Below are 57,671 nucleotides of genomic sequence, written 5' to 3'. Positions count from 1 at the left end.
AGGATGCCAACCGTAAGATCAGAAGTCACGCTTTTGTTTACTTTGCGGAACACACCGTCAGTGCCTGCCGCTTCCCAGTAATAGGTATAGCTGCCGGTACCTCCGGTAGGCTGTGAGCCTGTGAGTCTGGCCGGAGCAGTGCCTGTACAAATCACCTGATCTGCTGAAATCGTATTGTTGGCAATGACGGCATTCACCAGGATGCGCACTTCCGCTGAAGTATTGAAGCACTCGCCGGCCACTACCTTGCGGCGGAACCAGGTGGTTTCTGCCAACTGGCTTGGCTGGTAGTTCATACCGGTATTATTGCCTGCTGCTGGAGCAAATTCAGTGCCCTCAGTGCGGCTTTCCCACAGGTATAGCGGCTGCTCATTGCCGCCAGTTGGTCGGGTAGCTTTTAACTCGTCTGGCGTATCACCCGCACACACCGCATGCGATTGTGTGGTGATAGAATTATTGGCAATTATCGGCTGCACCACGATCTCTAAAACCGGGCTAACCGATTGCTGGCAAGGAACCGAGTACACCACTCTTCGGTACCACATGCGCTCGGTTAGTGGGGCAGGGGCCTGGTAGTCAGGTTGGTTGTTAGTGCCTGCAGCGGCGGTAAAGTGCTGACCATCGCGGCTGCTTTCCCACAGATAGGTATAGCTGCCATTGCCGCCTCCTGGCGCTGCACCTTTTATTTGTGGCAGCACATCGCCTGCGCAGATTGTGTTCTTCTCAACTGCAATCGTGTTGTTGCTGATGGCTGGGAGCACTTCTACTTTCACAGCAGGGCTGGTGTGCGCCTCACACGGACCAGACAGCACCACTCTCCTAAACCAAGTGGTTGTCTCCAAAGCCTCTGGTTGATAAGTAGCGGCAGTGGCGCCCGCTACTGGGCTGAAGCCAGTACCAGAACCTTGCTCGCTACGCTCCCATTGGTAGGTATAGCTGCCGTTGCCACCAGTAGGTGTCGTACCTGTCAGTACATCCGGACGTTGGCCGGCGCAAATTGGGGCACTAGGGGCTGTCAGACTGTTGCTGTCGATGCGCTTGTTGACCGTTACGGTTACAGGGCGGCGCTCGCTGCTGCCGCAACCATTCACGTTCACTGCTTCTACAAAGAAGGTTGTGGTCTGGTGCAGTACCTCTGTCTGGAAGCTGTAGCCTTCATATAGGTGATCCTGCGCAGTTTCGCTAGCGTACCAGCGGAAGGTGTTAGTAGTTTGACTGTTCACGGTCAGGGTGGCCGAGCTGCCTTCGCATACTGTAACAGGAGCTACTTCCGGTGCTGCTGGCAAGCCTACAACTGTCACTTCGATCACCTCCGAGTTGCTGATACACTCACCTGACACCACTTCACGGATATACCAGGTGGTTTGGATAAGGGCAGCAGGACTGGTGTAGTTTTGATCAGTAAATTGGCCAGGAGCCGGATTGAAAGTTGCGTTTGGTCCCGTTGTGCTATAAAGCCAGCGATAGGTATAGCTACCGTTCCCGCCTGTGGGCTGAGCACCTGTGAGGGTCGCGGCAGCGGTGCCTTCACAGATAACTGGCTGTCCGGCGATCTGGATGGTATTACCTGTAATAGCTGGCTGCACCAGTATCTGGACTTCACTGCTGACATTTTCGCCGCAAGGTCCGCCTGACACCACACGACGATACCACATGGTTTTGTCGTTGATCTGCGGGGTATAATTCAGGCCTGTGTTGGTGCCAAGTGCTGGTTCAAAGCTGCCGTTCTCGGTGCGCATCTCCCAGCGGTAAGTCTTCTGGTCAGTGCCACCCTTGGGCATGCTGCCGATGATAACAGATGGCGTGCTGCCACTGCAGATCGTGTTCTGCTGCACCGATACAAAGTTCATCGTGATCGGCTTCACTACCGTCACTTTTACGGCTTCGCTGATGTGTTCCTGGCAAGTGCCGGAAGTCACTTTGCGGCGGAACCAGGTGGATTCATTCAACACACCCGGGTTGAAGTGCTGCTCCCGGTTACTGCCGGTTGCTGCTCTAAAGCTCCCGCTGGTGCCTGTTGTGCTGTACTCCCAGGTATAGGTATAGTTGCCCGTGCCGCCAGTCGGTTCGCTGCCCATCAGGGTTGGGGCCTCTGCGCCTTCGCAAATAGGAGCAATGGCGGTGATTGTATTTTGATCGATAACAGGCGTAACTGTGACAGCAATAGGGGCAGAGGTCTGGGAGCAACCTGCTGACATGACCGTTCTTCTGAACCAGGTGGTGCGGTTGAGCATGCCCGGCTGGAAAGTAGCGCCCGTAGCGCCGGCTAATACTTCAAACCCCTCGTCAGCGCCTGTCACACTGGCTTCCCAGCGGTAAGTATAGCTGCCATTGCCGCCATTAGGAACGGAACCAGTTAACTGAGCGGGTGATTGACCTGCGCAGATCACCGCTACTTCGTTCAGTGTATTACGGTCAAGGGCCGGTAAAATAGTAACAACTGCGGCTACCACCGGGCTGTAGCAGCCGTTCGTCACACCACGCACATAAAAAGTGCTGATGCCTTCCGGCAGGTTGTGTGCCGTGAAGCTTCTGCCTGTCTCCAGAGCTTGAGTAGCAGCCGCATCAGCAAACCATTCGTAGGCGCCGGCATTGCCTTCTGCCACCAACGTAGCACTACTACCTGCCCCACAGAGGGTAACAGGAGCAACTACAGGAGCAGGAGTGGCCGGATATACCTCTACTTTGAGTGGCGTGCGCACACTCGAGCAGCCACCTTCCACTGTGGTTTGGGCGTAAAATGTTGTTGTTTGATCTAGTGCGGCTGTCTGGAAACTGCTGCCTTCGTGCAGTAACTGACCGCCGGTTGGTTGGTCGTACCACTGCACGCTGCCTTCAACCTGCAGTACCTGTAACAAGGCAGTGTTGCCTGGGCAAAGTGTCGCCACCGGCTGCACGGTTGGGGCAACTGGCAGATCATTTACCGTAATCGTGATCGTCTTGGAAACCTCGCACACACCAGCACGAAAGGTATAAGTTAAGGTATAGGTGCCAACAGCCGCCGGATTAAACTGACCATCAGCTGTTACATACTCAGAACCGCTCCAGGTGCCGCCTTCGTGCGAGGCCTGCAACTGCATGATGCCGCTGTTCAGACAGACTACTTCTTTTGGAGCGCTCAGCTCAAGCTCAGGTATAGCATCGATAGTGATTTGCTGTGTAACTTCTTCTGAGTCACCGCATTCGTTGGTTGCAATCACTTTCACATCGTAAGTGCCAGGCTCCGTGAATCGTATGGTCGGATAGGCCGAACCGGTATAGCTTCCTTCTTCATAAACCACATCAGCTGGACCATTTACTTCCCAGCGGTAGGTGCTGATCGTGCCGGACTGAGCGTCATAGAGTGGTGTATGCGCGGTATTGTTTTCTGAAAAAGCTATGGTTTGTGGTCCACAGTAAGTTTGCGCCTCAGGTAGAGTGACGAGCGGCTTGTGGATAACGATAATAGTTGTTTCCTGCTTGCTTACGGCAGAACAGAAGCTGCTGGCCAGCAGGGATACAGTATACGAGCCTGACTTGTTGAAGCTGAACACCGGATTCTCGGAGTTAGCATCCGTGCCTTCTGCAAAGCTCCAGCCTTCCTGGGCAGAAACAGTCCAGGTATACTTCAGATCTGCGCCGGAGGAATTGTTTTGGGCTCTGAAAATAGAAGGAGCGCATACGCCGCCGTCCGGTGTCAGGTCAAAAGCAGCTTTGGGCACATCGTTCACCACAATCATCTGCTCCATCACGGTCGGTAAACAGGTCGAGTTCGGGTCAAGCGGGTAGGCCGTCAGGCGGACCATGTACTCGCCCAATTCGTTAAACACCACATTTGGAGAGAGCGTCGTGCTGTTGCCGGAAGAGAATTTCCAACCGGTCTCCGGGAAGATCTCCCACTGCACACGGTAACGGTCGGTTCTGGAGGAGGCATCGTAGCCGTTTTTGGTCTTGTCCTGGAAACGGACAGGCTCACCCAGGCAAACATTACCGATCGCAAAATCAGCAATAGGGCCTTTGGAAATACGAATACCGGTGAAGGTGGCAATTGAGACGTTACACTGGTTGGTGGCAGTACCTTTCAGCGTAAAGCCATTGGGTTTGTCCTTGGATGACTCCAGGAACTCGTGGCGTAATATGCGGTCGGCAGGCAACTCATTATGCTTGAATACATAAGGGGCCGTGCCATCGTCGAACTGGAAGGTATAGACGGTGTGTGGTGAGTTGCCTTCCACACCGGTAATTCTGAAACCGTAAGATACCGGGGCACAGTCGATGTTATTGCCATCGCTGGTGATACCCAGGCCTGGGTTGCTACCAATAAAGAGTTTCTCGGTAAATGTGCCCTCACAGCCACTGGCGTCAGTGGCGGTCACGGTAATGGTGTAGAGGCCTGCGGCAGTATAGGTATGGCTTGTTTTATCGAAGTCGGTGCCGAGGGTGCTGGACTTGCCGTCGCCCCAACTGATGGTATAGCCCGTGTTAGTAGCAGCCGTCGTAGAAGCATTTTCTACCTCTAGCTTAAAAGAGTTGGCACTGCCGGTATAGCTACAATAAGTAAAGTCGTATAGCGGGTCTTTGATGGTAGCGTCAGGCCGATCGCTGATCCGGACAGGCTCTGAGGTTGCAGTGCAGCCGTCTTCTGTAGTAGTAGTGACCGTGTAAGTGTCTGCTGTTGTGACGGTAATATGCTGAGTGGTAGCGCCGTTCGACCATTTGTAACTCGCTGCTTCTGTGGCAGTGAGCGTCGTTTCCCCTTCAGCGCAAAGCGAAGATGAGCCCGTTATAGTTATAATAGGAGTGCAACTTTGTGCTACAGTTTTTGCATCAAAAAACAGCACATGAAGCAGGGTGAGCACTACAAGCGCGAGGCTCTTTTGTACCGGTTGCATAAGGGGTTCAGTATAAGTTTGCTATAGATGGATGCTTTGTTATGTAATTGACAATGGCCGGAAAATTCAATTCAGTTTCAGAAGTTCATTTAAGAAAAAAAGCGGCATGATATCCACACCTTTCCTTGGCTTTCAACAGGTTGTCAGGTCCACAGAAAAATGAATTTCGGGATTTCAATCTTTTATCACCTCTGACTGAACATTTTCATGGTCTGTCCGTATTGTGCAAAATGTTTTTTGGAGATACTTGGTTCAAATAATTGTAAATTTTTTATGAATCAGGATGCGGGTACTTCTTCCAGGTATAGTTTTTAGATAAATGTTATTCCCTTCTATTTATTCAGAAACCAGCTATTCTTTCAATTAATGGCCTTTAACTCGTGTAGTAAATAGGAAAGTTGTTCTTTATTTGTATTATTTTTATATGATATTAAACCATGTTTTGGTGGGGATTTATAAACAAATTTGACAGGTTTTCTATTCATTATAGTCCACTTTAAGAGCTTCAGGTCTGAAATGAATTTCTATTATCAGTTTGAGACTAGGCTAAGATTTATTTTTAATGAAAAACTCCATCTGATAAGTGAATCCCTCGGAGAAACAATGAGCTTGGAAGGTATCTTTTATTTAAAAAGTTATATAATAAAGATTAAAGATATAATTTTAACGTATCTCTATTTAAAAATATGAATATGTTAATATTGTCACTTCAGATTTTATTCATGATTTAGCGATAAATTAATAAACCTTAATATAAATGCAGTCGTATTTCAGTCTAAATTCTGGTTGGTAATTTAAATGCCGGATTTGACCTAGCAAGTGAGTAACTCAAATCAGGATAAGATTAAAAAGCTAAAGGTGGTTACAGACAGTAGAGTTGTCATGGATCCCCGGGCAACGTGGGAATTGGCAAAGTGATTGAAGACGAGTGGAGTAGGAAAGTCAATTAAGTGAAAAAGGGAATTATGATTCAATAAGTACAATTACAGGTTATGCACAAATACAGACACTATAATAGTTTTAATAGAATACTCTTATTAATACTAGACATCATATTAATAGCTTTCGCATTTAAGCTTTCAAACCTCTTCAGATACGGCGATCTTGAGCTTACACACCAGTACAGTATCTTTTTTGTACTGTTTGCGCTCGTGTGGTGGATCGTGTCAGGTTTCAAGAACTTTGTTTTCAGAGTTGACGCATTCCTGCCGGTAGGCAGAAGGACAGGTAACCTGCTGAATGCGTTTGCGATACACGCTGTGATACTAACCAGTTGTATTGTAATCTTCAACCTGGAGCATCTGTCCCGCCTGTTGCTGCTGTATACCTATCTGTTTACAGCCTTGCTGATCGGTGTTAGCCGTGTGGTTCTTTTTCTGGCACAGCGCTACTTCTCGAAGTCCGATATGGCTTACAGCCGCTACGTGATCGTAGGTATGGGACCAGCCGCCATCAACTTGCACCAGACTTTCAGCAGTGACGAAGCGCCGGGCCGTAAGTTCATGGGCTTCTTCACAGACAAAGCCGACGAACTGAGCAAGCACAGCAGCATGGTAAAAGGTAATGTGGCTGACCTGCAGGATTTCTGCCTTCAGAACAACATTGACGAGGTATACTACACCTTGCCGGTAAACGATAAGGAACACATCGACGAACTGACCGAGTTTGCTGATGAGAACTTCATCTACTTCCGCATTGTGCCTGATTTCAGCGCCATTGTGCAGCGCGAAGTGAACATGTACTTCTACCAGAATATCCCGATGATCAGTGTGCGCAAGGAGCCGCTGGAGCAAGTGACCAACCGTGTGGCGAAGCGTGTGTTTGACATCGCCTTCTCGTCTGCCGTTATCCTGCTCCTGTTCCCGATCGTAATGCCGATTATCGCGCTGGCCATCAAAATCAGCTCACCCGGCCCGATCTTCTTCAAGCAGTTGCGTCCTGGTAAAAAGAACAGACTGTTTGTGTGCTACAAGTTCAGAACCATGCGTGTGAATAACAGCACTGAGTTACAAGCCACAAAGAATGACCCGCGTATTACAAGAGTAGGTGCCTTCCTGCGTAAGTCTAACCTAGACGAATTGCCACAGTTTTTCAACGTGCTGCTAGGTGATATGTCCGTAGTAGGGCCGCGTCCGAACCTGGTTTCGCAACTGGATCATTACTCTAAAGTGATCAACAAATACAAGATGCGCCACTTCGTAACACCGGGCATCACAGGTTATGCACAGGTGAGCGGCTACCGCGGCGAAACCAAAGAAGTGCATCTGATGGAGAAACGTGTGGAGTACGATGTGAAATACATGGAAAACTGGAGCTTTATGATGGACATGAAAATCATATTCCTGACAGTTTGGAACATGGTGAAGGGCGAGAAAAATGCTTACTAAGGAAATGACTGAACTTAGCACCTTACCCAGAGCGGCAGCACCCTTGCAGCAGAAACGTCGCTTACTTAATTCCTACATCACCACTGGCCGTTTCGATGAGTTTGTGGAGCAGGTCTTCTGGATGACTGATAACCGGGATTCGTCTTATGTATGCTTTGCCAATGTGCACATGCTCGTAGAGGCTCACCAGAACCCGGACTTTAACCAGATCCTCAACGAGGCGGATGTGGCTTCGCCGGATGGTGGGCCGCTCTCGAAGCTGATAAAGCTGAAGTATGGCCACACCCAGGACCGCGTGCCAGGTATGGACCTGATGCCGCGCCTGATCGAGGAGGCCGCTGCCAGAGGCAAGTCGGTTTTCTTCTACGGCTCTACAGACGATGTGCTGGAAGCTGTGGTGGCAACTGCAAAAGAAAAGCATCCAGCGTTGCGTGTGGCGGGGCATTATTCACCGCCCTTCCGCAAGCTGACCGAAGCTGAAGACCAGTCGATTGTGGATATGATAAACGATGCAGGCGCCGATCTGGTGTTTGTGGCTTTAGGTTGTCCGAAACAAGAGCGTTGGATGGCCGAGCATAAAGGTCGCGTAAAAGCCTGTATGCTGGGAGTAGGACAAGCCTACATGACCTATGCCGGACTGGAGAAACGACTGCCGAAATGGGCGCGAGACCTGTCGCTAGAGTGGACGTACCGCCTGTACCAAGAGCCGAAACGACTCTGGAAGCGCTATCTCGTTACCAACAGCACGTTCGTATACCTGACCCTGAAAGATATGCTCTGGCCCAAAAACAAACATAACAAAGCCACTACCGTCTCGGTAGGGTAAATCCAAAAATGCGCTGTGCAGGTATAGAAGCCCGCAGCGCATTTTTTCGTGCCGCTCCTATACCTAAACTATACCTTGTAACACAACCTACGGTTGCTTTTCAGGTATAAGAACAAAAATCATATCGTGACTTACAAGCATATGATATCACAAGACCAAACTCAGGTATAAATCCCGCAGGACTAGACAATTGCAGGAAAATCTGCATTATCAAAATCAAAATATAGTAATTGTCGTATAGAAGACAGATTTAAAATAAACTTCACCCCAAACCCTTAGAAATTAATGAAAGCTGTAATACTGGCAGGTGGATACGGAACCCGCATCAGTGAAGAGAGTGGCATCAGGCCGAAGCCCATGGTAGAAATCGGCGGAAAACCCATTCTCTGGCATATCATGAAAATATACTCGGCCCACGGCATCAACGATTTTGTGATCTGCTGCGGTTACAAAGGCCACATGATTAAAGAATACTTCGCTAACTACTTCCTCTATAACTCCGATGTGACCTTCGACATGAACAACAACAGCATGGAGGTGCACCAAAATAAGACAGAATCCTGGAAAGTGACGCTGGTTGACACGGGGGAGGGCACTTTGACAGGTGGCCGACTGAGACGCGTACGCGATTATATTGGCGACGAGACGTTTTGCCTGACTTATGGCGACGGTGTGAGCGATGTGGATATCAGTGCTTCCATTGCGTTTCACAGGCAGCAGGGCACCAAGGCCACACTTACCGCAGTGCAGCAGCCCGGCCGATTTGGTGTTTTCACGCTTTCCGGAGAAGACACACATGTGCGTCACTTCCAGGAAAAACCTGAAGGCGGCGAGCAACCATGGATCAACGGTGGCTTCTTTGTGCTGGAACCTTCGGTAATTGATTATATTGACGGTGACCACACCACCTGGGAGCGTGAGCCGATGGAGCGTCTGGCCCGTGAAGGCGAAATGTCAGCCTACAAACACACCGGCTTCTGGCAGCCAATGGATACCCTGCGTGACAAAAACTACCTGGAAGAGCTGATCCAGCAAGGAAAGGCGCCCTGGTATAAAGTAATTCAAAACCAACCTGTAAATGCCTAAACGGCAATAGGTATACCGGAATGATGGCGCCTGCGTATAACATATCCTATACCTGACCTTTTAGCGAAACATAAGCTGATGAAGAGAGAATTTCTGCAGCAAACCTATCAAAACAAAAAAGTTTTTCTGACAGGCCACACTGGTTTCAAAGGCTCCTGGATGTTGCAAATGCTGCACTCCCTGGGTGCTGAGGTGATGGGCTACGCCCTTGCACCTGAAACCGAAGAAGACCTGTACTACCTGATGGACGGCGATAATTTGTGCGAATCGGTAATCGCTGATATTCGTGACAAAGAAGCCGTAGAACAAGCAGTATTGCGCTTTCAACCGGACTTTATATTCCACTTGGCTGCGCAGCCGCTGGTGCGTCTTTCTTATGAATTTCCGTCGGAGACCTTTGCTGTAAATGCCATCGGTACGGCCCATGTGCTGGATGCGGTGCGCAAAATGGAGAAGCCCTGCACCGTTGTGCTGATCACAACAGACAAGGTCTACGAGAACAAGGAATGGGTATACCCGTACCGCGAAACCGACCAGCTGGGAGGCTACGACCCGTACAGCGCCAGCAAGGCCTGCGCGGAACTGGTGATCTCGTCCTATACCCGATCGTTCTTCCATCCGGAGGTCTACGACAAACACCAGAAAGCAATTGCCAGCACCCGTGCCGGTAACGTGATTGGCGGCGGCGACTGGGCCAAGGACCGGATTATACCGGATATTGTGCGGGCACTGCGGGTAGGAGAGCCGGTAACAGTACGCAACCCCAATGCTGTGCGTCCGTGGCAGCACGTATTGGAGCCGCTGGGCGGTTACCTCTTGCTTGGTGCTAAACTGGCGGAAGATCCGAAAACCTTTGGCGGCGCCTGGAACTTTGGTCCGCAGGCCGGTGATAACAGCCCAGTGGAGGATCTAGTACAGAAAGCCTTACAGGTATGGGGGTCAGGTAGCTACGACAAGCCGGAGCTCAAAAACCAGCCGCACGAAGCCGGTCTGCTCAAATTGGACATCAGTAAAGCGCTGGTAGAACTTGGTTGGACTCCGAAATACAACTCAGCGCAGGCCATTGAGTGCACCATTGCCTGGTACAAAACCTACCACGAAGGTATAACCGATATCAAAGAATTTACGATGGGGCAGATCTCCGAATACCTGGGAGAAGAACAACCTGCCTTTTTAATTAAAAATTAGAAGTTAAAAATTAAGGATTTGCTGTCACCTTCTTGGTTTAGTTAGCCTTCGCTTCTGCCTGAAAGAAGCTAATGTAAATAGAATGGATGACAGGTATGGGACAACAACATTTCTAATTTTTAATTTCTAATAATCAAGCACACCAGCGAGATTTAAACACACATGATCTTTACAGAAACCAAACTAAAAGGCGCTTACATTATCGACATCAAAAAGTTGGAGGACGAGCGTGGCTTTTTCGGACGGGCTTATTGCCAGAATGAGTTTGAGCAGCACGGACTCAACACCAACCTGGTGCAGGCGAATGTGAGTTACAACTACAAGAAAGGCACTTTACGTGGCATGCACATGCAACTGGCCCCACACGCCGAAACCAAACTCGTGCGCTGTACCAGAGGCGCTATTTACGATGTAATCGTGGACCTGCGTCCTGACTCTGAAACGTACAAGCAGTGGATCGGCGTGGAACTGACTGCTGACAACTACCGCATGCTTTACGTGCCGGAAGGTTTCGCACACGGTTACCTGACCTTGGAAGATAATTCCGACGTGATGTACCAGGTAACGGCCTTTTATGCGGCAGGGGCAGAGCGCGGTCACCGCTGGAACGACCCGGCTTTTAACATTCAGTGGCCCGTGGAGCCGCAGGTGATCTCGGAGAAAGACCAGAACCATCCGTTGCTGGAGGCTGTGCAGGAGGGATCGGCTTTGTAAGTGAGTGGATTACAGGTATTGGGCACTTGACATAAAATCGACAGGATTATATACCTCGAGCTGAATTGGATCTTGTCCGAAACCGAGGAAGTCGTTTTAACAAAAGCGCATTTTAAAAGAAGAACTATGATCATTATAGATACCGCATTAGCCAAACGAGAAGCCGAGGGCAGACCTGTACGTGTAGGGATGGTAGGAGCCGGATTTATGGCCAAAGGTGTGGCGCTGCAAATCAAAAACCACGTGCCGGGTATGGAACTGGTGGCGATTTCAAACCGAACCATTGAACGTGCCCGCGAAACTTACAACGAAGCAGGTATAGCCGAAGTGGAGGAAGTCGACTTGAAAGAGGCGCTGGAAGAAAACATACGGAACGGCAGGTATAGCATTACCAACGACCCGATGATTTTGTGTCGCGCCGAAGGTATAGACGCTATTCTGGAAGTAACCGGTGCCGTGGAGTTCGGAGCGCAGGTGGCGCTGGAGGCCATCCGGAACGGCAAGCACACCATCATGATGGATGCCGAAGTGGATGGCACAGTTGGTCCGATTCTAAAGGTATACGCCGACAAAGCGGGCGTCGTGTTCACCAATGTGGACGGCGACCAGCCTGGCGTGATCATGAACCTGTACCGCTACGTGAAGTCCATCGGGATGAAACCGGTACTTTGCGGCAACATCAAAGGGCTGCACGACCCTTACCGCAATCCGACCACCCAGGAAGGCTTTGCCAAACGCTGGGGACAGAATCCTGCTATGGTAACTTCCTTTGCCGACGGTACCAAGATTTCATTTGAGCAGGCCATCGTGGCGAACGGAACAGGTATGCGCGTGGCAAAACGCGGTATGCTGGGACCTTACGCACCACAAGGGGCTAACATCCGGGAGTCTGTGAACTTGTTTCCGTTGGAAGAACTCACCAACGGACCGGGCATTGTGGACTACGTGGTAGGTATAGCCGAGCCGGCTGGCGGCGTGTTTGTGCTCGCTACGCAGGATAACCCTAGGCAACAACATTACCTCAACTATTATAAGATGGGAGAGGGGCCACTCTATTGTTTCTATACCCCGTATCATCTCTGTCACCTCGAAGTGCCACTGACCATCGCCAGAGCCGTGCTTTTCAACGATGCTGCCCTCACGCCTCTGGATCGACCGTATGTGGAAGTAGTAACTGCCGCTAAAAAGGATCTGAAAGCTGGTGAGATCATCGATGGTATCGGCCACTACATGACCTACGGTTTGTGCGAAAACGCTGACATGACCGCCCACGAAAATCTGCTGCCAATGGGTATAGCCGAAGGCTGTGTGCTGAAGCGCGACATCCCGAAAGACCAAGTGCTCACCTACGACGACGTGATTTTGCCGGAAGGCCGGACGATCGACAAGCTGCGGGAGGAGCAGCGCCAGTACTTCGCTTCGGCTTTTGCAGAGGCTAAAGACCAAGAACAGAATAAAACTGCACTGGCTTAGAAACGTCAGGTTTAAAATACTCCAACAGGCAAAATCCCGCTCTGGTCAGGTATGGCACGGGCGGGATTTCGTATACCTGCCAACATAATGATACATGCGCATACTTATCATACATAACTATTACAAACAGGCAGGAGGCGAGGATACCGTTTTTCATGCGGAGGCTGCTTTGCTGGAACAACACGGTCATCAGGTAGAGAAGCTGACCTTTTCAAACAAAGAGATGAATAGCCTTTCTGAGAAGCTGAAAGCCGCTTTGGGCGTAGTGTATAATTCGGGTAGCGCAAAAGTGGTAGAGGAGCGGATTAGGGCTTTTCAACCTGATGTGATTCATGTGCACAACTTCTTTCCCTTGCTTTCCCCGTCCGTGTTTTCTGTGGCCCAGCGCATGCACGTACCCATCGTGATGACGCTGCACAACTACCGCCTGGTTTGCCCGAGTGCTCTGCTCTATTACAACGGGAAAGTTCAACTGGAAAATCTGCATAAGACCTTCCCAATAGACGCCGTTCGCCAGAAGGTATACCGTGACTCCGCCGTGCAGACAGCCTCTGTGGTGCTCACCACAGGTATACACAAAGTGCTGGGAACCTGGAAAAGTAAAGTCGCTAAGTTCATTGCCCTCACGCCCGGAGCCGCTGAACTGTTCCGTGATTCATCCCTCAAACTCAAACCAGAGCAACTGGCCGTTAAGCCGAATTTTACCCAGGATATAGGCATAGGACATGCCGAGCGGGACGATTTTTTCCTGTATGTAGGCCGCCTGACACCAGAGAAAGGTATAGAAACTTTGCTGAAAGCACACGAATTGAAAACCTTCCCCCTGAAAGTGGTAGGCGATGGTCCGCTGCGGGAACGGGTAGAGGCTTATGCGGCGGCACATGCAGGTATAGACTACCTGGGATTTCAGAACCGGGAACAGGTACTGGAGCTGCTGAAAAGCGCCCGAGGATTGATTTTTTCGTCGGAGTGGATGGAAACCTTCGGCATGACTATCATTGAGGCTTTCTCAACCGGTACGCCTGTAGTCGCCGCCAAAATAGGCGGGGCAGAGCAGCTGGTGGAGGATGGAGTTAATGGGCTGCACTATAGTCCAGGCCGAGCCGCCGAACTGTCCGAAAAGGTACAGCTGTTGTTGCAGCATCCTGCACTGGCCTCCAAACTGGGTGCTGCTGCCCGGAAAAGCTACGAAGCCAGGTATACGCCTGAAGCTAATTACCGCATGCTGCTTTCTATTTATGAAGACGCCATCCGGGCTAAAAACAAAATTGCCTCTGCAACCTAGGTCACAGAGGCAATTTTTTATTGGGTAGCAGGCGTTATACCGCTTCTACATTCGTTTTCTTTTCTGTTTTATCACGCATCTTCTCCAGTATCTCTACTACCTGGTCTGTATTTACATGCAGGTGTTGGCGCTGGCCTTCGTCTGCATTATGCACCGGCTTGTCGCCTTTGCAGATGATGTAATCGTAGTCCAGGTCTATTTTGGTGGCAATGTCATAGAAAGGCTCTATCACAAACCCTTCATGGAAGATCTCGATGATCTTGGTGCCCGGCTTGCAGAAGAACATGCTGATCAGTCCGGCACCTGTAGCCGATACCACCACTTTGGCCTGTGAAAACATCCTGATCTTCTCCAGAATACTATACTTACTCGAAACGATCGACTTGAAATTATAGGGTTCCAACGCTTCCAGCAGCTCTTTTTCGTTCAGTACATTGCGCATAGCCGAGTCGCTGCGGCTAATGTACAGGTACGGTACCCGCTTCGATGCCGGTAAGATTTCATGCTGTACCAAAGGCAGGAATGAGTTGCGGATGTACTGACCTAGCCAGCGTGGCACCAAGGTATGGTTACCGCGCGGCGCCGTGGAAGCGATAACGCGATCGGCAGTGAGGTGATGGTATTCCATCGAGGTGATAATCTTTTCGGCAGGTATACCCAGCAACTCCAGCGTTTCGGTTTGGTAACTGTATCGCGTGTTGGGCACCAGGAACCAATCTACTTCGTCATAGAGACCACTTTCACGGAGCAGGTGCAGGCGCGGCAGCACATCCAGAAACCAGTGGCCTATGTTATTGAGCCCAGCGCCACCAGTCAGCATACTGAAGACAGTGCCTTTGAAGCGGGTCGGCGCCTGAAAATAACTTTGGGTGAAGATGTTGTTCTTGTAAGCACTTACGACTTTGCCATTTACCAGACTGAGCGACACATTCTCAACAATGCGGTTCTGCTGCGACACTATCGCTACGCTGCTTTCATTATCTGTATAGAGACGCCCGTTGGGTACTTCTACCACCACATAGTCGGTGGTTACGCTGCGCATCGGCTTCCAGTAGTCGGAGCAAGCCTGGTATAGTTGTTCTGAAATCTCAAGCGGCGTGGTCAGGTTAGGGTAGATGCTGTGCACCTTCACTTCGGACTGAGAAGAGCCATTCTCACTTTTTGTATTGACCTGGCAAACGCCGTTAGGTCTGAATCGGGTGTTATGTGGGATGATACGCCCAAGTATTTTTTTCAGGCGATTTGTAGATTTATCGTAGAATACCTTAGGTTTCATATATATATGGTGAGTAATAATTACTATACGTTTGTTATCCAATTTTGGCTGTGCTGCAGCATCATTCCAACTTCTTTACCAGATGTCGGGTGTTATTTTCTGTGCTATCTGCTGTTTGCCGCAAATGTTGCGCCAGCAGCTGGGCCGCCGCTGCTACCGCCGTATTATTCCAATGTCCATCATCGGCAGGATACAGCTTTTTCTTCTCGTTCAGGTATAAGTGCTCGAACGTTTCCTGTATATCCACCACCTGTATGTTTCTTTGCCGGAGTTCAGTCACCAGGCGGGGCAGAAAGTCTGGTTTTTGGGCAGATGGCAGCAACTGGTGGTAAATGTTTTCTTTGTTAGGGATAGGCATAAAAACAAAAGGTATACCGCGTTTTGCCAGCGCATGTTTGTAGCCTTCCAGCACATTGGCAATCTGCTTTATTTCTTCGTCAGCAAAAGTTCGGTTTGCATACTCGCCTTCCATAAAAAATTCATTTTGATAATTGATGTACTCTTTTCGGCCGAATTTCCGCTCAATATTGGCCAGTGTGCGGTGGTAGAAGGCGAGTTTCGAAATGCGGTCTGCTGTTACGGCCAGCCAGGTCAGCACCTTTGACGAGTTGATCATGGCGCCTGTCCGGTCGCGGAGCTTGTTGCCTATACCTGTGGCGCCCACGGCGGGTAGTTCAGGTATACGGCGCTCAATGCTCGAAACTACCACCATCTCAGGCGGATTTTCCTCGAAACGTTTGGTGCCCAGAAAACGGTTGACTGTGGCGGGAGCAAAGGAGTATACTTCTTTCCCCAACTGCTTTTCCAGCACTTCGGCCAGCGTTTCTTCCTGCGAGAGTTTGGCACCTGTGATATTGGAGTCTCCGATCAGGAGTACCTCTGCTTTTGTGTCGCGGTTGCGGTAGCCATAGGGGTCGGTATACCATTCCACCTGTTTTTTCTCGGCATAAGGGGTGCGTGGGGCCAGTTCGCCCTCTTCTTCCATGTGCAGGTGCATCTTCGGGTAAAATGGTCCTGACATCAGGCGCACACTGTTCACGGAAATGGTTTCCCAGATCCTGAAAGTGAAGAAGTTCATGGGCAACACAACAGCCTCTATAATAGGCCATAGCACAAAGGGCAGCACGAGCAGCAGCAGTTTCTTGAAAAGTCTTTTTACCTCATTATTTTTCGTTTCCTGTGCCATTTAGAACTGAAAATAAATGAACTCCTGGTGCCCGAATTGCCCGAAAAGCAGCACCGCCACGATGGCCGCATAATAAAGTCCCCAACGCACCACCGCAGGTTTTTGACTGATCAGCTGCGACACGCTGCCATGGCGCTGAATAAGGTGCACCGTTTCCATGATCATAATCGAAATGACAGACACGGCAAACACCTTAAAACCCTGGTCCATGAACAGGATGTGCTGCAAGTCTATACCTGCCAGCAGCTGCCGGATGTTGCCTATACCTGCCACACTACTCTGCAGTATGTATATGGCCTCCCCAATGGAGTTTGCCCTGAAAAACACCCATGAGAAGAGCACCAGCGCGAACACACTCAGTACCTGTACCCACTTGTAGAGTAACGGGCGACTGGTAAGTCCAAGCGATCTGGCCATTGCGTCGCGCTGACTTGCCGTGACGATTGCAAACACCAGATAAAAGCCATGCAACGCGCCCCACACCACGAAAGTCCAGTTAGCACCGTGCCACAGGCCGCTCACCAGAAATGTGATGAACAGGTTGTAGTACCAGCGCCACTTTACGACCCGGTTGCCACCCAGCGGAATGTACAGGTAGTCACGAAACCAGGAGGACAGTGATATATGCCAGCGGCTCCAGAACTCTGAAATACTCTTGGAATAATACGGTCTTCGGAAGTTCTCCATCAGCCGGAAGCCCATCACCTGTGCCGCGCCGATGGCAATGTCGGAATAGCCTGAGAAGTCGCAATATATCTGGAATGCGAAGAAAACGGTAGAGATGATGAGCGTGATGCCTTCGTAGTCGGTTGGGTTGTTGTATACCTGGTTCACCATCAGAGCCAGGTTATCTGCGATCATGATCTTCTTGAAAAAACCCCAGCCCATGCGTCGCAAACCACCTACAATGCGGTCGTAGCTGAATTCATGATGCGTCTTAAGTTGCTCTAACAGATTACCTGCCCGTTCGATTGGGCCTGCCACCAGTTGCGGAAAAAAGGTAACAAACAGTGCAAATACCCCCAGATGCCGCTCCGGCTTGATGCGCCCATGGTATACATCAATCGAGTAACTCATGGTCTGGAAGGTATAGAAGGAGATACCCATCGGCAGCAGCAGCTCGAAAGCCGGTACAGCATAATCCATGTTCAGTGCCGAGGCAACATCCCGTGCGCTGTCGTTAAAGAAATTGTAATACTTGAATAAGCCAAGTATGCTCAGGTTAGAGAATAATGAGAGGTATAGGTATGGCTTTCGTTTGTGTTTTTCTTCGTCGCTATACCTGCCCATGGCGCGGCCGCAGAAGTAGTCAATCAGGGTAGAGCCAAGCAGGATAAGGGTATAAGCCGGCCGCCACGAGGCATAAAAATAGTAGCTGGCCAGCAGCAGTATAAGCCATCTTCGGTTCGGGGGCGTTAAAAAGTAGAGCGTAACTACTGCCGGGAAGAATATGAAAAATTCAGTAGAGTTGAATAACATATGCAGACGCCGTTATTGATCGGGAGATGCGTGTAGCCCCATACCCTGTGGTGATTTCCCCTGGCCTGAGCCTGTGTCGGGACGAAGCCGTTTCCTTTGTTATATTAGGAGTAGGGCCAAAAGGTTTAGGATTCCGGTATATATTTTCTTGATGTATAGACACTCCGGAATAATTGTGCTGCTCTCTATACGCAACTGATTTAAAATGGCTGTTACAGCGTAACAAAAAATTGCATTAACAGGTATAGCTGCCCTAGGCATGCCAGATATTGCCGCAGGTATGTTGTGTTACTAGATCTGTGTCAGCCTTATTTTGACAGCTATATACCCCTTCTGCACATCTTTTGAAGACAAAGGCTTTGTGGACAATTTAAGTAGGCTATAAAGCCGAACATCTCAGCCGCTGCGGCGTAATATTATTGTACTCTAATACAACAGTAACACTATACTCTCCGTACAGGACAGGCGATGTTGTGAATTAGCAATTTGCTCAGGACAGCAGCTGTTCAGCTCTGGATTATACTGCAAAACAACCCGACATAAAGTAGCGCGCATAGATCAAGTGCCGCGATATAGATACTTAGTGAGCTTATATGATTGCATCAACCTTCAGGTACATTGTTCGATACCTTTTTTCATACACACAGAGCTATAAGCGCAAAATAGCCTTAGCCACCGTGCTTAGCATGCTGTTCAGTTTAGCAGTTCAGGATGTGGCACAGGCTCAGACTACCTGCCCTCCCGGTTTGGTGCATCACTTTGGGTTTGACGAAAAGATTGCTAGCAATTACACCGATTACGTGACTAACGCCAGCGCCACTTGCACTGCCTGTCCCGAGCCTGTTGTTGGCCGCTTTGCCGGCGGACAGCGCTTCAATGGTTCCGGCTCCGGTCTTCAATTCAGTGAGATACAAAATTTTCAGTGGGGACCCAACACGAACTTTTCGATGGAGGTATGGGTGCAGGTAAACCGCAAGTCCTCTAATCAGGTGATCATCGGCCGTAAATCAAGTGATGGTTTAAGTGCCTGGTGGCTCGGCGTTAACCCGGAAGGGTATGCCGTGTTCGATATGCAGGATAACTACGGCGAGCCACATACCTTGACCGATTACCTTAAAGCCGTCAACCTGTTCGACGGCAAATGGCATCACATTGCGGTTGTGCGAGAAGGAGGTCCCCAGATCACTAAGCTGTATGTCGATGGGTTTCGGGTGGATGACAGGCGGACTGAAATAAAGGAATACCGCGGCAGCATGGAGTCTTCCAGCCCTGTTACCATCGGGTATATTGACATTGACTCCAAGTATTATTTCGATGGCACAATTGATGAATTGCTGGTATACAACAACAATTTGTCGGAGCAGCAAGCGCGCGACCGTTACAATCTGGGCGCAGGCAACTACTGTGGACCAGAGGATACCAAACCAGAGATCGTTTCACAACCGATTACTTTCGGTACAGTCAAGCAGCAATACAGCTACGATGTAAATGCAGCCGGCAAACCTGCCCCTCGCTATATCCTGATATCTGGCCCATCCGGTATGACCATTGATGCAGGTACTGGTCTTATTAGTTGGGTACCACAGAGCGCCGGAAGTTTTGCAGTGGAGGTAAAGGCCAACAACAGCCAGGGAGAAAGCACTCCGCAACGTTTTCAGATCGAGGTGAGGGCCGCCACCGAAGAAGGTATAGGGATGCTACACCACTGGATGCTCAATGAAAGTTCAGGCTCTAACTATCGGGATGTGTATACGCCCATCGATGCAGTTGCGAAGGAGAGAAGCCGTCCTGCCTCGGTGAAAGGAGTAGTAGAAGGAGGGCAGCGGTTTAATGGACGGGACACAGGGCTTGATGTAATCGGCAGTCCGAACTTCGATTGGAAAGCAAACCAGACTTTCACGATCGAGCTGTGGCTCCGCACCGAAACCAAAGACGGAGCTAGCGAAGCCCAGAACCAGGTGCTGATCGGGCGCCATGCCACCGACTCGCCATCGCAGTGGTGGTTAGGCCTTGACAAAGATCGGAAAGCCGGTTTTTACCTGCCTGACATTGAGTTTAAAGGTGATTATGTCGGCTCCAGTGGTCCCAAGCTGAATGACGGCGCCTGGCATCAGCTTGTAGCGGTGCGGGATGGTGGTTCCGGAGCAATCAGGCTGTATGTGGATGGGGAACAGGTAGCCGCAGGCACCTTCAATCATAATTTTGGCTTTACCAGCCGGTCACCCGTCACCATCGGCTACTTTAATGCGAGTCTGCTCAACAGTTACCACTACGAAGGAGATCTGGATGAAGTGAAGCTTTTTGGCAGGGCACTCTCATCAGAAGAGATCAGGGAGCGCTTCGTTGAGGTATACAATAGCCTGACGGAAATCTTAAACTTTAAGGGACGCTATGTTGATGGCGCAGGGTTTAATCAGAAAAACGTGGTGCTGGACTGGAGAACCCTTTACGAGCTCGATATGGATTTCTTTGAAGTTGAGCGATCTGTAGACGGTGAGAATTTTACAACCATCGGTCAGGTAAAAGCCTCCGGTACCACAACGGCTGCCATCGACTATACCTTTACGGACGAAACGCCACTCAAAGACCAGGGTTACTACAGGCTCCGTTTGGTTCGGCTGGATGGTTCCGCTACCTACTCGAATATTATACTGGTAGAAGACCGCTCACTTGCTGCGTCCTCATTCAGAGTATATCCAAACCCGGCTGCTACAGGAGATGAAGTTACCATTGAGGTTGCCAATCTGAAAGAAAACGAGGATGTGACCTTTATGATAACAGATGCTTCCGGTAGGCAAATGCTCAGCCGGCAGGTGCGAACCACTGAGCTTGGCGAACTGTACCTCACGCTGCCAGTCGGATCACCTTTAAAACCGGGCATTTATAATCTGACAGTGGCAGGAAGTAACAAGACGCTGAATCGTAAGCTCGTGGTAGCACGCTGATTCAGTTGAATCCGTACCACACTGAAAGCAAGTGAACCACTGAATTTATGAGAAGGCTTAGGTATACCACCCGGTTTGAACATTTAAATTTTTCGTAACGTAATCAATAACAGTTATTTGTGAAAATGATATTGTGTTTATGTTATTCTTGATAAACCCTCCATAACGCAATTCGTACTAGGTGTGGAAATTACATCACATATACGCTGTTATACAAGCAAACTGATATCAAACTTAAAATTCCTTTACTTATCTAAATTTAATTTTTTATGAAAAAGCTATTGCTAATACCAATATTTTTTGCCCTCTTTCTCACTTCCTGCGACGATGACAAAGAAGAGAATCTGGAGCCACCGGTTTCGGAAATTGATGCGAAGATGCGTGGCGACTGGACAAACACACAAATCAAAAGAGTGTATTACTCAGATCAAAATGAGATCATGTTCACTGACTCAGTTCAGTATCAGACAACTTTTAGCTTTGACGGCAAACAGTTAACCGTTACAGCACCAGGAAGTAATCCGGAAGTAATGAATTATAGTTTTCCAGACCCTAATGATACTACCGTAATTGAATTACAGCGGGGAGCCGATAAGGGACAGTATACTGTAGCCACTATTTCTAATTCAGAAATGACCTGGATAGAAGAAAAACCATATGCTGGTTTCCCAGAGGAGTCACCAGATGATGAAAAAACAACGTCTCAAATGGGGGTGTATACCTGGAAATTTGTGCGTAAGCAGTAGTATAACATAAAACATCCCAAACGTTCGGGATGGCATCAATAAGAAAACCTCCTGTTCTGGAGATGCGATAAAAGCATCACCTAAAACAGGAGGTTTTTAAATGGTATACCTCTGAAGGCTTTCCATGCAGACGTTTTCTGTTGCGCTTGCTGAATAATGGGCTGCGGGAACATCCTGAGCTTGATGAGGAAGGTCCTTAGAACAAAAAAGCGGCGCAGAGAATTTCTGCGCCGCTTTTCTATATCCGGCTGTCATTAAACAACCTTTGGAATCTATTGTTTCTATACCTCAATTAAGCTCGTGAGGCTCGAAGTTTACTGGTTTGTTATACCTACTCTTTGATCAATTTGATCGTGGAGCTCTTGCCGGCATTGTCTGTATACTTCAGGAAGTAAAGACCTGCTCTAAGTCCGGTAGCAGCCAGGTTCATTACCAGCTTGTTATTCTCTACCTTCAGGTTTTCTTCTTTGTATACTACTGTACCAGCCTGGTCCAGGATTACAACTTCCTGCAGCTTAATCTCCTCTTTGCCCAGGTCGAGTGTTACCACATCGTTGAATGGGTTAGGGTATGCGCTTACTTTTTCGAAGCTGATGTTTGTATCAGTTGTCTCGGCAGAAAGTGCTGACGAAGAAGAAGCAGTCAGAGACTCAATTGGTGATAGTCTGTTGCCAGCGATCGGACGCTCCATGGTGCCGTTTGGCAGTTGCCAGCCTACAGCCAGGTTGTCGCCGCCGCCGCCTTGCAGCATCAGGGCCTCGATGTAGTAACGCTTGCCAGCCTCCAGGGTGATCTTGGCAGACTGCTGACCGCTTGTCTTAGTCCACTCACGTGGGTTAGTCCAGGTGCTTGACAGGGCGATTCTGGCTTTCTTGGCCGGATCCTCGCTTGTGCTCAGGTATAGCTCAGCCACGTCATCGGCAGCGATCCAGAAAGTATACTGGCCTGAAGCAGGAGCAGTCACATAGCCGCGGATACGCTGGCCATAGTTGTTGCCCTGGCCTGATGGGCCTTCGAATGAGTTCAGTTCAGTAGTAGAAACTGGCTTGGTGTTCACTGGGATTGCGCTGATGGCAGAACCGTGTACGTTGCTCCAGAAATCGCGGGTAATTTTGCCTACAGGAGCTGTGTTGGCAGTAGGTGCTGACTCAGCAGGAGCAGTGGCTACAGGAGCAGTGCTTCCCATTTCAGACAGTCTGTTGCCAGCGATCGGACGCTCCATGGTGCCGTTTGGCAGTTGCCAGCCTACAGCCAGGTTGTCGCCGCCGCCGCCTTGCAGCATCAGGGCCTCGATGTAGTAACGCTTGCCAGCCTCCAGGGTGATCTTGGCAGACTGCTGACCGCTTGTCTTAGTCCACTCACGTGGGTTAGTCCAGGTGCTTGACAGGGCGATTCTGGCTTTCTTGGCCGGATCCTCGCTTGTGCTCAGGTATAGCTCAGCCACGTCATCGGCAGCGATCCAGAAAGTATACTGGCCTGAAGCAGGAGCAGTCACATAGCCGCGGATACGCTGACCGTAGTTGTTACCCTGACCTGTTGGCGCTTCAAACGAGCTAATAGCGCTTGTTGAAGTTGGATTTTTCGTTACCGGGATAGCGCTTACAGTAGAGCCGTGCACATTTGACCAGAAATCACGTGTGATCTTACCATTACCAGCAGTGCTGCCAGTCGAGCCAGAACCAGTACTTGGTGCCTGGTCAGCAGGTACAGTAGCTACCGGATCAGTTGGAGCCGGTGCAGGAGCTGGTTGTGAAGGTGGAGTTGACGGAGCTGAACCGTTAGGACCCAGTACGATACCGTTTTTGCTCAGTTTAGATAACCAGGCAGTATATTCATTCTTCTCGTGCTGCTTCGTGATGTTACCGCCAACGTATGGGTTGTTCTCGTTTTTAACCAGTCCATCAGGGAAGTAGTTTTTGTCGAACAGGTTGCCCTGGCTCATTACGCCGGTTACGTTGTTGCGCATTACTGCATTGAAAGTTGCGCCTTTCTTATAGTAATCGTATCCGTACAGACCTACGTTGTGTGTGTTAACACGCGTGCCATCGTCAAATAAGCCGGAGTTTATACCACGGTTGTTGTATACCTCAATGTTGTTACCGCCTGCAATAGCATAGTTGTAGTTACCGATGTTGACAGTCTGGTTGTCGTATACCTTCACGTGAGCAGTAGCTACGCCAGCCGGATCGCCCATACCATCCTGGTACCATGAGTCAGCAATAATACCACCACCTGAGAAAGTAGTTTCTGTAGCAGGGATCGGATAAGCGCCCTGAATGTAGTTGTTGTGGATACGGATTGGAGAACCGGAAGTACCGCGTGAGTTTGACAGGTTGATGTTGTCCTCTACGAGCGACTTGTTTGGCTCGTTGATGATCTCGTTCCAGGCGATTTCGGCGTGTGGCAGGTTGCCACGGTAGTTAAATTGAGCAAACTGAGAGTGCTCACGCTGACCACCGTATACGCGTCCGTCAATGTTCTTGGCTTTATTGTAGCGGATTTTTACCGTGTTGTTAGCAGATCCGTCACCTTCGTAGCGCGTACCTACATAAATGCCGGCCGTACCTTCCAGGTAGCAGTTCTCTACTATAACATTCTTGAAGTTGTTAACTGTTAAGAAACGACGTGGTTTCTTATAATCTCTGAAAGGAGTAGGAGTAAGACCGTAGCCTTTCGTGTTTTTTACTGTGATATTGGCAGCATAGCCCCAGCTTTTTATAAGATAACCGGCACCTCTGATGTTCGAATTAACGATGGTTACAGGTTCGGAAGTACGAACATCTACAGCAGCTACCTCAGAATCTTTTGATTCCCAGTTACCTGTATAAGTACCTCCTTTTGTAATTACTAATGGCCCGCTGTAAGATTGGGCGTTAACGAAACCTGTCGAGAATAGAAAGGCTACGAGTGTGAGCATAAAAGCAGACAGAGTTGTCCCCGTCCACTTCGTCACCTTAGTGGATACTGTATTCATCTTTTTGGCTAAAAGTTGAAAAATTAAAAAATGTACTCCTTATCTGTCACCAGGCACTTACCCTTTTCTAATACAAAAGCAGCTGTGTTGCCTGGTGGTTTTTATGAAAATATTAAGCTTGGTAGATCCTTGCGACTATCTTCATATATAAGTTGTTGCAAATATAAGTAGGAATTTTTTAGAAAAACCAGACTTTTGTGATTTATTCTTATTTAAATTATAGCAACCTTGGATATTTCAATTTGGATAAGATGAAAAAACAGCGTTTAAAGGCTATTTAAAGGGGTTTTTGATTTTATGCATACTTGAAAAAAGTTACAAAAATTTTAAAAATACAAAACCAAAAATATAATATTGACACTAATTACTATGATTAAAATAATAAATATTAATTAAAAATATACAATACTGAGCCCATTTTCGACTTCGGAATCAGTCCAATGCATGAATATATAAAATATAATATATTCAATAACCTGGCTTTTTGTGTCCGAATTATAAATGGTGTTATACCTTTGAATTAGGAGATTAGGGATTTCCGGGTTCGGGGGGTAGAGTGAGGTGACAGCTTATCAGCGAGTACAAAAACCAAAGGTATAAAGGGAGGCTGTACCTTCGCTGAGCCAGTTTACTGCTTGCTGATTTGGCAGCTATTGAATGCCGCTTGATTCTTTGGATTTGGAGGGCTCTGCTAAAGTGGGGCCAAGGAGGATATTGTTTTTCGCCAGTTTTGTCAGCCAGTTATGGTACTCCGCCCGCTCACTTTGTTTTGTTATCTCACCTTGTATAAACTTGTTGCTGTGCTCACGCACTGTCCCGTCCGGAAAGTAATGGTTGTCATTTCTGCCGTCCTGCCCCATAATTCCGATCACATTGTTATGAAAGGTATTGTTAAAGGTCGAATTCCTTTTGTAGAAGTCGTAGCCGTACAATCCCTGGGTCCACATCTTAAACTTCTCACCATTTTCAAAACGGGCGGCGTTAACGGCACGGTTTTTAAAAATCTCAATGTTATTGCCGCCTGCTATAGCGTAATTATAGTTGCCCAGGTTGACAGTCTGGTTGTCGTATACCTTGACATGGGCAGTGGCGACCTCTTTCGGATCGCCCATACCTTCCTCGTACCAGGAGTCCGTAATGATGCCTCCACCTGAGAATTCCTTGCTATCGGCTGGGTAAGGGTATGCGCCCTGTATGTAGTTGTTATGAATACGGATAGGAGAGGCGGGTGTGCCGCGAGAGTTCGACAGGTTAATGTTGTCTTCTACCAACGATTTGTTCGGTTCATTGATCACCTCGTTCCAGGCAATCTCGGCGTGCTGGATGGGGTTCCGGAAATTGAACTGCACAAACTGTGACCGGTACCAGCCATCATAAATGCGCCCGTCAATGTTTTTGGCCTTGTTATAGCGGATCCTGATGGTATTGTCCGGACTGCCGTCGCCTTTGTAGGCGTCTCCAATGTAGATACCGGCTGTGCTCTCCATGTAGCAGTTCTCCACCACCACATGTTTGAAATCATTTACGATCAGAAAACGCCGTGGCTTCTCATACAGAATCCAGGGAGTGGGGGTAAGGCCGTAGCCTTTCGTGTTTCTGACGGTAATACTGGCATCATGTCCCCAGCTTTTGATCAGGTAGCCGGCTCCCCGGATGTTGGAATGCTCGATAATGACTGGCTCAGATGTTTTGATTTCCACAGCTGCAACTTCAGTATCTTTTGACTCCCAGTTGCCGGAGTAAGTGCCTCCTTTTCTGATCACGATCGGATCATCATAGCCAGCAGTTGTAGCTTTGGCGCTCCTTTTTGCACCGGGCAGGTGGCCTTGGGTATAATAATAAGCAAAAAGCATTGCTACCACCACCAGGGGAATAGCAATGCTTAATGTTTTGAGGTATGGAAAATCTTTCTTCAAATCAATTGACCAGTACATCTAATGGTTCTATCTTAAAAAATACCCGACCAGCCTGCGTGTATAACCATTTGCCAGGTGAAACGGGATATAAGGCGTAGGGCAGTTCTTTAGTGTGAATCTTGTGAAGTCCCGCAGATTACCGCCGCCTTTCAGGTCGAAGAGGTGTTTATAATAGTTTTTAAAGTTCTTTTCGCTCCTGATCTGACGTTCACCGCTTTCTTCCGGATACGTAAGCAGCTTAGCGTCATAGTTAACATACAGTTCAAACCCTGCTCTTCTGGCCGTATGAGTATAGTCGTAATCTGCAATGTAATGCGGGAAGCGGTCCTGGTCAAAGATGCCTATCTTTTCGATCACAACCCGAGGTATAAGCAGGCCTCTGCCCGGCAGGTGGGTAACTGCATGCAGACCTTTTTGCTCATCTTTCGATAGCGTCGGGAGTACTTCTTCAATGGTGTTCAGCAGCCAGTTTAAGCGCTCTCCTCCAAAGATTGGCTGTTGTGTATTGGCATCCAGCTCCAGCGCACCCAGCAGGGCTTCAGGTTTTTGTGCATGCCAGTAATACATCTTCTCGATCAGGCGCTCATCGGTGATCACGTCGTTGTTCATGGTCATGATAAGTTCGGCGCCCTGCTTCAGCGCGTGCCGTATTCCCAAGTTGACACCAGCTGTCCAGAACAGGTTGCCGCTGCCTGTGAGCACTTCCACTTCCGGAAACTCTGCCCGAAGCATGGCTTCTGTGCCGTCTGTAGAGCCATCATCTACAATAACCACTTTAAAACGCTGATCTGTTTGTTTTCTCAGCGACTGGAGGCACTCTCTGGTATATTCTTTCCTGTTGAACACAGGTATAATTATGTTGATCATAAGGTTCAGGTATAGGTCAATTTTTTGTGCACCTGTTGTTGGCAATCTGGCAACAACAGGTGCAGCTGTACTATCTACGAAAATGAGAAGGGTTGATGTTGGATAAATATTATAAATTGAAGCTTAGCAGGCTCTTAAGCTTTGAACTTACTTTGCCCTTAATTAAGTGATTAAAGTTTTTTGAGTCTGACTCAATATCGCGTACGACAAACCGGGGGTGGCGCAGTGGGAAAGCAATTTCATTTTCCGTAATCTGTGCCTTGTTATCGTGGGTGTTAAATGTGTGCGTGGCATCTTCTCCAAAGCCGATATTGCGCACCAGATTTACTTCCGGCACAATGCAAAGCCCGGAGTTGCTGTAAACTGTAAACTCCCATTGATAATCCCAGATGTCGCCGTTCGGGATGCTGGCAAACGCCTCCTCGAGCTTGCTCAAGCGGTAAGTCTCTTCAAACTTATTCAAGAACAGGCCTTTCAGGTAGCCTTTTTCCTTGAGTTCCGGGTATGCTTTCAGGTTAAAGTCGAACAACTGCCAGGCTCTTCGCCAGGTAGCCCAGCCCCAGGCATTTACTTTGTTGGAGAAGTAGTACGAATAATCGTTATCCTTGCGCCAGCCATTCAGGTAGTTGTTGCCGCTGATGTGCATAATGCGCGTGTCGTGCTTATACTTGTCCAAAAGCTCCTGGCAAAACCAGAAAAAGCTTTTGGAAGGTACGCAGTCGTCTTCGAGTATTATGCCGGACTCTTCGTGCTCAAAGAACCAGCTGATCGCTGTAGCGGGAGCAACACCACACTTCAAGTTTTTCTCCTGGAAAAGCGTCTTTACTTCACATTCCCAGTCTACTTGTTCTACGATGCGCCGTGTCTCGGCACATTTAGCTATATCTGTCTCCACACCAGGTCGAGGGCCATCGGCGGCTACATAGAGGCGCGCTGGCTTTACCTGGCGGATACGGTCGAATACTTGTTGTGTGGTATGAGCTCTATTGAATATAATTAACAGCACGGGTGTGTGCAAAGGTGTAGTAGGAATAGAATTACTCATAATATTAAGGTATAACGATATGTCTGTTTTGTATACTGATATTGCCGTCAGAAGTTTCTGCTATCAGGCGGCTGTCAGCTTGCGGTACTGCCCGACTGCTTTCGCCTTCCAGCGGGAAGCAAAATCGTGCAGGTAACTAGTGCGCTCCACGCCATCTTCTTCCATGTAAACGATCGCCCAGCCCAGTACGGCATAATAAAACACAGGCAGTACATACGAGAAGCCGTAGGCAAAGCCTGTGCTGATAAAAGCGATCAGGATGATCTGGTGCACGGTCATGGCTTTTGAGCGCAGGCCCTTTACAATAGCATAAATAGGCATGATGCAGTAAATGGCAAGTCCGACAAAGCCGGTGTAGAAAAGAATGTCTACATAGAAGCTATGAAAGTGGTGGCCCTGGCCGTCATCGAACACGGGCTCATTGGTATCGTCGCGCCAGAACTGAATGGGCAGCTCAAAACCTTCGAAGCGCATACCTACCAGCCAGTTATCCTGTATAAAAGGCAGGTACGACATCCATTGTATATAGCGCCAGCCGCCCGTGCCCTGCGAGTCGAAGTTCTCTATGTCAGAGAAGCTGTCCTGTATCTTGGTAATGATCTCTGGGTTGGTCGAGAATAAGAAGGCGCTGCTGGCTATACCTGCGATCAGAAGCACAATTCCGATGGGCATGAATTTCGCAGCGAAGTTGATTGATAAGCCAGACTTAAACCTGATCAGAAGGTAATACACAACCAATATGATGGCAGTTGATATCCACACGGTCCGGTGCTGGAAGAAAACGATGGAAACCAGTATAAAAAAAGCCATAAACAAGCTTGTTAGCTTGCTGTGGAAAATGTACTGGCTCAGAAAATACATAAAAGGTATAACCAGCATGTATACCGAAGAGGCATATACCCCCCGCTCATGTGAGGTGAACGCTCCCAGGCTGAGTTTGTCGGGATGCACCACAATGACGCTGATCCAAAAGCCCCCCAGTATAAACCAGACTACATGCGAAAACTTCAGGTGAAAATTGCCCTTGTAGAAGGTATAGACAAAGAAAATAAAGTAAAACAGGAACAGTTTCTGAAACACGTGCGGGTATACCATGGGTGTGCCATAGAAGTAATATGACTCGAACACCATGGCAAACACATATAACGTAGTGAACACAAAGGCTACCCGCATGACCGGCGACATACGCTTAAAGTAAAAGGAGCTGTAGCCAAACGAAACAACCGCCATACCTTTTAACAGCATGTTCAGCATGTTCCCCTGCGCTTCAAGGTTGTGAGGGAATGCCAATTCCGTAAAAGCGTTGTCCATGATGAGGATCATGGCAAGTGGGATAATGAATATAAAGCTGTAATTAATCTTCATGCTGTGCTTTCAGTTTAGGGCCATTTTACCTGCCGGCATTGGTCAACTAGGCAACCTGCTCTGACTTATCTGGCTGCTGTACTACAGGCTCCAGCGGCTTGCCCAGAACCTCGCTGTAGTACTTCAGGTGTTTATTTACGATCACGTTCTCAGAGAAATTCTCCTCTGCATAGGTATAGCCTTTGTGCACAAGCGTCTGGTATAAGGCATGATCTGTCAGTATGCGGCCTACTTCAGTGGCCATGGATTCAGGTGATTCCACATCACAAAGCAGCCCTGCCTTGCCATAATCAAGTAAATGGGGAATATAACCACTGTCTTTGCCGCCCACTGTCGGGGTGCGGGCCACCATCGCCTCGAGCAGCACCATGCCAAACGACTCCTCCCGTGAAGGATGCAAAAGCACCTGGGCATTCTGGATCAGCCTGAACACCTCGTCGTAAGGCATCGGACCCATAAACCGTACGCCATCTGTTAAGTTTTGTTTCTGGGCATATTGCTGTGCCAGACCCCCTTCTTCAGAGTCAACCCCCACCAGGTAGTACTCCAGGTCCGGAAACTGCTTGCGCAACAGGGCAAAAGCCTGAAGTCCGGTTTCTATATTTTTACGTTGCGTAAAGCCTTGGGCTACCGTAATGATATAGTTTCCTTTTTGGGAATTAGGGGCAAGGCGCTGCTCCAGCGTGCTTGGGTAAAAATTGTCGATGACTCTGGTTTTGGATTTGGTCCTGCGGTCGAGCTGATTGTAGGTATAGACCGAGTTGGCTAGCAGGAAATCCGCCTTGCTCACGACGATGTAGTTGATCATCCAGCGCACCATCCGGAACATGTCGGGTATTTTGCGCAGGATCTGGAATGCCACATCGTGCAGGCTCACCACAGTTGGTTTTCCGGTTTTCAGGGCCGCCCAGGCAAATTCATAGCTCCAGAAAGCACTCATGAAATCAGCCGGATGCGCTACCATCATCTTCCGGAGGTCTTCTACTTCAAACAGGAAAAAACGACGGCCGGGTTGCGGCTTCTGGCGGCTTATACATACCTTGAGGTTGCCGCTTTCCAACACCATCGGCTCCGCAATTTCGGTTGAATTGGTATAGGCAATTACTTTAAAACCTCTTTTAAGCAAAGCATTGATAAAGTGCGAGGTAAGTGGGAACGCATTAGTCGGGGGTAGATTACTGTCTTTCAGGTCCCAGTCAAGTATTCGCAATTCAACGGGCCCGGCTACTCCTATAGTCATTTGGTTTTCTTCTAAGGTAATTTTAGTATACATCAGATGCGCCAAAGCTGGCTGACGATTGTCGTTTTTTTCTGGTTATACCTTGTTTATACACGCTCTGTTTCTTTTATCAAACTCTTTCTGTATCGCATCAGCATTCTGCCATAGTAAGAGGTTGGGTTGTCCTGTACACCCAGTTTGGAAAAAATCATGTGCAGCTGCTCTTTGAGTGCGCTGTGCGGGAAGAGCAGTATCATGGCCAGAAACACAAAGCCACCTACAATCATTTGTGAGATCATAATCACCAGATGTGGCAGTTCCTTGTTACGCAGCAGGGTGCTCACTAGGTATACCACAATGGCTACCACAGCACCGTTGAGTAGACCTGGCAGGTATACGCGCAGCTGTTTCCAGTAAGAAAGGCTCAGGATTTTCTTCATCAGGGTCTGGTACATGCCAATGCGAACCAACTCACTTATCAGCAATGCAAAACCGAAGCCTACCAATCCGTAATCGCGCAGCAGGAAAAACAAGCCACTGATCACGACAATTAGTGTGATGGTGATGACGATTTTCCAGTTGAGCACAGCTTTGGCGTCGCACACAATACCGGCAAACATGGTCACGAAACTCAGCGGTATGGCCAGGCTAAGCACCTGCAGTACAGGTATAGCTTCCAGCCATTGGTCGCCCAGCACTACATGCACAATCTCGGGTGCGGCCACCATAATGCCCAGGCAGACAGGTATGATCAGGGTGGCCAGTAGGGTCGTGCTGGAGAGGTATACCTGGGAGAGTTTCGCTGTTTCGGACTGCAGTTTGCTGAACGATGGGAAAACTACCCGCGACACCGTGCGCGTCAGGTTATACATGGGTAGATTCACGAGCATGAACGCCCGGTTATAGATACCCAGTTTATAAGCGCCGAACACGCGGCCGATCAGCAGCGTGGCCAACTCAGTATAGATGAACTCAAAAAAGCTGATAACGGACATTTTGCTGCCATACGCGAGCAGCGCCCTGTAAGCCTCCCAGCGTACGACCGGCAGCAAATTGTGACGGGCCATCGCATGGGCGCCTATTGCCACCAATGCCTGCTGCACCAGTGAGGCGTATACCAAGCTCCAAACCCCAAAATCCAGCCATGCCAGCAGTATACCAACGCCCAGGTATGAGATCACGTAAGAGGCTGTCTCCACAATGCTCAGCTCCTTAAAGCGCATGTTACGCTGCAATAAACTGGTAGCTGTGGCAGACACGCCACCGATCACGAAGGCCAGTGCCATCACGCGCACAATCGGCACCACTTCGGGCATATCGAAAATTAGAGTGGCATAAGGCGCCAGTGCCCAGGCCAGTACCGTGAATACGGCACCAAGCAGGGCAGAGGAAGTAAAGGCCGCCCGGATGTTTTCAGTGGTAAGCTCTTCTTTCTGGATGATGGCCTGGTTAAGGCCCAGATTCGCGAAATAATAACCAAAGCGCAGGATAACGGCCGAAAGGGCAACCAGACCAAAGGCTTCGGGAGCAAGCAGACGGGCCATGGCCGAGGTATAGCCAATCTGCATGACGGCGTTGGCAATGGTACCAGCCGAGCTCCATTTCAACCCACTAACCGCCTTCGAAGCTAAATTTTTACTCATGTATAGGTTCAGATAATCGTGCTACTCTCAAAAAAGGTGCTGCAGGAATCTGCATCCTACAGCACCTTTAAGATCAAGCGCGCATGTATTTCTTGTTCAGGCGCTATACGTAGTAGTAGCTGCCCTTTTTCTTGTATCCGTACTCGTAGGTGTTGTTGTAGTCCAGGTCGTTGATCACCATGTAGATGTTCTTCAACTTGCGGGCTGCGTATAGGTCATTCACCTGTGTGAGCATATCCTTGCTGGTATACTTATGCTTCACTACATACAGGTTTACGTCCATGTGCTTCATCAGGATAAAGTACTCGGCTACGAACCCGATCGGCGGCGTATCGATCACCACATACTCGTACTGCTCTTTCAACTTCGCGATCAGATCGGCCATGCGCTTGTGCTCCAGCAGTTTGATGGCATTGTCAGGTATAGGGCCGCACGAAATGATGTCCAGGTTCTCGATATCGGTTTTCTGAATCACTTCCTCCAGCGGCAATCCCTGGCTCAGATACGAAGACAAGCCTGCAGCATTATGCGTGTTGAAGTACTTGCCAAAAGTCGGCTTGCGCATATCCGACTCAATCAGGATCGTGCGCTTTCCGGCCATGGCCATCTCGCTGCTCAGGTTGACAGAAGTAAAAGTCTTGCCCTCGCCGGAAACGGATGAAGTCACGCCCACTACCTTAAAGTCGGTTTCGGACATCAGGTACTGCAGGTTGATGCGAATAGACCTAAAAGACTCGGCGATGGCAGAGCGTGGGTTGTTTTTAACAGCCAGTTTGTCTGCTTTGGTGCCGTGCGCAATCACACCCAGGAACGGAATGTTGGTCACATTGTTCAGGTCATTCTTACCCTGTATGGTATTGTCCACGTTGTCGAGCAGCACGATGAGCGCCGCAGGTATAATCAGGCCTAGAATAAAAGCCAGCATAAAGATCATCTTCGGCTTCACGTTCACCGGGCCGGCTCCCCACATCGCGGCTTTGTCCACAATCTTTTTGTCGGTAGTGTTGGTAGCCAGGGCAATAGCAGCTTCGGCGCGTTTCTCCAGCAGGAAGTCATACTTTTTGTTCACAAAGTCGGCCTGGTTCTGCAGGTCCATCAGGCGTCGCTCGTGCTCGGGCACTTTCGCTATACCTGTCTCGAGCTGGCCAATGCGCTTGTCGGCGTTGGCGATGGAAATATCAGTAGAACGGATCAGGTTTTTGATGTTCGCTATAATGGCATTGCGCGTGCTTTTGATCTCACTGTCAATTACTTTTATTCTCGGGTTGTCCGCTGTGGCGCTCACACTGTAGGAGGCACGCTGCTGGTTTAGGCGCGACAACTCGGTAAAGAGGTTCGCCAGGTTCGGGTTTTGCACGCCCGCCACTGCCGGCGATACCGCCTGCGTGAAGCTCTCGTCGTCCTCAATCTGGTCGAGCACCGTCACATAGTATTGCTTTTCAGTGCTCAGTTTCGACTTCTCCATTTCCAACTGCGCCAGCTTTTCGTAGCTGATGTTGGACTGCACATCGATGTTGGCAATGCGGTTAGCTGAACGGAAAGATGAAAGCGCCTGCTTGCTTTGCCGGAGCGAGTCTGTCAGGCTGGCGATCTGGTTGTCGATAAACTCGAGCGTTTTCTGACCGTTCATGTTTTTCTCATCCAGGTCACGGGCCACATAGGTACTCATCAGTGTGTTCAGGAAGAGCATTTCTTTTTCAGGTATAGTACCTTTGGTGCTCATCTCCAGCACACGCGCCTCACGCTCAATCGGCTTGATGTGCAGGCTGCTGGCGTATTGTGCTACTAGGCTTTCCATGCTGTTGAGCACGAAGTAATGCTTTTTGGCGTCGATTTTGTCGTCAGGATTAGCACGCTCAATCGTAAAGCCAAAGTACTTGTCCTTGTACGGTTTGCCGAATTCCAGCACTTTGGTGAAATTAACCTCTGGTACGATTTGCTTCACGGTATGCGTTGTGTAATCATACAGGGGAGGAGTCTCGGCCTTTACGGTTAGTTCAAATTCCTTGTCATTCAGCACGCGTACCTCCAGTGGAATGTCCACAATTTGAAGCGAGCTGGTGTCCAGGTGTACTATGAACGGAGCGTTATCGTATTGCTCCTCTTTAATAAGGTCAAGTCCTGTATTCAACCAATGGTCGGGAACTTTGTAGTACGACACTGAGAAGTCGAGCTGTTTTAAGGTGCTGCGAATCATATCGGCCGAAGTCAGAATGCCGATCTCGTCCTCCACCTTAATGCCCTTGTTCTGGACATCGAGCAGGTTAAGGAGTTCCTGCGCCTTTTTAGAACCAGTATGCTGGTCTCCCAGCAGAAGGGTTGACTTAAAAGCATAAACGCGGGTAGAGCTCTTTACATAAACATAGGCTCCCGCCATTGCTACCATTACAAAGGCCAGAAACAGGTACCATCTGGTTCGGAACTTGAAAAGCCAACTTCTCAGGTCTATTTCGTGCGCTGTATTTTTTCGTTTCATGGGTACTATTTAAAGTAATTCAGGATTACTGCCGCCGTAGAGATAACCCCCAGGGCAATGGTGACTACGTTAAGAGACACCAGGTTGTCGCGTTTTACCTGCGCAACAGACGGCTCTACATACAGCACATCATTGGGCTGCATAAAGTAGTATCTTGATTGTACGATATTTGGGTCTTTAAGGTCGATTAGTACCACCTCTGAACCGCCAGGCGTCTGGCGCACCAGCTTCACGTTCTCGCGTGCAGCGCCGCGAGTCAGGTCGCCTGCCATACCCAGCGCGTCGAAAAGAGTTGCGCGCTCGTTGTAGACAAAGTACTGGCCCGGGCGGTTAACTTCACCCAACACGCTTACTCTGAAGTTGATGAGCTTCACCACTACGGTCGCGTTGGTGATGTAACGGTCTACGTTGCGCTGAATCAGCTCCTGCGTCTGCTGCAGGGTTAGCCCTGATACTTTCACTTTACCCACGTTAGGCAGGTTCACATTTCCTTCGTCGTCCACAGAGTAGCCGCTCAGGAACATAGTGCCCGGGTCGGCAAAACCGAAGGCGCTGGAGGGTGGTACGATGTTGTAGATATTGGAGATTTCGGGTTCCAGGCTTTGTACCTTAATGGAGAGCACATCGGCAGGCTGTAGCTGGTATGGCTTGTAAGTGGTTTGCATAGGGGTAGCCACCGTCTCTTTCAGGTTGCTGTTTTGCATGTATACAAGCTCTTTTTTGCTTAGGCATGATGTGGCGCTTATCATTAGGAGCAGGAGGTATACGACTCGTCTCATGTGTTTTGCTTAAGGGTGTTTCGAATGATGATACTCGTATGTTCGTTGTTTTTTGATGATAACGGGAGCCCATACCTGTTTGTGTTTCAGCACATGGTACCCAAAAAATTGTATCAGCCATATATACTACCGGAGCCACAAAAAGATGCTTGTTTTCAAAAATATTATGTGAATTTAATGTAAGGGGATACTATGCAAGGGTGCAAATTGTTTAAAACCAGAAAGTTATGTTTTTGTGTGGTTGGCAAAGAATAACACAAGATAACACTACTCTCTCAGATCAGGTATAGATCATTATAAATGTATTGTTGGAATAATGCTATAAATAGTATTGAAGCGGAAATGCTGGCAGCGGGTGTAGGTATAGCGTAACGGCTGCTGTTATAAGAGGGAAGGGGCTGTAAAACAGAACCACCTTCTCTGTGCACGTGGCATAAAGAAGGTGGTTCCTATACTTATATAAAGGGTATATAGTATGCTTATTATTCAATCCACTTAGTACGGCGATGTTTGGACTGGGGCGCCGGCATCTGGCGTTGTTTCATTTTATCAGACGCCTTGCGGATCAGTTGCTGCGAAAATCCGTCCGCATGCTCAATAATTCCACCTTTCAGCTTCCAGCCTTGCGGAAATAGTATGGCAACCTCTGTTGCCAGTGTCTCAAGATTTGGGGCTACTACTATATCGTATTCCATTGCAATGTTTAAATAAACGAACTATAGAACCAATATAGGGGATAATAACATAGGTTGTATGTGCAGGGCTACGAAATTTAGTAAATGAAGTTACATTCAAAATATAATTTAGCTGATTATTAAAATGATTCAATATAAGTAGAGCATATAGGGCCTTTTTGATGAATTAATTCTATTTGGCATTTTCTGTTGTAAGGAGAATTTGGAAAGAGGTCAGCCCTTCATTGTCAGATTCAAGCGAAAACTGGAAGTCGTGGCTGAGTAATATCTCCCGAATCATGGTCAGGCCAATGCCCTGGCCGGTTTCTTTGGTACTGAAGAAAGGAGTAAAGAGCATGGGGCGCACGTGCTCGGGTATACCTTCGCCATTGTCGGAAATGGTCAGGCAGAGCGGTTGCTCCTGCAGCTCCACCCAGATATTGCCATCCGACTTTACGGCTTCCATGGCATTTTTCAGAATGTTTAGCAGGGCTTGTTCTATCTGCTGTTCATCCAAGGGTATGCAAAGCGGATGGGTGGGGAGTTGCAGGCTCAGGTTGATCTGCCGTTGTTCCAATTGTGGTTGCATCAGTCGTTCAAGTCGCTTGAGTAAGGATTGTACCTCTACTGGCTTTTTAGAAGGGGCGGGGAGGCGCACCACATCTGCAAAATTGGCCATAAACCTGCTCAGGTTGGCGTTCCGGTCAATGGCTACCTGCAGGGCATAGGTAAAATCTTCCTGATGCTCTTCATCAATCTGCGGGGTATAGTACTGCACGGAGTCCAGAATGGAGTTGATGGCGCCGGTCGAGTTGTTCACTTCATGCGACATCATCCGGATAACTTTTTCATAGGCCTGCCGCTCATTTTTGATGATGGCCTCAGTGAGCTCCTCCAGCATAATAAAGGCCCGATGAAAACCCCGGTCGATGAAATGCGCCCTGTGTGCCCGGAAAGTACGGATGCCGTTCAGACGGAAGGTATAGGGCTGGCCAGCTTGTACCTGCGTGAGCTCTCGCGCCCATGTATTGGGCAGCGCTGCCAGATCGCTGCCCTGCAACGGCTGGCCTGACAGGTATAGGAAACGCTCCGCGGCAGGGTTTATACTTTCGATGCGGTTGTCGAAATCGAGCAGGATGATGCCGGCGGGAGAGGCCTGAATGATCTTTTCGAGCAGGAAGTGCTTTTCGGCCTGCGCTACACGTTCCTGCCGCAATTGCTCAATCATGCGGTTGTACACGTCCACCAGTTCGTCCAGTTCCGGCTGTCCTACCTGCACAAACTTCGTCGAAAAGTCTTTGTCGCGGATAGACTCTATACCTGCCCGGATCAGGTTGAGCGGCTTGAAAAAGGCATTGTAAAGATTCACAGTCAGTACAACGGAGAGCAGTATCAGCACCTCCATACCTAAAAACAGCAGCTTGTTTTCCTGTAGCAGGAAATAAGCCATGGCTGCGAGTAAGCCATGCACGAAAACTGCAAAAAAGATAAATTTAGTCCTGAGCTTCATATGGGATGCCGAACTTTTCGAGGCGACGGTATAGGGCAGCCCGGCTCAGGCCCAGCGCACGCGCCACTTTGCTGATGTTGTTGTGGTAATAGGCCATGGACTTTTTGATCATGGAAGCTTCCATCTCGTCGAGTGTCATGGTGCCGACGGCGGGCAGGGCTTTGTCGCCTGACTTTACGGGACCCTGCTGCGCTTGCGCCCGGAAGTCCTCTGCGCTCAGGACTTCGTCCTCGGCTACCAGCACGGTGCGCTCTACCAGGTTTTTCAATTCCCGAATGTTCCCCGGAAAAGGAAGCTCTTTCAGCCACTGCAACGCTTTGTGGCTTAGTTCCAGCTCAGGCCGGTGGTAAGTCTTCTTCATGTTCTCCACAAAAAACTGCACCAGCAGCGGAATATCGTCGGGGCGCTCACGCAGCGAGGGTATACGCACCTTGATCAGGTTAATGCGGTAGAAAAGGTCTTCGCGGAATTTGCCTTCCTCGACCATCTGCTCCAGGTTACGGTTGGTAGCGCACACTACCCGGATGTCGAGTTTGCGGGAGCGGCTGTCGCCGAGCACCTCGTAAGTACGGTCCTGCAGCACGCGCAACAGCTTTACCTGGCTGTTCATGTCCAGTTCCCCAATCTCGTCGAGGAAGATAGTGCCCTTGTTCGCCATTTCGAAGCGGCCCACCCGGTCGGCTTTGGCATCGGTAAAAGCGCCGCGCTTGTGACCAAACATCTCGCTTTCAAACAGACTGGATGAAATACCCCCCAGGTTTACCTTCACGAAAGGCTGGGACTTGCGGAGGCTGTTGCGATGCACCGCTTCCGCTATCAGTTCTTTACCTGTGCCACTCTCGCCTTCAATCAGCACGGAGGCATCGGTTGGCGCAATCTGCCCGATTCGTTTCAGGATTTGCAGCAGCTGTGGGTCTTGGCCTACAATCTGGCTGAAATCGTATTGCTGGTCCAGCTTTTTGCGGGTCAGGGCTTCGTCTTTGGTTGGTGCCTGCTGCGACAGACTCAGCGCTGTGCGTACCGCCTGAACCAGGTAGTCGTTGCTCCAGGGTTTGGTGATAAAATCCGCCGCTCCCAGGCGCATACCTTCCACCGCCAGACTAATAGAGCCCCAACCGGTGATCAGGATAACGGGCAGCTGTGGCATCCGTTGTTTAAACGTTCCCAGCAACTGTAGCCCATCCTGGCCTGTCGTGTCGATGGAGAAGTTCATGTCCATGATCACGAGCTGCAAGGGGTGCTGCTGGGCCACTTCAAGTGCCTCCTTAGGAGAGGCAGCTTCTTTTGTTTTGAAGCCGTGTTGTTTAAGCAAAATGCTTAAAGAGGCGCGAACGGCCACATCATCGTCTATTATCAGGATCATGCCCGGCATGCTGTTTTGTATGCTCTAAAGATAATTTTTTTACGCACTACTTGCTACTCTTCATGCAAAGCAATGGCCGGATGTATAGCCGCCGCTTGTCGGCTCGGGTAGAAGGCACAGCCAACCGCCAGCAGGTATATCATACCCACGGCTATACCTAAAGCGATGAAGTATACCGTCGACTCGACATCAAAAACCTGCAGCAGCGGAAACTGAATGGCAAAAGCCACACCCAGCACCAGGCCAAAAGTAGCCAGCACCAGCACCTCGCCGATGAACTGCCGGTATACCTGGCTTGAAGAAGCGCCTACTGCCCTGCGCAAACCAATTTCACTGTTGCGGCGATTGATGTTATACCAGAGCACCCCAAACAGGCCAAGCGCTACGTTTAAGATCAGGAAGCCACAGATAATGGCCAGGGCTATCATCGGGACTTTGGAAACCTTTTCCTTATTCTGGCGCATCTTTTCCAGGGTGGCTACTTCCATGGTCCAGCCCTTTCCTATACCTGATAACGCTTTTACCATTCTCTCCTCAAACTCCACGCCCATACCCGGCTTCACCCGCATCAGGATCTCTCCGTAAAACTCATCTTCATTTTCAGGCAGATAAATGCGGTTAAAGAAGGCCGGCTCTTCGGCAGTATATTCGCTGCTTGGTCTGTAGTGATCTACTACGCCCACCACCTGATAGCTGGAGGAGTCATTGCGCGGCAGCACCTTGCCTATCGGATCTTCACCCTCAAACAGCTGCCTTTCCAGGGCTTTGCTAATTACAATCGGCTTGTGGTGAGCACCATTGTCGGCCGGGCCAAACCAGCGGCCTTTGCTCACCTGCATCTGCATTACTTCAGCAAAGTCGTCCTGCACTTCAAACTGGTCAGTCTTTATTTCTTTCTGGCCATAAGTGAGGTTGGTGGTCATCTGGCTAAAGGCAAACGGTGCGTTGCTGTTGGTCAGCGATACGCTCTCAATTTCCTGAAAACCCTTTGTTCGTTGCAGTATCTGCTCCAGGGTCTGCCGATTTAGAGCAGTCGAGTCTGTGTCGGGGCGCATGGTCAACAGCCAGACGTTTTCATGCTTGAAACCCAGTGGCTTGTTGTAGTTACGTACATTATATACGATCAGGCTCAGCACCGCGAACAGCACCAGGAAGCAAAAGAAAATTTCGGTTATGAGCAGAAAGTTGCTTCTCTTCCTGTTCCAGATTAGTTTAAACAGATGGCGTATCATTTAGAGCCTCCTTTCAGTGCCTCAACGGCTTTTAAGCGTGACATTCTATAAGCAGGGTACACACCGGAAATCAATCCGAAAATCAGGCTGAGCAGCAGCCCCCAGGCAAACACCCGCAGGTTGAGCCCCAGGTTGGCATACACAATCACACCGCTGTCGTTGATGAGTTTCAGCACAGCAGCCGAGAGCGCAAAACCAAGTATACCGCCCAGTAGTGTCAGGAAGATGTTCTCGACAATAAACTGCCCGATAATATTGGAGGAAGTGGCTCCAAAGGCTTTACGAAGCCCGATCTCGGAGGAGCGCTCCATGATGCGGCTGATGTTAATGCTGACCAGGTTAATGGTGGGCAGCAGCATGAACAGGAACGCCAGGCCAGCCAGAATGACGTATAAAAACCCCATACCAGATTTTTTTCCTCCGCCAAGCAGGGTGCGGGCAAATCCTTCCAGTGTTGTGTCAGGGAATGAGGAGAGCTTGGTGCCTTTCACCGGATGCTGGCGCTCTATCTCGTGCAGCATGGCAGCGTACTCAGCTTTTATGTTGGGTATATCCGCCGGGTTCTGCGCTTTAATAGTAGCGAAATACAAGCCCCTATACCCAGGTTTATTGAAGTCCTGACTCTTGAGGGTGATCGGCACCCATACGTCAGCATAGGAGTAGAGCCGCAGGACAGGCACGTCTTTCACCACACCCACCACTTTGTACTTCACCTGGTCCACTTCAATGGTCTTTCCTACAGCCTTCCCTTCACCAAAGTACTTGTTCCGGGTAGTCTCGTTGATGATCGCCACGCGACTTGCACCTGCTACTTCCTGCTGCCCGAAAGCTCCACCTTCCAGAAACTCAAAATCAAGGATGTCCCAGAACTCACGGTCTGTATACTTGATGTCCAGGGCAAGTTTGCGGTTATTGATGTAGCTGTTCACCTGAAAGAACATCGAGTTAATTGATACCTGTTCGGGCGTTTGCAGCGTGCGGACGTTGCGGTCCAGGAAGTAATAGCTTGCAGGGCCGCTACTCGAGTAGCCTTCCGAGTGCTCTTCGCGCATCATGCTGACAAATAAGAGCTCATCCGTTTCGCGCTCCGGCATCTGCGGCCCGAAGGTATGGTCCATAAGGGAGGTGGCCACCATCAGCACCATCAGGGTAAAGCTGATGCCGAAGAGGCTGATGAAGGTGAAGAACTTGCGCCGCAAGAGCACCTTCCAGGCTATTTTAAGGTAATTCTTCAGCATGGCTATACCTTTTGATAATCGTATGCACTGGTTTTCGCATCAGACACTTGCTGACCGTCGAAGAAGCGGATGAGGCGTTCTGTTTTCATGGCCATATTCTCGTCATGGGTCACCATCACAATCGAGGTGCCGTCATGGCGGTTGAGGTTGAGCAGGATGTTCATGATTTCCTCGCCCATCACCGAGTCGAGGTTACCGGTCGGTTCGTCGGCGAGAATGATCTCAGGCTGACCGATCAGTGCACGGGCAATGGCCACCCGCTGGCGCTGTCCGCCGGAAAGCTGGGTAGGGTAGTGCTTGGTACGGGCGCTGAGGCCTACTTTTTCCAGGGCAGTGAGCGCCAGGCGGCGGGTTTCGGCAGCAGACACGCCAGTGCGGTACAGCAGCGGTAGCTCCACGTTATCGAGCACGCTCAGGTCGTTGATGAGGTGATAGCTCTGGAACACAAACCCAAGCTTCTGGTTGCGGATGTGCGCCAGTTCTTTGTCTTTATACCTGCTGATAGGTAGACCGTCAATCTCCACAATGCCATTGGTTGGCTCGTCGAGCAGGCCCATGATGTTGAGCAGCGTAGATTTACCGCAGCCTGAAGGGCCCATCACCGACACAAATTCTCCTTTCGGGATGTGCAGGTTAACGTTGTGAAGCGCTACCGTCTCAATAGTCTTGGTCTGGTAGACTTTTTCGATGTTCTTTAACGTAATCATAGTTTTATACCTTGGTTTCTAATGTCTATAAAATTGTTGAATTGCTGCATGGTCAAATTGTTGGGTGCACGATTCATACAGGTCGCTGTACATTTTTAAATTCCTCAACTCTTCCTTCTTATCTATATTTAATCACTCATTCACTAAATCGCTCATTTCAATCACCTGCTGTTGTTCAAAATCATAAAGCGTCAGCTGCCGCAGGGTATAGTGAGCTATCCAGAACTCGCTTAGCGAGGCGATGTGGGCGCGGCGAGCCTGGTCTTTTTCTGCCAGCGCGATATTGAGGTCGGTGATGCTGATGCGGCCGATCAGGAAGGTGTTGCGGGCAATTTCGTAACGCTCTTCTGCGATGGTGTCGGCTTCGGCGGTGGTGGCAATGCGGGCTTTCAGGGTGTTGTACTGGTTCACCTGCGTGAGCACAGCCTGCTCGAAGTTGGCATCTTCCTGGTCCACGGTATATTGCACCAGCTGTTTGTTCAGCTCGGCTACTTTATAAATAGAGCGTTGTCGCCCCCAGTCCATGATCGGCATGCTGAAACCGATGCGGGCCCGTTGCTGATTTTCGGGTCGGGTATAGATGTCGGTGAAGGAGGCGCCGCGGTTGGTGAGGCCGAATGTGGCAAACAGGCTGGCGTTAAATCCATTGTCGCCATGGGCTTTAGCCATCAGTGCTTCGGCTTCCAGCAGCCTTCTGCTAAAGTTGATGCTTTCTTTCCGGTTCTTGCGGGCTTGGGCCAGCGCTACCTCGGCGAGTACGGTTGTGGCAGGTATACCTTCCGGTGTCATCAACTCCAGTTGGTCAGTTTCTTTCATGCCGATGTAGGTTTTGAGGGCAAGTGCTGCGGTCTGCTGATCGAGGCCTGCCTGTGCCATGGCCAGTTCGGCATTCAGCACCGCCAGGCGCAGCTGCAGCAGGTCGTTTTTGGAGAGGCGCCCGAGCTTATACTTTTGCTGTGCGATCTGGTATAGTGTATCGTTGCTCGACTGATTCTGGCTCGCGATACGCTGGTTTGTCTGGGCGAGCAGCAGGTCAAAGTATAGTCTGGTCGCGTTCACGGCTATACTTTCGCGCTCTTCCAGGTATACCTTCTGCGACTCCTGATAACGAAGCGGCTCTATCTTTTTGGCCCAGGACAACTGATTATAGGCAAACAGGGGTTGTTCTATACCTATAATAGCCGGGTTGCCGTTGTAGCGGGTCTGATCGCGGTCAAAGTCGTCGAAGCGCTGCATCAGCGAGGTAACAAACACCCGGCCACCGGTCGGACTCACTACCTGGCTCAGACTCAGCCCAAGTTCGGAGTTGTTGATCGATACCGGTTTGAAATCAGTGGTGCCGTCGGGCTGCGTAACGGGCGTAATCGTGCGGCTGAAATCGGGAAGGGTACCGGTGAGACTGAGCTGCGGCTTGTAATCGGACTTAAAGCTGCGCCACTGCCAGTAACTGTTTTCGCGGCTGGTTTCTGCCTGCCTTGCTATTGCTGACTGCTCCTGCGCCAGGGCAATCACTTCCTGCAGACGCAAAGTGCGTGTAGCGGGCTGTGCTATACCTGGCAGACAGGGCAGCAGCATCACAAACAGCAAACAGTAAAGCTTTTTCATATTTTTATTTTGTGTCACGACATATGAATCGAGTAGAACAAATTTTATCTTCCAATCCCTCTTATTCCTAAACTCCTCAACTCGCAAACTTACTTGACTTTCACTTTGTCAAGGTGCTGGTATTCGGTCAGGTCAGAGATCACCACTTGTTCGCCGGCTTGCACGCCGCTTTCCAGCTCCACATAGTCTACATTGCTCATACCAATTTTCGCACCTCTTCTGATCAATTCGCCGTCGCGTAGCACGTATACCTGGGATTTGCTGGCCGTTCTGAAGTAAGGCCCATTCTTCACGCGCAGCGTATTTGGTTTGGCGATAGTGTGCACATACACATCCACGCGCAGACTCGGGCGCAACTGCTGATGTGCTTTTTCTTCGAGGGCTACAAAAAAGGTGACGATGCCGTTTTCGACGGTCGGTTTGATGGAAGCGATACTGCCCGTGAGGTTAGTGTCGTTGATGCGGACCGCTACGCTGCTTCCGACACTGATCTGGCTGGCGAAGGCATCTGAAATAGTAGCCTGCACACGATAGCTGCTCAGGTCAGCAAGTCGGGCGATGATGTCGCCGGCGTTCACGTTGCTGCCGATCTCGTTTTTCACCCAGGTAATCACGCCCGGCTGTGTGGCACGCACTTCGGCCAGTTCCATCTTGCGCTGCAGCTCCTCGATAGAGCGACTTTGCATGGCCAGGGTATAGCGCAATTCCTGTTCGTCGGCTTTCAGAAGCTGGCGCTCCGTTACGATTTCGCGTTCAATTTGTGCCAGTTCCTGCTGCGCGATGCGGAGGTTGAGTTCGGCCTGCTTCACACTTTCCTGTGTGCCGCCTCCAATTTTGAGAAGGTACTGTTCGTCTTCGAGCTGCGCCTGCAGGCTTTTCACCCGCATGCGCTTTATTTCCAGCTGTGACGCCAGGGCATTCAGTTTCTTTTCGAGGTTAAGGTTGAGCTGCACAGTCTTGTGGCGGCTTTGTTCCTGCTCGTCTTTGAGTTTGTCGTAGGCCAATTGGGTATAGGCTCTGTCGAGCAGTAGGATCTGGTCGCCGGGCTGCACCTGTTCGCCTGTGTTGTGCACCACCTGCTCGATGCGTGCCTGAATGGGGCTGGTGATCACCTGCTCGTGCTCCGGCACTACTGTACCCGAAGCTGTGATAGTGGCCACAACCGGCCCTTCCTCCACCAATGCTGTTCTGAGTTCTGAGTGGGCAATGCTGGGTGTAATCAGGCTTCTGAATCCGAGGATGGCAACTGCTACCAAGGCAGCGGCTATACCTATTTGCCAAATGCGCTTCCGCTTCTGGGCTTGTCTGGTGCTGGCTGATAATTCACGATCCATTGTCTTGTGTAGGGTTTTGCTCGTGAGGGTATAGCCAATTTAGATGCCAGTAATGTATGTTCTTGATTTACAGATGGTTGATTTGTAAATAGTTGATTTTTAAAGATTTGTACCTGTTCAATAATGAACAGTTTGTGCGGTTTTGTGAGAGCAGTTTGGAGAGGAGATGATTTAAATATAGTATTCTGTTGATTTTTATTAGTTTTAGGTGCGGGTAAATGTGAAGCTACCTTCGAAATAACAGAAAATCCTTCCCAAAAATATGAAAACAAACTATGTGCTATACCTTGTAGCGATGCTCTTGCTGGCTTGCAATGAACAGCCGGTGCAGGAACTTGCTACTGCTTCAACCTCAGAAGCAGCACCATCAACTGAGACTACTGCAGAGCTTACAGACGAGCAAATGGAAGCAATGCGTCAAAAGTGTGAGGCCTATTATGCTTCGCTGAATGTGCACGATTCGGTGCGGGTAGCATATCTTGACAGAATTCTGACAGAACACCCTAGCAAGCTTACCACCAAAAACCGTCGGTTTCTGACGCAGCTTAAGCAGGATTTCATTACGAGCACACCCAAACAGCCCCGCCTGACAATTGAACAGGTGCTTTTCCCGGTTTTCAAGATTCCGAACCAGCCATTGGGCATCATTGGGCAGCCAGTGCCGGACATGGACAGACCTAACGAGTTTACAGATGTTTCAGCAGAAGCTGCGTTGCTGCAGAAATGGGTTGGGCCTGACCGGGCAAACAGCGCTGGAACCCCCTTGGTGCATTATCCTGAGCTACTTGAATCTGTTTATCCTTCCGGCAAACCCCAGGTATACCTGTACACCACAAATACAGCCCGAACATCCCAAATAAAGGAGTTGGGGTATTATCAAAGCGAATGTTCAGAATATTATCACTATACCTTTGATGAGCAGGTATTGCAAAGTGGAGATGAAGTGCTTTTTGCCAGCCGCCTGCCACTCGACCTGACCTATGAAAATAATCCGGCTTTTGATAGCTGGTACAGGTCTAATCTGATTCCCGAGTGCGCCGACTGCCCTAGCAGCCACGATAAAGCTATCACTGTCGCGAAACTGACAGGCACCGATGACCTCTATTTTATGTATGCAGATGCCTTTCCGGATAACCAGGAATTACATACTCCACTTCGGGCTCTAATAGCAAAAGGCGAGAACGGGAAGTGGCTATACCTGTGGTACAGCGATATCGATAATTTCGGTTGCAGCTGTTTGTAATTTCGATTAGCTGAATAGGTATGGCAGGTCTGTTTGCTATACCTAATTTACAACTCCCTCACAGCAATTTTGTAACAGAATATGAAGATACTTCTGACACTAGCCTTCTTATTATCAGCAATTGTTGCGACAGCGCAGTCAGATATCTATCAGTCTGACTTGGGAGCACTGAGGTCACTCCTGCAAAAAACACCCTCTTATAAAGCTCAAATCAAGGGTAGTAAGCGTTTGTCTTACAACGAACTGTCTAAGCACTTAGCAACTGAACCTACGGCTGACCTGAACAGTTTTGAGCAGTTTTCTAAACTATCGCATCTGCTATTTCCAATCCGGGACAATCACCTGGGCTTTTACCAGCAACCAGATTATAGCCACTTCAAAGACTCTGTAAGCATTAGTAACTACATCACTTCGGAGGAGTTTCAGCATTACCCTAAAGTAGAACTTAACATAGACTCTCTGAAAAATGTATTGATACAGAAACCTGCTGATTCTATTGAGGGAATCTATCACTATGGTAAGTCGTATCGTGTGGGGCTTTTCAGGAGCGGCGACAAAGAATACCTGGGTGTGGTAGTGGATTCGGATGTGAAGCTGTGGAAAAAGGGACAGATAGCAGTTCGCTTATACCAGTCAGGTCCGGATTCATTCAAAGCGATCTATGGTCATCCGTTATATAAATATTATTTCCTGCAGAACAATGAAAAGCTTCGGAACCAAACCTTGTTAAATTCTCAGTTTTACGCCTACGGTGCTCATAATCAATACACCAAGCGCCAGTATCAGACTGATTTTGTAAACATACCCATTGGAGCATCTAAGTTTGAGCTGAAAAGGATAGCTGCCGATGTACAGTACCTACTGATACAAAGTTTTCAAGTCAATACTGCTACCAGGCAGAAGTCAAAGGCCTTTTATGAATCCATAAAAGATTCCCTTACAGCTGCCTACCTGATACTAGACCTGAGAAACAACGAAGGTGGTGCTCGAAAAGAGATGATAAAGTACTTTAAGCTACTGAAAGCTTATTCACGGAATGGCAACTTGTACGTGCTTCAAAATAATGGGACGCTCAGCCAGGCAGAGATAGTTACTTTAAAATTGAAGAAACTGAAGAACACCACGACTGCCGGGCAAACTACCAAAGGAATGCTGAGCTACGGCAGCAATTATGGCAAAAGAGAGAAATTGCCAAGCGGCCGATTCGAACTCTACATCACCGACATGAAGGGCAATAGGAAATTCCTCAAGTATGAAGATCATGGTATAGAGCCTGATGTTGAGCTGTATCATGCGTCAGATTGGGTAGACCAGGTGATAGAACGAATAAGGTTTAGTAAGTCAATTGTATCAGAAACCAACCGTATGCATTAGCAGTAGGGCAAGCGATCAATCGTCGTTCATACCCGCATGAAAACACATTACACCTTCCGCCAGTCATCCTCGTAAAAACAGCAATGAAAGCGACGCTGCTATACCTTCTTCTCAGTCTATACCTGAGTCAGGCTGTAGCGCAAAATCTGGTCCGGAACCCCGGACTTGAGCAGCTGAAAGGAGGTGTCATCGGATTTAAACCTATAAGTGGCACACCCGATATTGCCTCCGTAGAACATAAGGTACTGCAGTACCCACCTTACTTCAATGCCTATCAATCCCAAACACCTTCCAGGCAGCTTTCCAATATTGAATTTGGGGAAGTTTGTCTTTGCCAGTGGTTTAGTTTTGAAGCAAGTGAGCTGACGCAGTTGGAACTGTCAAGGCCGCTTCGTAAAAACCAGGAATACGTTGTTTCGCTCTTTACCATCAAAGCCTCTGCCATTGAGCCGCCGATCAATGAGATAACGGTGCACTTTATAAACAGACCTCTGCCTGCCACCAGGCAGGTATACGGACTCAAAGATCATCCCCTGACAACCGCTGCTATACCTTATACTGCTCTCAGGCCCGCAACTGCCGAACCTCTGGCTTCCCGAACAACCTGGACGAAAGTAAGTGGCAGTTACAAAGCCAAAGGCGGCGAACGTTACCTGCTGATCGGGAATTTTCTGGGCGCAAATGCCGCTGCACTGGAGGTGATGAACCCCGAAACTGAGGAAGTGGAGGAAGAGCTGAAAAGCAGCAAGATCAAAGGCACCTATTACTGCTACGACAACATCAGCGTGGTGCCGAAGTCAGACGCTGACACAGGTGCTATACCTGTAGCCACTACAACACCGGTTTGGGCGGCTGAAGCGCCTATTGCCATCGACAGCACCATTACGCTTAGCGATGTAAACTTTGCTACCGGAGACCATACCATCAAGCCTGTAGCTTTTCCGCTGCTCGATTCACTGGCTGCTTTTATGGCGTCACATGGGCAAGTAGAGATTCAAATTGTGGGGCATACTGATGATGTGGGGGATGAAGCAGATAACCTGGCCCTTTCCCAACGGAGGGCTGCCGCTGTGCAAGCGTATATGAAGGACAAAGGTATAGCTGCCAATCGCATTTCGGCCAAAGGCTTAGGAGAGTCATCGCCGAAGACAGATAACCTCAACGAAGAAAACAGAGCACTAAACCGCCGGGTAGAAATAGAGATTTTCCAAAAGTGAAAGCCCCAACTTTTTAACCAAGTATACCTGCGCTTCAGCTATCCTGTATTTCTATTTACATTCAAAATTAACCGGAAGGTAAGTCATCATTCTAGGCCCGAGACTGCGCATTTCTCCCCATCTTTCCTTAATTTGCCTCTTTCACTAAGCCACACGAACTATGAGTTATAAAGAGAGACTGGCCGCTATCCGCCAGCAGATGAAAGAGCAGGGACTGAGTGCCTACATCATTCCTTCCGCCGATCCGCACATCAGCGAATACCTGCCTGACCGCTACAAATGCATCTACTTTGCCTCCGGATTTACCGGCTCTGCAGGTACGCTGGTGATCACCCAGGACTTTGCCGGATTGTGGACAGACGCCCGTTATTTTGTGCAGGCAAACGACCAACTGGCAAACAGTGGCTTTGAACTGGTGAAGTTGCAGGCGCAGCACGCCCCGGAGTACATTGGCTGGCTTTCCGAGCGTCTGAACCAGGGCGAAGTCGTGGCCTACGATGCCAAGCTGATCTCGGTGGGTCTGGCCGAGCTGCTGGAGCAGGAACTAACCCCGCTAGGTATAGAACTGGCCTCTGACCGTGACTTGCTCGACCCGATCTGGAACGACCGTCCGGAATTGCCGGTTGCCCCTGCCTACCTGATAGGAGAGGAGACAAGCGGGCAATCCACCACCGCTAAATTGGAAGCGCTACGTAAGGCCCTGAAGAAGCAGAGAGCCGATTATCACCTGATCTCTTCGCTTGACGACATGGCCTGGCTCTTCAATATGCGCGGCTCCGATGTGAAGTGCAACCCAGTTGTTCTCAGTTTTGCGCTGATCAGTCATGATAACACGGTGCTGTTCATTGACCAGGCAAAACTGAGCGAAACAGACAAGAAAAAGCTGATGGCCGATGGTGTAGAGCTGCAGCCATACGAAATGGTAGAGCGTCTGCTGGCTGAATTGCCTGCTGGTTCTTCCATCCTGATTGACCCGAAACGCAATTGCTATGCCCTGTACAAGCAACTGCCAGCCGAGGTGCGCGTGATTCAGAACACGAACCCGACAACTTTCTTTAAGGCTGTTAAAAATGAAGTAGAGGTAGAGAATACCCGCAAAACCATGGTAAAAGACGGCGTAGCTTTGACCCGCTTCTTCAAATGGCTGGAGGAAAACCTGGGCAAAACCACCATCACCGAACTATCGGTTGCAGACAAGGTGCTTGAGTTCAGAGCGGAGCAGGAGGGGTTCATTGGCGAGAGTTTCGATACCATTGCCGGCTACAAAGCACATGGTGCCTTGCCGCACTACAAGGCCACGCCAGAAAGTGATGCGGAGTTACAAGCAGACGGCCTGTTCCTGCTCGACTCAGGCGGACAGTATACCACCGGTACCACCGACATCACCCGTGTGGTTTCGCTGGGCAGCCTAACTGAAGAAGAAAAGACTGACTATACCCTGGTACTGAAAGGTATGATCGACGGCGCTACTGCCCGCTTCCCGAAAGGCACCCGTGGCTACCAGATCGACGCCATTACCCGCAAACCGCTTTGGGACCACGCCCGTAACTACGGCCACGGCACCGGTCACGGGGTTGGGTTTGCCCTGAACGTACACGAAGGTCCGCATGTATTCAACCCATCGCCCACACCAGTAGATATTGAACTAGGCATGATCACCTCGGTTGAGCCCGGCTTGTACCGTCCGAACCAGTACGGCATCCGCATCGAAAACCTTGTGCTCACCATACCTGACGAAGCCAACGACTTCAGCGAGTTCTATACCTTCGAGCACCTCACTCTGGCACTGATCGACACTACTCCGGTGAAGAAGGAACTACTCGACGAGCGTCAGATCCAATGGCTCAACAACTACAACCAACTGGTAGTAGAGAAGCTCGGTCCACACCTGAACGAAGAGGAGCTGAACTGGCTCAAGGAAAAGGCGAAGGCTGTTTAATTGTTGATTGTTTGGCCGGCTATACCTATTGGAGGTATAGCCGGTTTTTTTTATTTCTTTAGAACCAGTCTAACGGTTTGTACCTCGTTATCTGAGATTAGTCTCAGATAATGAATTCCTTCCTTCAGTTTTCTGCTTTCTAGTTCCTGCTTTACCAACTCGCCGGCTTTGCCCTTGCCCTGTGCGACTTTACTTAGCATTTTGCCATTAGCGTTGTATAACTCGAGGCGGTAAGCCCCAGTTTCAGTAAGCGAAAACTCTACATTTGTTCTGTCCTGGAAAGGGTTTGGATAAGCCCTTAGTGCCATAATTGGTGTGCCAGCTACTGCTGAAGCAGGTGTACAGTTGCCGAGTTTGTCTCCTTTGTGATTGCGCAGGTGAGCTTCTACGGCGGCAGTTGCGATGCAAAGTGGCTTCCCATTGTGACAAACCAGCACTTTGCCATTGCCGCAACGTACATCCTCTACTGTGATCGTTACAGAAGCGATAGTAGAGCAAGTGCCGTTATAGGCTGTCAAGGTGAAAGTATAGGTGCCGGCAGCAGTAGGTGTAAAGATAGGATCCGCTAAGGTTCTGCTACTCAGACCAGTGGCTGGATTCCATTCGTAACGCTCAGCCCCACTTGCCTGCAGGCGTACCCGCTGAGGGCCATAGCCCAAGTATAGAGTTGCTGGATCACCGCCTGTATATACCTTGGAAGAAGGAATAACAGCAATAGCAGGAGTAGGTGGTGTGCAAGTGGATTCGCCGCTCAGTTTTACGATCCAATAGTCTGTGCTTTCTGGATCTATTGTAGCGTAATTGGGTTCAGTTTTATCTCTTCCTGCACCAGCATTCGAGCTACCTCCAAGGATATAACCACCGTCTAGCGTCTGTTGTAAGGATTGCAACATATCTATACCATTCCCTCCAATTGTTTTCTCCCACTCCAATATGCCGTTGGCATCAATCTTCACTACCCAATAATCATTACTCTCTTCTCCTGAAGGCTCGCTTTTCTCTCCGCTTATTCCTGATTCAGATGATCCCCCCAGTATGTAACCGTTGTCAATAGTTTGTTGCAGGGAAACCAGATTGTCATTTGAATCTCCTCCAAAAGTTTTGTCCCACTCCTTAGCTCCATTTGCGTCGATCTTTACTACCCAAAAGTCATAGTTAAACGCATCATCACCTTGCCCCCTGTTCACTTCAGTTTTGTCACCGCTTATACCTGAGGCTGAGCTACCACCTAAAATATAACCTCCATCTAAGGTTTGCTCAAGAGCAATTTGTTGCAAAGAGCCAAATACTTCATGATTGTCGCCACCATATGTTTTGTCCCACACTATACCGCCGTTTGCATTTATTTTAACAATCCAAAAATCATAGCCTCCTCGTGAGGCTTCGCTCTTATCATCGCTGATGCCTGAGTTCGAGTAGCCTCCCAAGATGTAACCTCCGTCCAAGGTTTGCTGAATTGCCTGGAGTCTATCACTATCATTTCCTCCAATGGTTCTGTCCCACTCCTTATTACCGCTTGCATCAACCTTGACCACCCAATAGTCCCATACTAATTCATCACCAGAACCCTTTTGTGCCTCGCTTTTGTCTCCGCTGATGCCTGAATCAGAAAATCCTCCAAGGATATACCCTCCATCGCCGGTTTGTTGAATGGAGGTGAAGATATCTTGCCCATCCCCACCAAATGTCCTGTCCCACTCTTTGTTTCCGGTTGCATCGAGCTTTATTATCCAATAGTCTTCAGAGCCACGTAAAGGCCCGTTTTTATCCCCGCTAATGTCAGAGTAGGACCTTCCACCCAAAATATAACCTCCGTCCTGGGTCTGTTTTATAGTTATTAGTATGTCAGAGCTACTCCCGCCATATGTTTTATCCCATTCTTTATTTCCGTTTGCATCGAGCTTTACGATCCAATAATCATAAAAACCCTTTGAGGATTCACTTTTATCACCGCTGATGTCCGATTTAGAGTAGCCACCGAGTATGTAGCCTCCATCAGCAGTTTGCTGCAAGGAAGTAAGTGCGTCATCGTCAAAGCCGCCAATTGTCTTATCCCACTCAATTTCCTGACCTTGTGCCTGCCTAGTACTGGCCAGGCATAAAAGTAAAGTAAGGCATAGAGGCAGCCATTTGGAAAGGTCAATAAGGCGCATTTTGGCGTCATGCAGTTGTAATAATGTTTTCATAGGTCTGCTATTTAGGATTCTGTTATAATTATTAATATGAGAAGTCAAATTATCCTGAGGAGAACAGTAGGAATCTTCAATGACGAAACTTACTGTATTCTTGTGGTCAATGACAGAGCATGATCAGCTTGGTATACCTGTTTTCATACTGTAGGATGTTTGAAAATGAAATCAATCAATAAGGTGACCAAGCCTATCGCCAGTTGCTGTTTAAAAACCCGCAGCAATTAGTGGTAGACCCAAAAGCACATAGTTCTCCTGCTCCAGCAATGCTGAATACATACCGTGGATCCATTGTAATGAGTGATCAAGTCTTTGTGCCAATACAGTTGGTCAAAAGACTGCGATGTAGCAGGTAAAGTGCATACCTAACGCTACTAAGGCTGTTGTGTCTGCCTAGTGTGGGTAGCGCTCTAAAAGAGTTTGGAGCAGCCAATAAATCTATGGCAGGATCTACTATGCTATACTACTTTATATTGATTTAGTTTAAATAATTATGGATAAAATTTAATTAATAACAGAGGTATTTGGAATGATGATCTTTCTAGGTGCATGATTTCTTACCTGTTTGCTTAAGCACTTATTATTTTAGCACTAGTCTAACCGTTTGTACTTCATCCGGAGTAATAAGCTTCAGGTAATAAATGCCTTGATACAGTTTTCCGGCCTGCAGTTGCTTGCTCACCAGCTTGCCGGCTGCGCTGTAACCCTTGGCTACTACACCCAGCATTTTGCCGCTGGCACTGTAAAGCTCCAGGCGATACTCCCCTTTCTTAAAAAGTGCAAACTCCACTTGTGCAAAGTCCTGAAAAGGATTGGGGTATACCCGCAGCGGAATAGACACTGTCTGTTTTTCTAAAGGCACTGAAGTGCAGCGGCCCAGTCTATCGCCCTTGTGGTTGCGCAGATGAGCCTGCACGGCTGTAGGAGGTAGGCACAGGAGGCGACCATTGTGACAAATGAGTAACTTGCCATTGCTACAGCTGACATCCTCTGTGGTAACTTGTGAATACTTGATCGTGGCATATTCAGAGTCCATGTCCGTATAATATACACTCTCATCGTCGAGATAGCTTTGCCCGGTCACATACACATTGCCTGCAGCATCTAACCCTATGGCAACAGCATTATCGATGTAATCACCCGGTCCATTGTAGGTCATCAGCCATTGCTGTACACCCTCCGGACTATATTTGATCGTGGCGTAGTCTGTATTTTGCCATTTTTGCGTCATGGTAATAGAGCCAGTAACATACACATTCCCTTCCGCATCCAAGGCGATGTCATTGCCACCGCCTCCCTGTGGTCCGCCCGGTCCATCAAAAGGTGCGGACCAAAGCACATCTCCCAGCGTACTGTACTTGATTGTGAGGAAAGCATTATCAGGGTCCTCCTCTCTGTTACCAGTTTGCCCGGTTACGTAGACATTCCCCTCGTCGTCCACAGCCAGCGCCCGGGCAAAATCGTCTCTTGAAGCAGGCTGGTAAACTGCCAGTTCACCGGAGTCAAAGAATCGGTCCCACTGCAACACACCGGCTGAACTGTACTTTAGGGTCGTGTAGTCATACATGGGCAGGTCATCAGAATCGAGCTCGGACCAACTGTAGCCGGTAATGTATACATTGCCGGCTACGTCAAGGGCAAGATCGCTAGCATAAACGCTAGACATATTCTCAGGTCCGCTGTACCTGACTATCCATACTTCATTCCCAACTGCATCGTATTTGATAGTCGCAGCGCTGCTACGGAATATGTCAGCAATATCAAGGCTAGTGCCCGTAACGTATACATTGCCAGAAGCGTCCAAGGCAAGACTGGTGGCTCTGTCAGCCAGGCCGGAAGGCCTGTTATACCGTTTTATCCATTGCACGTCGCCGTCTGTGCTGTACTTGATGGTAGCATAATCATAGTTTGCGCTGCCCCCAAAGCCTGGACCGTCCACGTAAACAGAACCCGTTACATACACATTGCCTGCGGCGTCGACCTCTAAGGCCGTAGCTTGATCCCAACCATTTCCGGGGCCATTATAATAGGCCACCCATTGTTCGTCTCCGGTTGCATTGTATTTGATAGTCACATAATCATACCTGGATCGGGGGTCACTGTCTGCGGTTTCACTGTCAGCACTGTAACCGGTTACATAGACGTTACCGGCCGCATCTAGGCCGATATCTACGGCGTGGTCTGCTCCGTTTACTGACCCGTTAAACCTTGCCACCCATAACTGCTCACCTGCCGAGTTGTATTTGATTGTGGCAATGTCCTTAGACGCCTCTGAATCGTTGACTGGTCTACTGGCATAACTGAAGCCGGTCACATACACATTTCCTGTAGCATCTACTACCATGGCTGTTGCCCCGTCCCGACTGTCTTCAGGACCGTTGTATGTGGCGACCCATTCCTGGGAAGCTTGTGTATAACCGAATGTGGGAATGATAAGAAGGACTGCCAGGACCAGCGCTCTCCCGAATATTAAAAGTTGTTCCATTAGCTTAGCAAATAAAATGTGAGGCAACAAATTGAGGCAAGTGACAATACAAAAACAGGCTTTCATAATGGTGTTACTACTGAATAGCTTAAAAACTACAGTTGCACATCGATCAGAAAATCCTAGTATCAGAGATCATATTGCGGAGCTCGGCTACGCTATAAATCGGATAGCGTCAAGTCAGTTATACTCCTGCCAATTGGCTGGCACCGGTTCGTTCGTAAACAAGGGTGTTAAAAATAAACTCAGATGAAAGGTTTGGTCTTTTATAGTACGCGTAATATTGAACTATAAAAATAAAATATAAGATGTAATTACTTTAAAATGTGTGGCTAGTGCATCTTGAGGAGTAAACGGATCGAATACACTAGGAAACGGTTGTTAATGAATACGTATGTCTTCAGAGCAGGTATCTTGTCAATTCCTGTGCATTCTCAAGAAAAAGCGTATGGGTTATATGAATAAGATTACATATGGCAATAGGAATTAACGATTTAAACGCAGGAAAGCCTGTTATACAGGAAGATTTTACCAGTGCAAATGAGTCACATAATTGCAGTAGTGATGCGTTCAGAAGGCATGCTCATGTATTAGAATATGGTTACTAACAGCTTACTTGTGGCTCTCGAAAACTCAACCTGGGTTATTTTGCATTTTTGTTTAGGTAAATTTGGAAAGGAAGTGAGCCACAATGCTGATGAATAGATTTGTTAATTGCGATTGTGGCTAACCGATTTTCAATTCCTATTTTGCGTATTGATTGAACTGAATAGCTGGCAAAAATATGAAACAAACCACCCCCACCATCCTGATGATTGAGCCGACGGGCTTTGGGTATAACCCGGAGGCGGCGGCAACCAACAGTTTTCAGCAAGAGTTGCGTGATTTCACACCGAGTCAGGTGCAGGATATAGCACTACTCGAGTTCAGGAATGCGGTGTCGGAACTACGGAACCTGGGAGTGGAGGTGATCACCATACGCGATCCTGAGAATGCAGGCACGCCTGACTCTGTTTTCCCCAACAACTGGTTTTCTACGCATGCTGAAGGGCATTTGGTGACCTACCCGATGGCATCTCCCAGCAGACGAAACGAGCGGCGGCAGGAGGTAATCGAACAGATAAAAGATGCCTGTCAGTGTGAGGGACATATAACGCTGGAATTTTTTGAAGAGCAGGAAACGCCGGTATACCTGGAAGGAACGGGAAGTATGGTACTCGATAGGGTCAACAAGATAGCCTATGCCGCTGTTTCGCCGCGCACAAATGAGGATGTATTGCGGCAGTTTTGCGACAAACTGGGCTACAAGGCTGTTACATTCGTAGCCTATGGAGCGGCTGGAGAGTTGATCTACCATACCAACGTGATGATGTGCGTAGGCGATACCTATGCCGTAGTGGCGCTGGAAACGGTAGCAGAGCAGGACCGCGAAATGTTACGAACTAGCCTCACTGATAACGGGAAGGAAATCATCGAGATCAGCAAAGGGCAAACCTACCAGCACTTTGCCGGTAACATGCTGCAGGTTGAGAACCAGCAAGGCGAGCGCATTCTGGTGATGTCGAAAGCGGCTTATGAAAGCCTGACGCCGAAGCAACAGGAGCGTCTGCTGGCACTCAATGAGCACATCCTATACCTGCCCATCCACATGATCGAGAAAGCCGGGGGCGGTAGCATCCGTTGCATGATCGCGGAGCTGTTCAGCAAACAGTAATTTTTCCGCTACGCTATACCTTATACCTGCCGCCGTATACCTAGCTTTGCGGTTTCATTTATACAGGAGCCTGCATGAGCAGTATCATCTTACTTTTTCTT

General features: G+C 49.0%; 38 protein-coding genes (2 of these 38 cut by a window edge). 15 read left to right on the top strand and 23 right to left on the bottom strand.

The window, feature by feature from the left end:
* Window positions 1–4,871, bottom strand: the 5' portion of a protein-coding gene (locus tag K3G39_RS04370) for a gliding motility-associated C-terminal domain-containing protein (protein ID WP_220624958.1). 1,666 nt of this gene lie to the left of the window's left edge; the window shows 4,871 of its 6,537 coding nt (coding positions 1–4,871); the start codon lies at window positions 4,869–4,871; its stop codon lies off the left edge, out of view.
* A 992-nt stretch (window positions 4,872–5,863) separates the two neighbouring features.
* Here K3G39_RS04370 and K3G39_RS04365 point away from each other — a divergent pair.
* From K3G39_RS04365 to K3G39_RS04335, 7 genes are all read left to right on the top strand, one after another.
* Window positions 5,864–7,258, top strand: coding sequence for an undecaprenyl-phosphate glucose phosphotransferase (locus K3G39_RS04365; protein WP_255593963.1), 1,395 nt, complete (start codon window positions 5,864–5,866; stop codon window positions 7,256–7,258).
* A gap of 4 nt (window positions 7,259–7,262) precedes the next feature.
* Window positions 7,263–8,084 carry a WecB/TagA/CpsF family glycosyltransferase gene (locus K3G39_RS04360; protein WP_255593961.1) on the top strand — a complete coding sequence of 274 codons (822 nt, stop codon included), beginning with the start codon at window positions 7,263–7,265 and terminating at the stop codon, window positions 8,082–8,084.
* 285 nt (window positions 8,085–8,369) lie between these two features.
* On the top strand, window positions 8,370–9,170 hold the full coding sequence (gene rfbF / locus K3G39_RS04355; RefSeq protein ID WP_220624956.1) for a glucose-1-phosphate cytidylyltransferase: 801 nt from the start codon (window positions 8,370–8,372) through the stop codon (window positions 9,168–9,170).
* A gap of 78 nt (window positions 9,171–9,248) precedes the next feature.
* Complete coding sequence (gene rfbG, locus K3G39_RS04350; RefSeq protein ID WP_220624955.1) at window positions 9,249–10,358, top strand: CDP-glucose 4,6-dehydratase; 1,110 nt, start codon at window positions 9,249–9,251, stop codon at window positions 10,356–10,358.
* Window positions 10,359–10,520: 162 nt separating this feature from the next.
* Window positions 10,521–11,072, top strand: a complete 552-nt coding sequence (gene rfbC, locus K3G39_RS04345) for a dTDP-4-dehydrorhamnose 3,5-epimerase (protein ID WP_220624954.1) — start codon at window positions 10,521–10,523, stop codon at window positions 11,070–11,072.
* Window positions 11,073–11,198: 126 nt separating this feature from the next.
* Complete coding sequence (locus K3G39_RS04340; RefSeq protein ID WP_220624953.1) at window positions 11,199–12,545, top strand: NAD(P)H-dependent oxidoreductase; 1,347 nt, start codon at window positions 11,199–11,201, stop codon at window positions 12,543–12,545.
* A 94-nt stretch (window positions 12,546–12,639) separates the two neighbouring features.
* Window positions 12,640–13,830: a glycosyltransferase family 4 protein gene (locus K3G39_RS04335; RefSeq protein WP_220624952.1), complete on the top strand. Its 1,191-nt coding sequence runs from the start codon at window positions 12,640–12,642 to the stop codon at window positions 13,828–13,830.
* 34 nt (window positions 13,831–13,864) lie between these two features.
* Here K3G39_RS04335 and K3G39_RS04330 read toward each other — a convergent pair whose 3' ends face one another.
* The 3 genes from K3G39_RS04330 to K3G39_RS04320 all read right to left on the bottom strand — a co-directional run bounded on the left by K3G39_RS04330 (window position 13,865) and on the right by K3G39_RS04320 (window position 17,771).
* On the bottom strand, window positions 13,865–15,106 hold the full coding sequence (locus tag K3G39_RS04330; RefSeq protein WP_220624951.1) for a DUF563 domain-containing protein: 1,242 nt from the start codon (window positions 15,104–15,106) through the stop codon (window positions 13,865–13,867).
* A gap of 61 nt (window positions 15,107–15,167) precedes the next feature.
* Window positions 15,168–16,292 (bottom strand): hypothetical protein, encoded by a 1,125-nt coding sequence (locus tag K3G39_RS04325; protein WP_220624950.1) that lies wholly within the window; start codon window positions 16,290–16,292, stop codon window positions 15,168–15,170.
* A complete protein-coding gene (locus K3G39_RS04320; RefSeq protein WP_220624949.1) occupies window positions 16,293–17,771 on the bottom strand; it encodes an MBOAT family protein in 1,479 nt (492 codons plus the stop codon). It lies immediately after the preceding gene.
* A gap of 686 nt (window positions 17,772–18,457) precedes the next feature.
* On the opposite strand from K3G39_RS04320, the gene K3G39_RS04315 reads away from it, so the two are divergent.
* Together K3G39_RS04315 and K3G39_RS04310 are read left to right on the top strand one after the other, a co-directional pair.
* Window positions 18,458–20,716 carry a LamG-like jellyroll fold domain-containing protein gene (locus K3G39_RS04315; protein ID WP_220624948.1) on the top strand — a complete coding sequence of 753 codons (2,259 nt, stop codon included), beginning with the start codon at window positions 18,458–18,460 and terminating at the stop codon, window positions 20,714–20,716.
* Window positions 20,717–20,985: 269 nt separating this feature from the next.
* Window positions 20,986–21,462 carry a hypothetical protein gene (locus K3G39_RS04310; RefSeq protein WP_220624947.1) on the top strand — a complete coding sequence of 159 codons (477 nt, stop codon included), beginning with the start codon at window positions 20,986–20,988 and terminating at the stop codon, window positions 21,460–21,462.
* 331 nt (window positions 21,463–21,793) lie between these two features.
* Here K3G39_RS04310 and K3G39_RS04305 read toward each other — a convergent pair whose 3' ends face one another.
* From K3G39_RS04305 to K3G39_RS04225, 17 genes are all read right to left on the bottom strand, one after another.
* Entirely contained in the window at window positions 21,794–24,436 is a 2,643-nt protein-coding gene (locus tag K3G39_RS04305; RefSeq protein ID WP_220624946.1) for a PA14 domain-containing protein, read from the bottom strand.
* 650 nt (window positions 24,437–25,086) lie between these two features.
* Window positions 25,087–26,370 (bottom strand): glycosyl hydrolase, encoded by a 1,284-nt coding sequence (locus K3G39_RS04300; protein WP_255593932.1) that lies wholly within the window; start codon window positions 26,368–26,370, stop codon window positions 25,087–25,089.
* A gap of 9 nt (window positions 26,371–26,379) precedes the next feature.
* The gene (locus K3G39_RS04295) at window positions 26,380–27,219 is read right to left on the bottom strand and encodes a glycosyltransferase family 2 protein (protein ID WP_220624945.1); all 840 of its coding nucleotides are present in this window, start codon (window positions 27,217–27,219) and stop codon (window positions 26,380–26,382) included.
* A gap of 109 nt (window positions 27,220–27,328) precedes the next feature.
* Window positions 27,329–28,264: a nucleotide-diphospho-sugar transferase gene (locus K3G39_RS04290; RefSeq protein WP_220624944.1), complete on the bottom strand. Its 936-nt coding sequence runs from the start codon at window positions 28,262–28,264 to the stop codon at window positions 27,329–27,331.
* A gap of 63 nt (window positions 28,265–28,327) precedes the next feature.
* On the bottom strand, window positions 28,328–29,629 hold the full coding sequence (locus K3G39_RS04285; protein WP_220624943.1) for an O-antigen ligase: 1,302 nt from the start codon (window positions 29,627–29,629) through the stop codon (window positions 28,328–28,330).
* 46 nt (window positions 29,630–29,675) lie between these two features.
* Window positions 29,676–30,869, bottom strand: a complete 1,194-nt coding sequence (locus tag K3G39_RS04280; protein ID WP_220624942.1) for a glycosyltransferase family 4 protein — start codon at window positions 30,867–30,869, stop codon at window positions 29,676–29,678.
* Between the two features lie 86 nt (window positions 30,870–30,955).
* A complete protein-coding gene (locus tag K3G39_RS04275) occupies window positions 30,956–32,491 on the bottom strand; it encodes a lipopolysaccharide biosynthesis protein (protein WP_220624941.1) in 1,536 nt (511 codons plus the stop codon).
* Between the two features lie 103 nt (window positions 32,492–32,594).
* A complete protein-coding gene (locus tag K3G39_RS04270; protein ID WP_220624940.1) occupies window positions 32,595–34,967 on the bottom strand; it encodes a polysaccharide biosynthesis tyrosine autokinase in 2,373 nt (790 codons plus the stop codon).
* A 5-nt stretch (window positions 34,968–34,972) separates the two neighbouring features.
* A complete protein-coding gene (locus K3G39_RS04265) occupies window positions 34,973–35,746 on the bottom strand; it encodes a polysaccharide biosynthesis/export family protein (RefSeq protein WP_220624939.1) in 774 nt (257 codons plus the stop codon).
* Window positions 35,747–36,228: 482 nt separating this feature from the next.
* Window positions 36,229–36,441 carry a hypothetical protein gene (locus K3G39_RS04260; RefSeq protein WP_220624938.1) on the bottom strand — a complete coding sequence of 71 codons (213 nt, stop codon included), beginning with the start codon at window positions 36,439–36,441 and terminating at the stop codon, window positions 36,229–36,231.
* Between the two features lie 172 nt (window positions 36,442–36,613).
* The gene (locus K3G39_RS04255; protein WP_255593929.1) at window positions 36,614–37,930 is read right to left on the bottom strand and encodes a PAS domain-containing sensor histidine kinase; all 1,317 of its coding nucleotides are present in this window, start codon (window positions 37,928–37,930) and stop codon (window positions 36,614–36,616) included.
* Window positions 37,914–39,293, bottom strand: coding sequence for a sigma-54 dependent transcriptional regulator (locus K3G39_RS04250; protein WP_220624937.1), 1,380 nt, complete (start codon window positions 39,291–39,293; stop codon window positions 37,914–37,916). The genes K3G39_RS04255 and K3G39_RS04250 overlap by 17 nt, the downstream gene beginning before the upstream one ends.
* A 53-nt stretch (window positions 39,294–39,346) precedes the next feature.
* Window positions 39,347–40,525, bottom strand: a complete 1,179-nt coding sequence (locus tag K3G39_RS04245; RefSeq protein ID WP_220624936.1) for an ABC transporter permease — start codon at window positions 40,523–40,525, stop codon at window positions 39,347–39,349.
* Window positions 40,522–41,763 (bottom strand): ABC transporter permease, encoded by a 1,242-nt coding sequence (locus K3G39_RS04240; protein ID WP_220624935.1) that lies wholly within the window; start codon window positions 41,761–41,763, stop codon window positions 40,522–40,524. The genes K3G39_RS04245 and K3G39_RS04240 overlap by 4 nt, the downstream gene beginning before the upstream one ends.
* A gap of 2 nt (window positions 41,764–41,765) precedes the next feature.
* A complete protein-coding gene (locus K3G39_RS04235; protein ID WP_220624934.1) occupies window positions 41,766–42,470 on the bottom strand; it encodes an ABC transporter ATP-binding protein in 705 nt (234 codons plus the stop codon).
* Window positions 42,471–42,602: 132 nt separating this feature from the next.
* Window positions 42,603–44,075: a TolC family protein gene (locus K3G39_RS04230; RefSeq protein WP_255593926.1), complete on the bottom strand. Its 1,473-nt coding sequence runs from the start codon at window positions 44,073–44,075 to the stop codon at window positions 42,603–42,605.
* Between the two features lie 89 nt (window positions 44,076–44,164).
* Complete coding sequence (locus tag K3G39_RS04225) at window positions 44,165–45,409, bottom strand: efflux RND transporter periplasmic adaptor subunit (RefSeq protein ID WP_220624933.1); 1,245 nt, start codon at window positions 45,407–45,409, stop codon at window positions 44,165–44,167.
* Window positions 45,410–45,671: 262 nt separating this feature from the next.
* On the opposite strand from K3G39_RS04225, the gene K3G39_RS04220 reads away from it, so the two are divergent.
* The 4 genes from K3G39_RS04220 (at window position 45,672) to K3G39_RS04205 (ending at window position 51,182) form a co-directional block, all read left to right on the top strand.
* Complete coding sequence (locus tag K3G39_RS04220; protein ID WP_220624932.1) at window positions 45,672–46,652, top strand: hypothetical protein; 981 nt, start codon at window positions 45,672–45,674, stop codon at window positions 46,650–46,652.
* A gap of 228 nt (window positions 46,653–46,880) precedes the next feature.
* A complete protein-coding gene (locus K3G39_RS04215) occupies window positions 46,881–48,026 on the top strand; it encodes a S41 family peptidase (RefSeq protein ID WP_220624931.1) in 1,146 nt (381 codons plus the stop codon).
* Between the two features lie 83 nt (window positions 48,027–48,109).
* Window positions 48,110–49,243, top strand: a complete 1,134-nt coding sequence (locus tag K3G39_RS04210) for an OmpA family protein (protein ID WP_220624930.1) — start codon at window positions 48,110–48,112, stop codon at window positions 49,241–49,243.
* A 160-nt stretch (window positions 49,244–49,403) separates the two neighbouring features.
* The gene (locus K3G39_RS04205; RefSeq protein WP_220624929.1) at window positions 49,404–51,182 is read left to right on the top strand and encodes an aminopeptidase P family protein; all 1,779 of its coding nucleotides are present in this window, start codon (window positions 49,404–49,406) and stop codon (window positions 51,180–51,182) included.
* A gap of 50 nt (window positions 51,183–51,232) precedes the next feature.
* Here the strand turns inward: K3G39_RS04205 and K3G39_RS04200 are convergent, their stop codons facing one another.
* A complete protein-coding gene (locus K3G39_RS04200; protein WP_220624928.1) occupies window positions 51,233–53,368 on the bottom strand; it encodes a T9SS type A sorting domain-containing protein in 2,136 nt (711 codons plus the stop codon).
* A gap of 583 nt (window positions 53,369–53,951) precedes the next feature.
* Window positions 53,952–55,856, bottom strand: coding sequence for an SBBP repeat-containing protein (locus tag K3G39_RS04195; protein WP_220624927.1), 1,905 nt, complete (start codon window positions 55,854–55,856; stop codon window positions 53,952–53,954).
* 784 nt (window positions 55,857–56,640) lie between these two features.
* Here K3G39_RS04195 and ctlX point away from each other — a divergent pair.
* Both ctlX and K3G39_RS04185 read left to right on the top strand, forming a co-directional pair.
* Window positions 56,641–57,570 carry a citrulline utilization hydrolase CtlX gene (ctlX, locus tag K3G39_RS04190; RefSeq protein ID WP_220624926.1) on the top strand — a complete coding sequence of 310 codons (930 nt, stop codon included), beginning with the start codon at window positions 56,641–56,643 and terminating at the stop codon, window positions 57,568–57,570.
* Between the two features lie 74 nt (window positions 57,571–57,644).
* Window positions 57,645–57,671, top strand: partial view of an AEC family transporter gene (locus tag K3G39_RS04185; RefSeq protein ID WP_220624925.1) — the beginning only. 885 nt of this gene lie beyond the right edge of the window; only the first 27 of its 912 coding nucleotides appear in the window; the start codon lies at window positions 57,645–57,647; its stop codon lies off the right edge, out of view.

Source organism: Pontibacter sp. HSC-14F20 (assembly GCF_019599265.1).
Lineage (GTDB): Bacteria > Bacteroidota > Bacteroidia > Cytophagales > Hymenobacteraceae > Pontibacter.
This window is presented reverse-complemented; position numbering and strand designations above follow the sequence as displayed.

Coding starts and splice junctions, on each gene's coding strand:
- K3G39_RS04315 (WP_220624948.1), top strand. CDS start 18,458: ATGCTGTTCAGTTTAGCAGTTCAGGATGTGGCACAGGCTCAGACTACC.
- K3G39_RS04220 (WP_220624932.1), top strand. CDS start 45,672: ATGAAAACAAACTATGTGCTATACCTTGTAGCGATGCTCTTGCTGGCT.
- K3G39_RS04275 (WP_220624941.1), bottom strand. CDS start 32,491: ATGAGTAAAAATTTAGCTTCGAAGGCGGTTAGTGGGTTGAAATGGAGC.
- K3G39_RS04330 (WP_220624951.1), bottom strand. CDS start 15,106: ATGAAACCTAAGGTATTCTACGATAAATCTACAAATCGCCTGAAAAAA.
- K3G39_RS04280 (WP_220624942.1), bottom strand. CDS start 30,869: ATGACTATAGGAGTAGCCGGGCCCGTTGAATTGCGAATACTTGACTGG.
- K3G39_RS04285 (WP_220624943.1), bottom strand. CDS start 29,629: ATGAAGATTAATTACAGCTTTATATTCATTATCCCACTTGCCATGATC.
- K3G39_RS04255 (WP_255593929.1), bottom strand. CDS start 37,930: ATGAAGCTCAGGACTAAATTTATCTTTTTTGCAGTTTTCGTGCATGGC.
- K3G39_RS04270 (WP_220624940.1), bottom strand. CDS start 34,967: ATGAAACGAAAAAATACAGCGCACGAAATAGACCTGAGAAGTTGGCTT.
- rfbG (WP_220624955.1), top strand. CDS start 9,249: ATGAAGAGAGAATTTCTGCAGCAAACCTATCAAAACAAAAAAGTTTTT.
- K3G39_RS04210 (WP_220624930.1), top strand. CDS start 48,110: ATGAAAGCGACGCTGCTATACCTTCTTCTCAGTCTATACCTGAGTCAG.
- K3G39_RS04250 (WP_220624937.1), bottom strand. CDS start 39,293: ATGATCCTGATAATAGACGATGATGTGGCCGTTCGCGCCTCTTTAAGC.
- K3G39_RS04305 (WP_220624946.1), bottom strand. CDS start 24,436: ATGAATACAGTATCCACTAAGGTGACGAAGTGGACGGGGACAACTCTG.
- K3G39_RS04365 (WP_255593963.1), top strand. CDS start 5,864: ATGCACAAATACAGACACTATAATAGTTTTAATAGAATACTCTTATTA.
- ctlX (WP_220624926.1), top strand. CDS start 56,641: ATGAAACAAACCACCCCCACCATCCTGATGATTGAGCCGACGGGCTTT.
- K3G39_RS04325 (WP_220624950.1), bottom strand. CDS start 16,292: ATGGCACAGGAAACGAAAAATAATGAGGTAAAAAGACTTTTCAAGAAA.
- K3G39_RS04230 (WP_255593926.1), bottom strand. CDS start 44,075: ATGAAAAAGCTTTACTGTTTGCTGTTTGTGATGCTGCTGCCCTGTCTG.
- K3G39_RS04245 (WP_220624936.1), bottom strand. CDS start 40,525: ATGATACGCCATCTGTTTAAACTAATCTGGAACAGGAAGAGAAGCAAC.
- K3G39_RS04240 (WP_220624935.1), bottom strand. CDS start 41,763: ATGCTGAAGAATTACCTTAAAATAGCCTGGAAGGTGCTCTTGCGGCGC.
- K3G39_RS04205 (WP_220624929.1), top strand. CDS start 49,404: ATGAGTTATAAAGAGAGACTGGCCGCTATCCGCCAGCAGATGAAAGAG.
- K3G39_RS04260 (WP_220624938.1), bottom strand. CDS start 36,441: ATGGAATACGATATAGTAGTAGCCCCAAATCTTGAGACACTGGCAACA.
- K3G39_RS04360 (WP_255593961.1), top strand. CDS start 7,263: ATGACTGAACTTAGCACCTTACCCAGAGCGGCAGCACCCTTGCAGCAG.
- K3G39_RS04195 (WP_220624927.1), bottom strand. CDS start 55,856: ATGGAACAACTTTTAATATTCGGGAGAGCGCTGGTCCTGGCAGTCCTT.
- K3G39_RS04300 (WP_255593932.1), bottom strand. CDS start 26,370: ATGTACTGGTCAATTGATTTGAAGAAAGATTTTCCATACCTCAAAACA.
- K3G39_RS04340 (WP_220624953.1), top strand. CDS start 11,199: ATGATCATTATAGATACCGCATTAGCCAAACGAGAAGCCGAGGGCAGA.
- rfbF (WP_220624956.1), top strand. CDS start 8,370: ATGAAAGCTGTAATACTGGCAGGTGGATACGGAACCCGCATCAGTGAA.
- rfbC (WP_220624954.1), top strand. CDS start 10,521: ATGATCTTTACAGAAACCAAACTAAAAGGCGCTTACATTATCGACATC.
- K3G39_RS04335 (WP_220624952.1), top strand. CDS start 12,640: ATGCGCATACTTATCATACATAACTATTACAAACAGGCAGGAGGCGAG.
- K3G39_RS04320 (WP_220624949.1), bottom strand. CDS start 17,771: ATGTTATTCAACTCTACTGAATTTTTCATATTCTTCCCGGCAGTAGTT.
- K3G39_RS04310 (WP_220624947.1), top strand. CDS start 20,986: ATGAAAAAGCTATTGCTAATACCAATATTTTTTGCCCTCTTTCTCACT.
- K3G39_RS04295 (WP_220624945.1), bottom strand. CDS start 27,219: ATGATCAACATAATTATACCTGTGTTCAACAGGAAAGAATATACCAGA.
- K3G39_RS04290 (WP_220624944.1), bottom strand. CDS start 28,264: ATGAGTAATTCTATTCCTACTACACCTTTGCACACACCCGTGCTGTTA.
- K3G39_RS04200 (WP_220624928.1), bottom strand. CDS start 53,368: ATGAAAACATTATTACAACTGCATGACGCCAAAATGCGCCTTATTGAC.
- K3G39_RS04265 (WP_220624939.1), bottom strand. CDS start 35,746: ATGAGACGAGTCGTATACCTCCTGCTCCTAATGATAAGCGCCACATCA.
- K3G39_RS04225 (WP_220624933.1), bottom strand. CDS start 45,409: ATGGATCGTGAATTATCAGCCAGCACCAGACAAGCCCAGAAGCGGAAG.
- K3G39_RS04235 (WP_220624934.1), bottom strand. CDS start 42,470: ATGATTACGTTAAAGAACATCGAAAAAGTCTACCAGACCAAGACTATT.